This is a genomic window from Flavobacterium undicola (assembly GCF_009909155.2).
GTDB lineage: Bacteria > Bacteroidota > Bacteroidia > Flavobacteriales > Flavobacteriaceae > Flavobacterium > Flavobacterium undicola.
In genome coordinates this window covers 1-57,671 of record NZ_JAAAPM020000021.1, presented here as the reverse complement: position 1 = coordinate 57,671, position 57,671 = coordinate 1, and the positions used below count along the sequence as shown (strand labels likewise).

The 57,671-nt window shown below is 33.7% G+C and carries 52 protein-coding genes, 2 tRNA genes and 1 pseudogene (1 of these 55 running past the window's edge); 22 read left to right on the top strand and 33 right to left on the bottom strand.

Annotation, left to right across the window (positions count from 1 at the left end):
• The 10 genes from murC to mraZ all read right to left on the bottom strand — a co-directional run.
• On the bottom strand, window positions 1-414 hold the 5' end (the start) of the coding sequence (gene murC, locus GTZ96_RS12745; RefSeq protein WP_161644298.1) for a UDP-N-acetylmuramate--L-alanine ligase. Its footprint begins 939 nt before the window's first position; only the first 414 of its 1,353 coding nucleotides appear in the window; its start codon is at window positions 412-414; the stop codon falls past the left edge of the window.
• 21 nt (window positions 415-435) lie between these two features.
• Window positions 436-1,530 carry an undecaprenyldiphospho-muramoylpentapeptide beta-N-acetylglucosaminyltransferase gene (gene murG / locus GTZ96_RS12740; RefSeq protein ID WP_161644297.1) on the bottom strand — a complete coding sequence of 365 codons (1,095 nt, stop codon included), beginning with the start codon at window positions 1,528-1,530 and terminating at the stop codon, window positions 436-438.
• Between the two features lie 10 nt (window positions 1,531-1,540).
• Complete coding sequence (locus GTZ96_RS12735; RefSeq protein ID WP_161644296.1) at window positions 1,541-2,833, bottom strand: FtsW/RodA/SpoVE family cell cycle protein; 1,293 nt, start codon at window positions 2,831-2,833, stop codon at window positions 1,541-1,543.
• A 101-nt stretch (window positions 2,834-2,934) separates the two neighbouring features.
• Complete coding sequence (murD, locus tag GTZ96_RS12730) at window positions 2,935-4,266, bottom strand: UDP-N-acetylmuramoyl-L-alanine--D-glutamate ligase (protein WP_161644295.1); 1,332 nt, start codon at window positions 4,264-4,266, stop codon at window positions 2,935-2,937.
• Window position 4,267: 1 nt separating this feature from the next.
• Window positions 4,268-5,497 carry a phospho-N-acetylmuramoyl-pentapeptide-transferase gene (gene mraY / locus GTZ96_RS12725; RefSeq protein WP_161644294.1) on the bottom strand — a complete coding sequence of 410 codons (1,230 nt, stop codon included), beginning with the start codon at window positions 5,495-5,497 and terminating at the stop codon, window positions 4,268-4,270.
• A gap of 7 nt (window positions 5,498-5,504) precedes the next feature.
• A complete protein-coding gene (locus GTZ96_RS12720; RefSeq protein WP_161644312.1) occupies window positions 5,505-6,965 on the bottom strand; it encodes a UDP-N-acetylmuramoyl-L-alanyl-D-glutamate--2,6-diaminopimelate ligase in 1,461 nt (486 codons plus the stop codon).
• Window positions 6,965-8,968, bottom strand: a complete 2,004-nt coding sequence (locus GTZ96_RS12715; RefSeq protein ID WP_161644293.1) for a penicillin-binding protein — start codon at window positions 8,966-8,968, stop codon at window positions 6,965-6,967. The genes GTZ96_RS12720 and GTZ96_RS12715 overlap by 1 nt, the downstream gene beginning before the upstream one ends.
• Entirely contained in the window at window positions 8,959-9,306 is a 348-nt protein-coding gene (locus GTZ96_RS12710; protein WP_161644292.1) for an FtsL-like putative cell division protein, read from the bottom strand. Before GTZ96_RS12710 ends, GTZ96_RS12715 begins: the two co-directional genes overlap by 10 nt.
• 7 nt (window positions 9,307-9,313) lie before the next feature.
• Entirely contained in the window at window positions 9,314-10,222 is a 909-nt protein-coding gene (rsmH, locus tag GTZ96_RS12705) for a 16S rRNA (cytosine(1402)-N(4))-methyltransferase RsmH (RefSeq protein ID WP_181033186.1), read from the bottom strand.
• Complete coding sequence (gene mraZ / locus GTZ96_RS12700) at window positions 10,197-10,667, bottom strand: division/cell wall cluster transcriptional repressor MraZ (protein ID WP_161644291.1); 471 nt, start codon at window positions 10,665-10,667, stop codon at window positions 10,197-10,199. The genes rsmH and mraZ overlap by 26 nt, the downstream gene beginning before the upstream one ends.
• 380 nt (window positions 10,668-11,047) lie before the next feature.
• On the opposite strand from mraZ, the gene GTZ96_RS12695 reads away from it, so the two are divergent.
• Window positions 11,048-11,827, top strand: a complete 780-nt coding sequence (locus GTZ96_RS12695; protein ID WP_161644290.1) for an alpha/beta fold hydrolase — start codon at window positions 11,048-11,050, stop codon at window positions 11,825-11,827.
• A gap of 26 nt (window positions 11,828-11,853) precedes the next feature.
• Window positions 11,854-12,474 (top strand): ribosome biogenesis GTP-binding protein YihA/YsxC, encoded by a 621-nt coding sequence (gene yihA / locus GTZ96_RS12690; RefSeq protein WP_161644289.1) that lies wholly within the window; start codon window positions 11,854-11,856, stop codon window positions 12,472-12,474.
• 86 nt (window positions 12,475-12,560) lie between these two features.
• Here yihA and gldC read toward each other — a convergent pair whose 3' ends face one another.
• Together gldC and gldB are read right to left on the bottom strand one after the other, a co-directional pair.
• Window positions 12,561-12,896 (bottom strand): gliding motility protein GldC, encoded by a 336-nt coding sequence (gene gldC / locus GTZ96_RS12685; RefSeq protein ID WP_161644288.1) that lies wholly within the window; start codon window positions 12,894-12,896, stop codon window positions 12,561-12,563.
• A complete protein-coding gene (gldB, locus tag GTZ96_RS12680) occupies window positions 12,896-13,858 on the bottom strand; it encodes a gliding motility lipoprotein GldB (RefSeq protein WP_161644287.1) in 963 nt (320 codons plus the stop codon). The genes gldC and gldB overlap by 1 nt, the downstream gene beginning before the upstream one ends.
• A 100-nt stretch (window positions 13,859-13,958) precedes the next feature.
• Between gldB and nadE the strand changes: the two genes are divergently transcribed.
• Window positions 13,959-14,759 (top strand): NAD(+) synthase, encoded by an 801-nt coding sequence (gene nadE, locus GTZ96_RS12675; RefSeq protein WP_161644286.1) that lies wholly within the window; start codon window positions 13,959-13,961, stop codon window positions 14,757-14,759.
• Between the two features lie 93 nt (window positions 14,760-14,852).
• Window positions 14,853-15,482, top strand: a complete 630-nt coding sequence (locus GTZ96_RS12670; protein ID WP_161644285.1) for a response regulator transcription factor — start codon at window positions 14,853-14,855, stop codon at window positions 15,480-15,482.
• 1 nt (window position 15,483) lies between these two features.
• Here GTZ96_RS12670 and dnaG read toward each other — a convergent pair whose 3' ends face one another.
• The 5 genes from dnaG to GTZ96_RS12645 all read right to left on the bottom strand — a co-directional run bounded on the left by dnaG (window position 15,484) and on the right by GTZ96_RS12645 (window position 21,450).
• Window positions 15,484-17,538 carry a DNA primase gene (gene dnaG / locus GTZ96_RS12665; protein WP_161644284.1) on the bottom strand — a complete coding sequence of 685 codons (2,055 nt, stop codon included), beginning with the start codon at window positions 17,536-17,538 and terminating at the stop codon, window positions 15,484-15,486.
• A gap of 104 nt (window positions 17,539-17,642) precedes the next feature.
• Window positions 17,643-18,980: a hypothetical protein gene (locus tag GTZ96_RS12660; RefSeq protein ID WP_207720186.1), complete on the bottom strand. Its 1,338-nt coding sequence runs from the start codon at window positions 18,978-18,980 to the stop codon at window positions 17,643-17,645.
• Window positions 18,981-19,012: 32 nt separating this feature from the next.
• Window positions 19,013-19,702: a hypothetical protein gene (locus tag GTZ96_RS12655; RefSeq protein WP_161644283.1), complete on the bottom strand. Its 690-nt coding sequence runs from the start codon at window positions 19,700-19,702 to the stop codon at window positions 19,013-19,015.
• Entirely contained in the window at window positions 19,689-20,249 is a 561-nt protein-coding gene (locus GTZ96_RS12650) for an RNA polymerase sigma factor (protein WP_161644282.1), read from the bottom strand. Before GTZ96_RS12650 ends, GTZ96_RS12655 begins: the two co-directional genes overlap by 14 nt.
• Before the next feature lie 223 nt (window positions 20,250-20,472).
• Window positions 20,473-21,450 carry a polyprenyl synthetase family protein gene (locus tag GTZ96_RS12645; protein WP_161644281.1) on the bottom strand — a complete coding sequence of 326 codons (978 nt, stop codon included), beginning with the start codon at window positions 21,448-21,450 and terminating at the stop codon, window positions 20,473-20,475.
• Between the two features lie 266 nt (window positions 21,451-21,716).
• Between GTZ96_RS12645 and GTZ96_RS12640 the strand changes: the two genes are divergently transcribed.
• Window positions 21,717-22,598 carry a hypothetical protein gene (locus tag GTZ96_RS12640; protein WP_161644280.1) on the top strand — a complete coding sequence of 294 codons (882 nt, stop codon included), beginning with the start codon at window positions 21,717-21,719 and terminating at the stop codon, window positions 22,596-22,598.
• A gap of 52 nt (window positions 22,599-22,650) precedes the next feature.
• Here the strand turns inward: GTZ96_RS12640 and rlmN are convergent, their stop codons facing one another.
• The gene (gene rlmN / locus GTZ96_RS12635; RefSeq protein WP_161644279.1) at window positions 22,651-23,694 is read right to left on the bottom strand and encodes a 23S rRNA (adenine(2503)-C(2))-methyltransferase RlmN; all 1,044 of its coding nucleotides are present in this window, start codon (window positions 23,692-23,694) and stop codon (window positions 22,651-22,653) included.
• An 81-nt stretch (window positions 23,695-23,775) separates the two neighbouring features.
• Between rlmN and GTZ96_RS12630 the strand changes: the two genes are divergently transcribed.
• Window positions 23,776-24,417 (top strand): O-methyltransferase, encoded by a 642-nt coding sequence (locus GTZ96_RS12630; RefSeq protein WP_161644278.1) that lies wholly within the window; start codon window positions 23,776-23,778, stop codon window positions 24,415-24,417.
• A 91-nt stretch (window positions 24,418-24,508) separates the two neighbouring features.
• Here the strand turns inward: GTZ96_RS12630 and GTZ96_RS12625 are convergent, their stop codons facing one another.
• From GTZ96_RS12625 to GTZ96_RS12605, 5 genes are all read right to left on the bottom strand, one after another.
• Window positions 24,509-25,072, bottom strand: a complete 564-nt coding sequence (locus tag GTZ96_RS12625; RefSeq protein ID WP_161644277.1) for a phosphatase PAP2 family protein — start codon at window positions 25,070-25,072, stop codon at window positions 24,509-24,511.
• Window positions 25,072-25,398, bottom strand: a complete 327-nt coding sequence (locus GTZ96_RS12620; protein ID WP_161644276.1) for a Sec-independent protein translocase subunit TatA/TatB — start codon at window positions 25,396-25,398, stop codon at window positions 25,072-25,074. Before GTZ96_RS12620 ends, GTZ96_RS12625 begins: the two co-directional genes overlap by 1 nt.
• A 73-nt stretch (window positions 25,399-25,471) precedes the next feature.
• Window positions 25,472-26,221, bottom strand: a complete 750-nt coding sequence (locus GTZ96_RS12615) for a hypothetical protein (RefSeq protein WP_161644275.1) — start codon at window positions 26,219-26,221, stop codon at window positions 25,472-25,474.
• On the bottom strand, window positions 26,211-26,936 hold the full coding sequence (locus GTZ96_RS12610; protein WP_161644274.1) for a carboxypeptidase-like regulatory domain-containing protein: 726 nt from the start codon (window positions 26,934-26,936) through the stop codon (window positions 26,211-26,213). The genes GTZ96_RS12615 and GTZ96_RS12610 overlap by 11 nt, the downstream gene beginning before the upstream one ends.
• Entirely contained in the window at window positions 26,923-27,660 is a 738-nt protein-coding gene (locus GTZ96_RS12605; protein WP_235972978.1) for a hypothetical protein, read from the bottom strand. The genes GTZ96_RS12610 and GTZ96_RS12605 overlap by 14 nt, the downstream gene beginning before the upstream one ends.
• Before the next feature lie 133 nt (window positions 27,661-27,793).
• Here GTZ96_RS12605 and pepE point away from each other — a divergent pair, with 133 nt between their 5' ends.
• A complete protein-coding gene (gene pepE / locus GTZ96_RS12600) occupies window positions 27,794-28,501 on the top strand; it encodes a dipeptidase PepE (RefSeq protein WP_161644272.1) in 708 nt (235 codons plus the stop codon).
• A 33-nt stretch (window positions 28,502-28,534) separates the two neighbouring features.
• Here the strand turns inward: pepE and GTZ96_RS12595 are convergent.
• From GTZ96_RS12595 to GTZ96_RS12585, 3 genes are all read right to left on the bottom strand, one after another.
• Window positions 28,535-28,607: transfer RNA gene (locus GTZ96_RS12595), tRNA-Gly, on the bottom strand.
• 42 nt (window positions 28,608-28,649) lie between these two features.
• Window positions 28,650-28,722 (bottom strand) — tRNA-Gly (locus tag GTZ96_RS12590).
• A 174-nt stretch (window positions 28,723-28,896) separates the two neighbouring features.
• Window positions 28,897-29,619, bottom strand: coding sequence for a murein L,D-transpeptidase catalytic domain family protein (locus GTZ96_RS12585; RefSeq protein WP_161644271.1), 723 nt, complete (start codon window positions 29,617-29,619; stop codon window positions 28,897-28,899).
• A gap of 186 nt (window positions 29,620-29,805) precedes the next feature.
• Here GTZ96_RS12585 and GTZ96_RS12580 point away from each other — a divergent pair, with 186 nt between their 5' ends.
• Window positions 29,806-32,220 carry a DUF5916 domain-containing protein gene (locus tag GTZ96_RS12580; RefSeq protein WP_161644270.1) on the top strand — a complete coding sequence of 805 codons (2,415 nt, stop codon included), beginning with the start codon at window positions 29,806-29,808 and terminating at the stop codon, window positions 32,218-32,220.
• 141 nt (window positions 32,221-32,361) lie between these two features.
• Window positions 32,362-33,885, top strand: a complete 1,524-nt coding sequence (gpmI, locus tag GTZ96_RS12575) for a 2,3-bisphosphoglycerate-independent phosphoglycerate mutase (protein ID WP_161644269.1) — start codon at window positions 32,362-32,364, stop codon at window positions 33,883-33,885.
• Window positions 33,886-33,940: 55 nt separating this feature from the next.
• Here gpmI and GTZ96_RS12570 read toward each other — a convergent pair whose 3' ends face one another.
• On the bottom strand, window positions 33,941-35,167 hold the full coding sequence (locus GTZ96_RS12570) for a DUF445 domain-containing protein (protein ID WP_161644268.1): 1,227 nt from the start codon (window positions 35,165-35,167) through the stop codon (window positions 33,941-33,943).
• Between the two features lie 258 nt (window positions 35,168-35,425).
• Here GTZ96_RS12570 and map point away from each other — a divergent pair, with 258 nt between their 5' ends.
• Together map and GTZ96_RS12560 are read left to right on the top strand one after the other, a co-directional pair.
• Window positions 35,426-36,244 carry a type I methionyl aminopeptidase gene (map, locus tag GTZ96_RS12565; protein WP_161644267.1) on the top strand — a complete coding sequence of 273 codons (819 nt, stop codon included), beginning with the start codon at window positions 35,426-35,428 and terminating at the stop codon, window positions 36,242-36,244.
• A gap of 51 nt (window positions 36,245-36,295) precedes the next feature.
• Window positions 36,296-37,129, top strand: coding sequence for a class I SAM-dependent methyltransferase (locus GTZ96_RS12560; RefSeq protein WP_161644266.1), 834 nt, complete (start codon window positions 36,296-36,298; stop codon window positions 37,127-37,129).
• Between the two features lie 47 nt (window positions 37,130-37,176).
• Here GTZ96_RS12560 and GTZ96_RS12555 read toward each other — a convergent pair whose 3' ends face one another.
• Complete coding sequence (locus GTZ96_RS12555; RefSeq protein WP_161644265.1) at window positions 37,177-39,999, bottom strand: M16 family metallopeptidase; 2,823 nt, start codon at window positions 39,997-39,999, stop codon at window positions 37,177-37,179.
• A 156-nt stretch (window positions 40,000-40,155) separates the two neighbouring features.
• Here GTZ96_RS12555 and GTZ96_RS12550 point away from each other — a divergent pair, with 156 nt between their 5' ends.
• The 3 genes from GTZ96_RS12550 (at window position 40,156) to pruA (ending at window position 43,667) form a co-directional block, all read left to right on the top strand.
• A complete protein-coding gene (locus GTZ96_RS12550) occupies window positions 40,156-41,421 on the top strand; it encodes a type IX secretion system plug protein (RefSeq protein ID WP_161644264.1) in 1,266 nt (421 codons plus the stop codon).
• Between the two features lie 79 nt (window positions 41,422-41,500).
• A complete protein-coding gene (apaG, locus tag GTZ96_RS12545) occupies window positions 41,501-41,887 on the top strand; it encodes a Co2+/Mg2+ efflux protein ApaG (protein WP_161644263.1) in 387 nt (128 codons plus the stop codon).
• 151 nt (window positions 41,888-42,038) lie between these two features.
• The gene (pruA, locus tag GTZ96_RS12540; protein ID WP_161644262.1) at window positions 42,039-43,667 is read left to right on the top strand and encodes an L-glutamate gamma-semialdehyde dehydrogenase; all 1,629 of its coding nucleotides are present in this window, start codon (window positions 42,039-42,041) and stop codon (window positions 43,665-43,667) included.
• Between the two features lie 72 nt (window positions 43,668-43,739).
• On the opposite strand, the gene rsmG is transcribed toward pruA, so the two are convergent.
• Window positions 43,740-44,369: a 16S rRNA (guanine(527)-N(7))-methyltransferase RsmG gene (rsmG, locus tag GTZ96_RS12535; protein ID WP_161644261.1), complete on the bottom strand. Its 630-nt coding sequence runs from the start codon at window positions 44,367-44,369 to the stop codon at window positions 43,740-43,742.
• A 109-nt stretch (window positions 44,370-44,478) separates the two neighbouring features.
• Between rsmG and GTZ96_RS12530 the strand changes: the two genes are divergently transcribed.
• The 3 genes from GTZ96_RS12530 (at window position 44,479) to GTZ96_RS12520 (ending at window position 48,302) form a co-directional block, all read left to right on the top strand.
• Window positions 44,479-45,573, top strand: a complete 1,095-nt coding sequence (locus GTZ96_RS12530) for a fatty acid desaturase family protein (protein WP_161644260.1) — start codon at window positions 44,479-44,481, stop codon at window positions 45,571-45,573.
• A gap of 102 nt (window positions 45,574-45,675) precedes the next feature.
• Window positions 45,676-46,866 carry a pyridoxal phosphate-dependent aminotransferase gene (locus GTZ96_RS12525; RefSeq protein ID WP_161644259.1) on the top strand — a complete coding sequence of 397 codons (1,191 nt, stop codon included), beginning with the start codon at window positions 45,676-45,678 and terminating at the stop codon, window positions 46,864-46,866.
• A gap of 140 nt (window positions 46,867-47,006) precedes the next feature.
• Window positions 47,007-48,302: a nucleoside hydrolase-like domain-containing protein gene (locus GTZ96_RS12520; RefSeq protein ID WP_161644258.1), complete on the top strand. Its 1,296-nt coding sequence runs from the start codon at window positions 47,007-47,009 to the stop codon at window positions 48,300-48,302.
• A gap of 525 nt (window positions 48,303-48,827) precedes the next feature.
• Here GTZ96_RS12520 and GTZ96_RS12515 read toward each other — a convergent pair.
• Both GTZ96_RS12515 and GTZ96_RS12510 read right to left on the bottom strand, forming a co-directional pair.
• Complete coding sequence (locus tag GTZ96_RS12515) at window positions 48,828-49,436, bottom strand: YkgJ family cysteine cluster protein (protein WP_161644256.1); 609 nt, start codon at window positions 49,434-49,436, stop codon at window positions 48,828-48,830.
• A 65-nt stretch (window positions 49,437-49,501) separates the two neighbouring features.
• Window positions 49,502-50,353: an AraC family transcriptional regulator gene (locus GTZ96_RS12510; RefSeq protein WP_161644255.1), complete on the bottom strand. Its 852-nt coding sequence runs from the start codon at window positions 50,351-50,353 to the stop codon at window positions 49,502-49,504.
• A gap of 133 nt (window positions 50,354-50,486) precedes the next feature.
• Here GTZ96_RS12510 and GTZ96_RS12505 point away from each other — a divergent pair, with 133 nt between their 5' ends.
• The 5 genes from GTZ96_RS12505 to purT all read left to right on the top strand — a co-directional run bounded on the left by GTZ96_RS12505 (window position 50,487) and on the right by purT (window position 55,872).
• Window positions 50,487-51,575 (top strand): mandelate racemase/muconate lactonizing enzyme family protein, encoded by a 1,089-nt coding sequence (locus tag GTZ96_RS12505; RefSeq protein WP_161644254.1) that lies wholly within the window; start codon window positions 50,487-50,489, stop codon window positions 51,573-51,575.
• 440 nt (window positions 51,576-52,015) lie between these two features.
• Window positions 52,016-52,543 (top strand): ATP-binding protein, encoded by a 528-nt coding sequence (locus GTZ96_RS12500; protein WP_161644252.1) that lies wholly within the window; start codon window positions 52,016-52,018, stop codon window positions 52,541-52,543.
• Entirely contained in the window at window positions 52,527-54,035 is a 1,509-nt protein-coding gene (locus tag GTZ96_RS12495; protein ID WP_161644251.1) for a PIN domain-containing protein, read from the top strand. Before GTZ96_RS12500 ends, GTZ96_RS12495 begins: the two co-directional genes overlap by 17 nt.
• Window positions 54,013-54,399: an ASCH domain-containing protein gene (locus tag GTZ96_RS12490; protein WP_161644309.1), complete on the top strand. Its 387-nt coding sequence runs from the start codon at window positions 54,013-54,015 to the stop codon at window positions 54,397-54,399. The genes GTZ96_RS12495 and GTZ96_RS12490 overlap by 23 nt, the downstream gene beginning before the upstream one ends.
• Before the next feature lie 309 nt (window positions 54,400-54,708).
• Window positions 54,709-55,872 carry a formate-dependent phosphoribosylglycinamide formyltransferase gene (gene purT / locus GTZ96_RS12485; RefSeq protein WP_161644250.1) on the top strand — a complete coding sequence of 388 codons (1,164 nt, stop codon included), beginning with the start codon at window positions 54,709-54,711 and terminating at the stop codon, window positions 55,870-55,872.
• Window positions 55,873-56,037: 165 nt separating this feature from the next.
• Here the strand turns inward: purT and GTZ96_RS12480 are convergent, their stop codons facing one another.
• Together GTZ96_RS12480 and GTZ96_RS12475 are read right to left on the bottom strand one after the other, a co-directional pair.
• Window positions 56,038-57,273 (bottom strand): IS110 family RNA-guided transposase, encoded by a 1,236-nt coding sequence (locus GTZ96_RS12480; RefSeq protein ID WP_161644249.1) that lies wholly within the window; start codon window positions 57,271-57,273, stop codon window positions 56,038-56,040.
• A gap of 279 nt (window positions 57,274-57,552) precedes the next feature.
• Window positions 57,553-57,671: pseudogene (locus GTZ96_RS12475) on the bottom strand (IS1595 family transposase); the annotation flags it as partial.

Genomic DNA, 57,671 nt, shown 5'->3' with positions numbered 1-57,671 from the left:
AGCACCACTTTCATGTAAAATATGTCCTAAAATACTAGATGTAGTCGTTTTCCCGTGTGTTCCCGCCACCGCAAAACAAAAGGTATCCTTAGTAATAATTCCTAAAACTTCGGCTCTTTTTTTAACCTGATAATCACGCTCTAAAAAGAAGTTCCATTCAGAGTGTGTTCTTGGAACTGCTGGTGTAATTATCACTAAGGTATTTTCGACAAAATAATCCTTAGGTATTAAATTGATATCATCTTCAAAATGAATTGCAATACCACTTTCGATTAGTTCATTGGTTAAAATCGTTGGTGTTTTGTCATAACCAGAAACTTGTTTTCCAATATACTTAAAATAGCGCGCCAAAGCACTCATACCAATACCACCGATACCGATAAAATAGACGTTATGTATTTGGTTTAAGTTCATAATTATTAAATGTATTTCTGATTATTTATTTCTAATTAATTTCACAATTTCGTCGACAATTTGCTTCGTTGCTTCAGGCAACGCCAATTCTTTTATATTTTCACTCAGCTGTTTTTGTTTTCCTGTATCTTTCAACAGGGCTTCAAAAACCAAACTAAACTCCGTATCCAATTCGGATTCTTTGATTAATAGCGCTCCTTTTTTATCCACAATAGCTTTTGCATTTTTTGTCTGATGATCTTCGGCTACATTTGGCGATGGAATAAAAATTACCGGTTTCCCCACAATACACAATTCCGATACCGAAGAAGCTCCTGCACGCGAAATAATAATATCGGCAGCAGCGTAAACAAAATCCATTTTTTCAATAAAAGCAACTACCTGAACATTCGCCGAATTGTATTTTTTATAATCTTCGAAATACAACTTTCCACATTGCCAGATAATTTGAACATCCTGAGCCTGTATATTTTTCAGTTCTTTTTCAATTAACTGATTCACTCTTCTGGCACCTAAACTTCCACCAAGAACTAAAAGTGTTTTTTTATTGGCATCCAATTTAAAACATTCAATTGCTGCTGCTCTTTTGCTTTCAATAGCAATCAAATCCTGACGAACAGGATTTCCTGTCAAAATCATTTTTTCTTTTGGAAAAAATCGTTCCAGATTTTCATAAGCCACACAAATAGCATTGGCTTTTTTACTCAACAATTTATTGGTAATTCCGGGAAAAGAATTTTGCTCTTGAATCAGCGTTGGAATTCCAAGTATATTCGCCATTTGTAATAACGGACCACTTGCAAAACCACCTGTTCCAATAACCGCATCGGGTTTAAATTGTTTTATTATTTTTCTTGATTTCCACAAACTGTCAAGCAATTTTACTGGAAACAACATATTTTGTAACGTAATTTTTCTTTGCAAACCAGCAATCCACAAGCCTTTGATAGCATATCCTGCCTGCGGTACTTTTTGCATTTCCATCTTATCCTGAGCTCCTACAAATAGAAACTCCGCGTTTGGAAATCGCGATTTTAATTCATTGGCAATTGCAATCGCAGGATAAATATGCCCTCCGGTTCCTCCGCCACTTAATATGAATTTATACTGTATCATTGCTATCAATCTATTTATTTAAAACGGCATTCATTGGATTAGTCATTTTATCTTCTATCGAATAAGACTCTTTTTGTTGTTGTTCTTCCGAAGCCAATTCAGCATCAATCAATCTTTGAAGTGCTTCTTCTCTTTTAGCAGCTTCTTTTTGTTCTTGTTCTATTTCTTCTTCTTTTTTGGTTACACCAATGATGATTCCCAATGCAATACAAGTCATCCAGATAGAAGTTCCACCACTACTGATCAACGGCAGGGTTTGTCCCGTAACCGGCAATAATTCTACTGCTACCGCCATATTAATCATCGCCTGAAAAATCATCGGAAAACCAAGTCCAATGACGACTAATTTTCCAAAAAGTGTATTGGCCTTATGCGAAGCAATTACAAATCGGAAAAGCAACAACAGATACAAAAACAACACTCCTAAACCTCCAATCAATCCGTATTCTTCAACGATAATCGCATAAATAAAATCGGAAGAAGATTGTGGCAAAAAGTTTTTCTGAACACTTTTCCCTGGACCTAATCCATAAATTTTACCCGATGCAATCGCAATTTTAGCTTTCTCTATTTGGTAATCGTCTTCATCCGGTTTATTGGTGCTAAAGTTTTCAATTCGGCTTTCCCAGGTTCTAACCCTGCTAAAGAATTTAGCATCCGGAAATGCTTTTGAAATCAAAACAAAAAAGGTCAGAAATAAAATTCCCGAGCCTACAATGATTCCGATGTACTTCATTGGATATTTACCTATGAAAACCAACATTAATATCATTGAAAAAATTAACGCCGTAGTAGAAAAATTCGAAGGAAGAATAAATATCAACGTGATAAAAACAGGCAACCAAAGCTCCTTTAACGATTCTAAAAAAACAATCGGTTCTGTTCGGGTTTTAGACAAATAACGCGCTACAAAAACAAACAAAACCAATGCAGCAAAAGCCGAAGGCTGAAACGAAATCCCTACAAACGGAATTTGAAGCCACCTACTGGCATTAGCTCCACCAATTACCGTTCCCTTAATCATTGTAATGGCTAAAACTACCCAAACTACAGGCAATAACCATTTAGAAATAGAACGGAAATAATGATAAGGAACTTTATGAACGTAATAGATAATCGTGAAGCCACAAGCTATATGCGCCAAATGTTTTAACAAATACCCTAAAGTATTTCCTGTCCCATGACCCAAATAAGCCAGATTACTACTCGCACTAAAAACAGGCATAAAGGAAAACAAGGCCAATAAGGCCACAAATGACCAAATACCTTTATCTCCTTTTAATCTGCTAATTAGTTTTTTCATTTTTAATTAAGTTATGAGTTATTAGTTATGGGTTATGGATTGTGAGTTATGAATAACGTATATACACTACTAACTTCCAGCTCCTAACTTCTAACTTTTTTTTACAAATTCTGTACTGCTTCTTTAAACTGTCTTCCTCTATCTTCATAGTTTTCAAACAAGTCAAAACTGGCGCAAGCTGGTGATAATAAAACTGTATCTCCTTTTTCTGTTAAACGTTGCGCCATAATAACAGCTTCACGCATACTTTGCACCTCAATCATCATATCAACCACATTACCAAAAGCGTCAATAATTTTTCTATTATCAACTCCAAGGCAAATGATAGCTTTTACTTTTTCACGAACTAACGCCATCAATTCGTTATAATCATTTCCCTTATCTACACCACCTACAATCCAAACCGTTGGTGTATTCATACTATCTAAAGCGAAAAAAGTAGCGTTTACATTAGTTGCTTTAGAATCGTTGATGTATTGTACATTTTGGATTTTCAATACTTTCTCAAGACGGTGTTCTACACCTTGAAAATTAGATAGACTTTCGCGAATTGTTGCTTTTCTAATTTGCATCAATTTAGCTACAGAAGTTGCTGCCATGGCATTTTTTAAATTATGTTTTCCTTCCAAGGCAATTGATTCTGTTTCCATTTTAAATTCCTCTTGATTGATTATTACTTCCATTGTGTTGTTTTTTATAAAGGCTCCTTCTTCAAATGTTTTTGTCAATGAGAAAGGAATTAATTTCGCTCTTGTTTTGTTCTTTTGTAACCATTCTGAAATTGCCTCATCATCTGCATCATAAATGAGATAATCCTCTTCAGTCTGATTCATTGTTATTCTAAATTTCGAATCAATGTAATTCTCATATTTATAATCGTATCGATCTAAATGATCCGGACTGATATTGGTTATAATGGCTATATGCGGCTTATAATTTATGATTCCGTCCAACTGAAAACTACTCAACTCCAACACATAACTATCGTATTTATCTTCGGCAACCTGTTCAGCAAAACTTTTTCCAATATTTCCAGCCAAACCTACATTCAATCCTGCCGATTGAAGCAAGTGATAAGTCAACATCGTGGTAGTTGTTTTACCGTTACTTCCTGTTATTCCTATCGTAATTGCTTTAGTAAAAGGAGCCGCAAATTCTATTTCAGAAATTACCGGAATTCCTTTTTCGACTAGTTTTTTTACTATGGGCGCTTTCTCTGGAATTCCAGGACTTTTCATCACCACATCGGCATTTAAGATTAGGGATTCCGTATGTTTTTCATCCTCCCAATCGACACCGTTTTTTATAAGAACGTCTTTGTAACTCTGTTTTATTTTTCCAAAATCAGATACAAAAACATCGTATCCTTTTTCCTTTCCCAGAATGGCTGTTCCCACTCCGCTTTCGCCTCCGCCTAATACTACTAATCTCATCTTATCTTAGTTTTAAGGTAACAATCGAAAGTATCGCTAACATGATGGCCACAATCCAAAATCGGGTAACAATCTTACTTTCGTGGTAGCCTTTCTTTTGATAATGATGATGCAATGGCGACATCAGAAAAATTCTTCGGCCTTCGCCAAAACGCTTCTTGGTGTATTTAAAATAACTCACCTGTAAAACCACTGAGAAATTTTCGACTAGGAAAATCCCGCATAAAAGTGGAATCAATAATTCTTTTCGAACCGCAATAGCTAATACTGCAATAATTCCTCCAATAGTCAAACTTCCTGTATCTCCCATAAACACCGATGCGGGATACGAATTATACCATAAAAATCCGATCAGAGATCCAACAAAAGCAGCAATAAAAACCGTCATTTCCCCCGAATTAGGGATGTACATAATATTGAGATAATTAGAGAAAATAATGTTTCCTGAAACGAAGGTAAAAATAGCAAGAGCTAGTACCGAAATCGCAGAAGTTCCCGCCGCAAGTCCATCAATTCCATCGGTTAAATTAGCTCCGTTTGAAACTGCTGTGATGATGAAAATCACTACCGGAATAAAGATTATCCAAGCCCATTTTTCATATCCGTCTCCCATGAACGAAAGTACTTCAGCATAATCAAATTCATTGTTTTTGAAAAAAGGAATTGTAGTTGCTGTCGATTTTTCTTCAACACCAGCTGGAGTTATAACCGTTTCTGTAGTTTGCTTAAAAATATCTGTTTTTCCTGTATCAGTACGAACCGTTACTTGTGGATTAAAATACAACACACTTCCAACAATTAACCCCAATCCTACTTGTCCAAAAACTTTAAAGATTCCTTTTAATCCTTGTTTGTCTTTTTTGAAAATCTTAATATAATCATCCACAAAACCAATTGTCCCCATCCATAAGGTAGTTACAATCAACAAAACAATATAGATATTATGCAATTTGGCAAACAGAAAAACAGGAATTAAAGTAGCAAAAATGATAATCAAACCTCCCATTGTAGGAGTACCTGCTTTCTCATTCTGACCTGCTAATCCTAGTTCACGAACAGTTTCTCCTACTTGTTGCCTTTGCAAAAAGCTAATAACTCTCTTACCATAAATTGTAGACAACAACAGTGAAAGTATAAAGGCCAATGCCGATCTAAAAGTGATGTATTGAAAAACTCCTGTTCCAGAAATATTCAATGTTTTGTTGAAATAATCAAATAAATAATATAGCATAGTTTAACTATTTATGAAGTTGTTCTAAAATCTCTTTAACAATTTTCATATCATCAAAATCAGTACGGATACCTTTGATTTCCTGATAGGTTTCATGTCCTTTTCCAGCAATTAAAATAATATCATTTGGCTGAGCCAATTGACAAGCAATTTTAATCGCTTGTTTTCTGTCGGTCACAGCAAAAACTTTTTTGTGATTTTGCGGTGACACTCCTACTTCCATTTCACTGATAATAACATCAGGGTCTTCATCTCTAGGATTATCTGATGTCAAAATGGTTTTATTACTCAATTCCGAAGCAATTCCAGCCATAATTGGTCGCTTAGCCTTATCTCTATTTCCACCACAACCTACAATCGTGATTAGTTGTTCGTTTTTAGTACGAACTTCATTGATGGTTTTCAATACGTTTTCTAAAGCGTCTGGAGTATGCGCATAATCAACTATAGCTGTAATATTCGAATCAGAAACAATGTATTGGAATCTCCCGGAAACACTTTCCAATTCTGATAACAAACGAAGCGTTTCTAAAGAATCCATACCTAATTCGATAGCGGTTCCATAAATAGCTAAAAGATTGTAAGCATTAAAAACACCAATCAATTTCACCCAAACTTCATTGCCTTCAATTTTCAACAACAAACCTGATAATAAGTTCTCTAAAATTTGAGCTTTATAATCAGCATAAGATTTAAGTGCGTAAGTTCTTTTTTGAGCTACTGTATTTTGCAACATCACCGCTCCATTCTTATCGTCAATGTTAGAAATCGCAAAAGCAGTTTTTGGCAAATTGTCAAAAAATGATTTTTTAACATCTCTGTATTCAGCGAAAGTGGGATGATAATCTAAATGATCGTGAGATAAATTAGTAAAAACACCACCCCTAAAATACAAGGCTTCGGTACGTTTTTGATGAATTCCATGCGAACTCACTTCCATAAAACAATACTCTACCCCTACACCAATCATTTCATTCAAAAAATGATTAATTGTAATCGAATCAGGTGTTGTATGCGTTGCTTTGTACTCTACATCATCAACCAATATTTTTACGGTAGAAAGTAAACCTACTTTAAATCCCGCTTTTTTAAATAATTGATACAATAAAGAAGCAATTGTTGTCTTTCCATTAGTACCTGTAATTCCAACTAATTTTAGTTTTTCAGATGGATTTCCAAAATAATTAGCCGCCATAAAAGCAAGGGCTTTATTAGTGTCGTTTACCTGAACATAAGTAATTTCACTAACGAATTCTTCTGGAAAAGTATCGCAAATTATTGCTTTGGCACCTAAATCGATGGCTTTTTGAATATAATCATGTCCATCGGAAATTGAACCACGAATAGCAACAAACACATCATTGGCTTCGATTTTTCTAGAATCAAAATCCAATTTCCCGATAGCAATATCAGTCGAACCATGAACGGCCTCGATTGCTACTCTATATAATATGTCTTTTAATTTTATCACAATAATTCTAAGGTTATAGTTGTGTTTTTTATAATATTTTGACCCGCTTGAAGGGATTGTTTTTTTACTTTCCCAATTCCGCTGGTTCTTACTCTCATCCCTAAATTTTCTAACAATGCAATAGCATCCATCCCTGGCATTCCTTTAACATTAGGAATTAGTTGTTGTGGCTTTTGAAGTTTCGCAAAATACTCGTTGTAACTTTTCTCTTGTTTTGGAATTTTCCTGTCTAATTTTTTAATTTCATTTGTCGAAGGAACTTCGGTAAAAATCTTTTGAGCAATTCGTTTAAAAACTGGTCCCGCAACACCAGCTCCATAAAAATCACCTTTTGCTGTACTTGGTTTATGAACCACTACAATACAAGAATATTTAGGATGATCAGCCGGAAAATAACCCACAAAAGAAGAAGCATAGTGCATTGGAGTACCGTCTCTTTTTCCATAGTTTACCTGAGCCGTTCCTGTTTTACCAGCCATAGAGAAATCTTTAGAATACAATTTAGAAGCTGTTCCTTTTTTAACCACATTTTTCAAAACCGCTTTTAATTTCAAAAGTGTTGCTTGCGAGCAAACTTTTGGATTAATCACTTCCGGTTCCATTTTTTTGATGGTTTTATTCCATTCTTTGATTTCAGAAACAAATTGTGGTTTTAACATCACTCCATTATTTGCAACAGCATTATAAAAGGCTAAAGTTTGCATTGGCGTAACTGAAACTCCATATCCAAAAGCCATCCATGGCAATGAAATATTGGACCAGTTTTTATCTGTAGGTTGCGGAATAAACGGACGTCCTTCTCCTTTAAAATCCATATTCAACCTTTTGTTGAAACCATAAGAATTAACGCGATTAACAAACTTAGACGGATTGTTTTTATAATTTTCATACACTGCTTGAACTAAAACTGTGTTTGATGACAATTCGAAACCTCTGGCTAAAGAAATCTTACCATAACCACCTGTATGGGAATCTCTTACAGATTTACCTGAATATTTTACAACTCCACCATGTGTATCATAAACGGTGCTGGTATCGGCTACTTTATCCTCCAGAATAGTCATTAAATCAACTAATTTAAAAGTAGAACCTGGTTCGTGAGATTCTGCTACTGCATAATTGGTAGTCTCATAATACGTTCCATCGGTAGCTCTTCCTAAGTTAGCAATTGCTTTGACCTGACCCGTATGCGTTTCCATTACCACGACACAACCGTGATCAGCTTCATAATCTTCTAATTGTTTTAACAAAGCGTGATGTGCGATATCCTGGATATAAACATCAATAGTCGAAATAACATCGTATCCATCTTGAGGATCAACTTCGTTTATATCACGAATAGGTTTCCACTGTCCTTTAGCGATTTTTTGTTTTAGAATTCTACCATCCTTACCATTCAAATAATCCTTATAAGCCCATTCGATTCCTTTTCCATCTGAATATCCCTCTTGATATTTTCGTTCGTAACCAATAGTTCTTTCAGCAATTTTTCCAATAGGATGTTCCCGTACCGTTTTTTGTTCGATTATAATCCCGCCTTTATAAGCCCCCAATTCGAATAAAGGAAAACCTTTAATTTTCATGTAATCGGTGTAACTTAAATCTCTGGCAACTAAAAAATAACGGTTATTATTCGCTCTTGCTTTTCTCAATTCATTTTGATAAAAACCTGCTGATTTTCCTAAAATAGTAGCTAATGAATCAGCTAAAGCATTCACATTTTTTTCAAAAGCTTCTTTTTTCGGCGCTAATGCATCAAAACGGATAATGTATTTTGGAATTGAAGTAGCTAGCAAGCTTCCGTCTGAAGAATAAATATTTCCTTTATTAGCAGGAATCACAAAATTTCTAACGGTTCTTTCCTTAGCTAATTCTCTATAATAATTCCCTTCTACCCATTGGATATTAGTCAATTTAACAGCAATTGCTATTGCCATCAAAAAAATAGCAAAAGCAACTAGATAAATTCGGTACGATATGTATTTATCATCTACTGCCATAATTTCTTAATGAAATTTTCTTCTTCTACTTTCTTCACTTTTATCTTTACCGGAGGAACTGTTGACGGGAAAATTTCTTTTTCTACCATCTTTTCTGAAACCGTCGATTCCATTCTCAACTTCATTAATTCCGAACGTCTATCCACAAACTCCGAACGCATTTCTTTAACTTCCGAAGTCAATTCGGCTATTTTAAACACTTTTTGCTCGTAACGTTGTGTATTTGCAATCATGATAATGGCCAGAACAATCAAAAAAACAATAAAACGCCAGTTCTTAATCGCATCATCATCGATTAAAAATCTTGCTTTTAATAGATTGTAAATACTCGTTTTCATGTTTTATCTAAATCTTTTCGGCAATTCTTAACTTGGCACTTCTTGCTCTATTATTAATCTTAATTTCTTCGTTATCAGGAACAATTAATTTTCCAATTGTTTTGAACGGAACTGAAAAATTTCCAAAAAAATCACGCTCTGGTTCTCCTTCAAACATGCCGTTTTTTATGAATCTTTTCACCAAACGATCTTCTAACGAATGATAGGATATCACACTTAATCTTCCTCCCGGATTCAAAATTTCTAATGATTGCTCTAAAAACTCTTTTAAAACATCCATTTCTTGGTTCACTTCAATTCGAATGGCTTGATAGATTTGGGCCAATATTTTATTTCGAACTCTTTCCGGTAGATATTTCGCCAAAACTTCTTTTAATTCATCTGTAGTTTTTATTGGTCGATGCGTTCTGGCTTCTATAATAGTTCTTGACAAAGCAGGTGCATTTTTTAATTCGCCATAATCAAAGAAAACCCTTCTCAAATTAGCATCATCATACTCATTAACTACCTTATATGCATTAAGGTCGTTTTTCTGACTCATTCTCATATCCAATTCAGCATCAAATCGAGTGGAAAACCCTCTTTCCGGCACATCAAATTGATGAGAAGAAACACCTAAATCGCCTAAAATCCCATCAACACTTCTTGCACCGTGAAAACGCAAGAATCGTTTTATATGTCTAAAATTCTCATTAATCAACACAAATCGCTCATCAGGAAGCGCATTAGCTAACGCATCTTCATCCTGATCAAAAGCGAATAATTTCCCATTAGGACCTAATCGACTTAAAATCTCTTTCGAATGACCACCACCACCAAAAGTGACATCTACATACACTCCATCAGGCTTAATATTTAAACCATCTACCGTCTCTTTAAGCAAAACTGGATTATGATATTCCATTGTTGTCGTCATTTATATTACCCATTACCTCTTCAGCCAAATCTGCAAAATCAACTCCATCATCTATTGACTGCTCATACAAATCTTTATCCCAAATTTCTACAATATTAACCGCAGACGAAAAAACAACATCCTTAGCGATACTGGCAAAATTTACCAAATCCTTAGGCACTAATAAACGCCCCAAAGCATCAATCTCAACTACCTTAACACCAGCAGTAAACTTGCGAATAAAGTCGTTATTTTTCTTAACAAATCGATTGAGCTTATTGATTTTTTGCATCATCAAATTCCATTCTTCCATTGGATACAACTCCAAACAAGGCTGAAACAAGGAACGCTTCAAAACAAAACCGTCTTGAAGAGAGGCAGCCAATTGCTTTTTTAAAGGAGCAGGTAACAAAACCCTCCCTTTAGCATCGACTTTACACTCATATGTTCCAACAATTGTATTCAAAAGAATCGCTTTAAATGATACAGAGCAAAAATATAAAAAATTTTACCACCTTTTACCACTTTCTACCACTTTGTTGATAAGTTTACCCACTTCAAACACAAAACCCTTAAATTTTAGACAATCAGAACATTAGCTCAATCCTCTTTTCATACAGACAGTACAATTCAATTCAAAAAAACACAACACAACCACTAGTGTTTTTCAGTTAAAAACCCAGCTTAATTTCACGAAAAAACACTAGACACTCAACAACATAACTAGACACACTTTTTTAAAGCATAAGTGAATTCTGGAATATTATCCTCAAAAAAAGTTTTCAAAAACTCATTTTAACTGATTATATACTATATTTGTCGAAATTGAAATTCGCATCCAAAAGCATGGACAAAAACTATAAGAAAGAAGGCAGATACAGCTATTACGAAGCAGGAGAAGGAACACCTATTGTCATTTTACATGGCTTAATGGGAGGTCTAAGCAACTTTGACGGCGTGGCTCGTTACTTCTCTGACAAAGGATATAAAATCGTTATTCCAGACTTACCTATATACACTCAAAGTTTACTAAAAACCAACGTAAAAGCATTTGCTAAATACGTAAAAGACTTTATTACTTTTAAAGGTTTTGACAGAGTAATTCTTTTAGGAAATTCATTAGGCGGACACATTGCACTCTATCACACTAAGATGTATCCCGAAAAAGTAGCAGGACTGGTAATAACCGGAAGCTCAGGACTTTATGAAAGCGCCATGGGCGATAGCTACCCGAAAAGAGGTGACTATGAATACATCAAGAAAAAAGCGGAAGATGTATTTTACGACCCAAAAATCGCCACTCCTGATTTGATTGACGAAGTATACGCAACAGTAAATGATCGTATAAAACTGATCAAAACTTTAACCATTGCTAAAAGTGCAATTCGTCACAATATGGCTAAAGATTTACCAAAAATGCACGTTCAAACTTGTATTATTTGGGGGAAAAATGATAAAGTCACTCCTCCGGAAGTAGCGACAGAATTCAACAAGTTATTACCTAATTCTACCTTGTACTGGATTGACCAATGCGGCCATGCAGCCATGATGGAACACCCAGATGAATTCAATAAACTACTTGAAGAATGGCTGACAAAAACTAATTTAAAAGTTCCTACGCTATAAAATAGAGCTTTTTTACATCAAAAAATATGAAAATTAATACCGCCGAATTCGTAATTAGCAACTCAGATGTAAGCAAATGTCCTAAGGACTTTTTGCCCGAATATGCTTTTATAGGCAGGTCGAATGTGGGAAAGTCATCATTAATCAACATGCTGACCAACCAAAAAAAACTGGCAAAAACATCTGGAAGACCAGGAAAAACACAACTAATCAACCATTTTTTAATTAACAATAATTGGTTCCTAGTCGATTTACCTGGATACGGATACGCTAAGGTTTCAAAGAAAACCAAATCTGTTTTTCAACAATTCATCACGGATTATTTTGAAAAAAGAGAACAATTAGCCTGTGCCTTTGTATTAATTGACATTCGTCATGACGCACAAGCTATCGATATTGAATTCATGAGTTATATGGGCGAAAGCGAAATTCCTTTTTGCATTATTTTCACCAAAGCTGACAAAATTAGTAGAGTAAAAATTGACGCGCACGTTGCCGCTTACAAAAAACAAATGTTTGCTAACCATTGGGCCGAAATGCCGCCTTATTTTGTAACTTCATCAACAGAAGGAACTGGAAAAGAAGACTTATTAAGCTACATCGACGAAGTAAATCAAGAAATCTTCAAAAACAACAGTGGATTTTAAATCCCAAAGAATACAATAAAAAAATCCCAAATTCCAATTGTTAAATTTGGGATTTTTTATTGGGATTTTATCCCAAAACTTTGGAATTATTTTGTCAACTCTAACTTTTCTGCAAAGTACTCACAGAAATCTTTCATCGTTGCCGCCATTTTTTCATCTCCTGTAGCACGGTGAAAAGTATCCGACATGGCCACTAAAGTCTGATGAAAGAAAATCTTCATTTCGTCTACTGGCATATCCTTAGTCCACAAATCAATACGCATACTCTCTTTGACTTTACTATCCCAAACAGACAACATAATTGCTTTTGACTCTTCTAATTCTATTCCGCCATCTTTTGCAGTCCAATACAATTTTTCCGGAATGCGGTTTTCATCTAATTCTACTAGAAAATTAATTTCTGATTTATTTTTATCTGACATTACTTCTTAGGTTTATAATTTGATTTTTCAAATATTTCTTTTGCACTAGTATGCATTAATTGCGGCAAAGATACTTCATTATTTTTCATATACGAACGAACAATTTGCCATCCTACCCAAGCTCCCACCTTACCAGGAGACTCATTATCGATTTCTAAATAAAATTTAGAAAAAGGTGCTGGACTTATAAATCGCGAAATTAATTTAGAGTCATCATCATACAACAATTGTTTTTCAATAAAATAACGCCACATATAACTTTCGTTTTCCTGACACCAAAGCAACTGCTCTGCCGTATAACCTATTTTATCCGCATCAGTATATTCAGCTGACAAAAGCATATCTTTTAGATACAATTCTTTTCCTGAATAAATCATAGCTGCCAAAAAGTTTTTCTCCACACTAGGCGCTATTTGTCTTTTAGCAAAACTTTCCACTACATCAGGCATGAGTTGTCTAGGTTCAAAATTTTGTTTTAAATAATTTGGAAACTGATAAAATTTATGTTCTTTTCCCAGATACATTTCAAGCGAAATAATTAACAAACTATCGGCATAAATCACCTTATTATTATAATCCATTTCCGAAATAACAGTATACGCCTTATGTGGCGTTCGTATTTTTGGAAAATAAAATTTTATATGTTTAAAAACATTGTCTAATTCTGTTTTATACAAATCGAAATTGGGAAACTTCTTCTGAACTTCAGTATACAATTCTCTCCAAAGTGGGTTTTGCATTTTCTCTAACCAAACAGCATCATCATTTCCTGCAGGAAAGAAAAAAGGAAATTCTTTTTTAATCTTTGGTAAATCTTCCAGAGCTGTTTCGAAAAATATTTTATCAAATCGCACTACTTTTAAATCTATCGAAATAGCCTCAACAGCTTTTTCTGTTTTATTCTTAGTATCGCAAGACAAAAAAAAGAACAATAGAAGTAAGGAAAATACACAAGTTTTCATTTTATTTTAATTAAATTTGCACTATTAAATCAGGATAACCAGTATGTTACTGAAAAAGTTGAGCAAAGATACGTTCCTGATAGCTAAAATTTGAACTATTATGACTAAAAAAAGTACGATCAAAGTTGATCAGGTAAACACCCAGATTGTCAACTGGTTAAAATCTTACGCAGAAGCCACAAAGGTTAATGGCTTTGTAGTAGGAATTTCAGGAGGCGTAGATTCGGCTGTAACTTCAACTTTATGTGCTCAAACAGGACTTCAAGTTTTATGTGTTGAAATGCCTATTCACCAACACTCAAGTCACGTAAGTCGAGGCAAAGAACACATTGAACAACTAAAAAAACGTTTCCCTAATGTGGCTAGCGTACAAAGTGACCTAACTTCAGTATTTGAAACTTTCAAAAAAGAAGTTCCCACAAACTTTGATGAAAACAAACTAAATCTTACTTTAGCCAATACTCGTGCCCGACTAAGAATGACTACATTATATTATTACGCAGGAGCTCACGGACTTTTAGTTGCCGGAACTGGCAATAAAGTAGAAGACTTCGGCGTTGGTTTCTATACTAAATATGGTGATGGCGGTGTCGATTTAAGTCCGATAGCAGATTTGATGAAATCAGACGTTTTTGCATTAGCTACTTATTTAGAAGTTCCTAACTCTATTTTAACTGCTCAACCTTCAGATGGTTTATTTGGAGACGAAAAAACAGATGAACAACAATTAGGTGCAACCTATGACGAATTAGAGTGGGCAATGCTTGAAGATGAAAACAACAGTCCTTCAAATAATTATACAGAAAGAGAAAAAAAGGTGTTTGAAATCTATAAAAGACTCAACACAATTAACCAACATAAGATGAATGCAATACCCGTATGTGTAATTAATCGGATTTAATACTATTTTATCTATAAAAAATAGCATTATTCCTTTTTTTTTCCTAAATTTATATATAGAATTCACACAAAAACAACCCTAAAAAAAAAAATCATGATTAAAGTTTGTCTAGCCGATAATTTTCCGGTAGTGCATTTTGGAGTTAAATCGTACTTCAAAGACCATTCAGACATATCATTAACTGCCAATGTTGGTAGTTTTTTGATGATTCGAGATATTCTCCTAACAAAAGAAATTGATGTTCTGGTCTTAGACTTAGAACTTGAAGGTCTTTCGAGCATATTTGAAGTAAAATCGCTTTTAAAGAATTTCCCTAAAACTAAAATTATTATTTTTAGTGGACTTTCTGAGCAAATCTATGCTCCTAATGCTATCAAAGCTGGAGTATCTGGATATGTTCATAAAAAAGAAAAATTAGAGACATTAGGACAATCTATTATCAAAGTTCATCAAGGTAAAATTATCATGAATGAAACCGTTAAGAAAAACCTGGCTTTAATTGCAAAACAAAGTAAAAGCGAACGTTTGTACCGTAAACTTTCTAACCGTGAGGTAGAGGTTTTACGTTATTTAAGTGGTGGAAAGAAAAATCACGAGATTGCTGAAATCTTAGGTTTGAACGAAAAAACCATCAGTACTTACAAATTACGTTTATTAACTAAACTAAATGTTACTAATTTAGTTGACTTAGTAAACAAAGCTAAAACTTTAGAAATCGTTTAATTTAAAAACGAGACATGACCCTACCCAGCTTTTTTGAAAAAGCACGAGTAAGTTCATTATAATCTTTTATCATAATCATAGACTCCATATTATCCTTATCAGGTGATATGGAGTTTTTTAATTCGTCTATAATTCGTCCTACTAAATACCATCTTAAAGTTAAAATGGTTTCAGAAACATTTTGACTTATAGTATCCTGTTTTGTTTTAGGAAAAATATTTTGACCTTCCCAGTCATGCAAAACTAATTGCTCATCTTCCATCAAAATATCTGTAACTTCTTGAGCAAATTCAGTTGGCAAATGCATCAAATACTGTTCTAGACTAAAAGAATCATTTTGAAGATAATAGTTTATCAAATTGTTGAAAATTTCGCGAAACAAAGGGTTAGCTAACTCCACCTCATCTTCTTGCAAACTCAAATAGATACGTTGAAAAACTTTATAAGACTTCATTTCAGAGACATTCACGATTTCGCCATCTTCATTTGACTTCATCAAAACATCTTCAAATTGTTCTGTTTTATTTCCATAAAGCAATAAAATCTCAATAACCTTTCGTTCTAAACGATAAAGAATATCTACTTTTTCTGTCGGCTCGCTTGGATATCCCGGTTCTCCCGGATAATCCTCCGGCGGACCAAATCTCGGATCTTCTGGATCTCCACCTGAATACCCCGTATTTTTTGGGTTTTGGTTTCTATAAACTTCAAAAGGTTTTTGTTCCTGCTTTTGCTTTTTAGTAACTTCAGCAACATCTTTTTGAATCAACTGAGCCAAAGTACTCACCAACACCTGCTCAGAAATATCCATAATTCTGGCACATTCTTGCGTATAAATTTCACGCTGAATACGATCCGGAATTTTAGAAATACTAGTAACCATATCCCGAATTAAATCGGCTTTCTTTATAGGATCATTATGAGCATCTTTCATCAAGAGTGACGCCTTAAACTGTATAAAATCTTTGGCATTATTTTCTAAATAAGCCACCAAATCATCATGTGAAGTTTTTTTAGCAAAACTATCCGGATCTTCTCCATCAGGAAAACTACATACTCTTACATTCATTCCTTCCTCGAGAATCAAATCGATTCCACGAAGAGAAGCGCGCAATCCTGCAGCATCACCATCAAAAAGCACTGTAATGTTTTTTGTCAGACGATTCACCAAGCGAATTTGATCTGGCGTTAAAGCCGTTCCCGAAGAAGCTACTACATTCTCTATTCCTGCCTGGTTAAATTGAATAACATCAGTATACCCCTCAACCAAATAACAATTATTTAATTTGGCAATAGATTGCTTGGCTTGATAAATACCGTACAGTACTTTACTCTTATGATAGATATCACTTTCAGGCGAGTTTAAGTATTTAGCCGCTTTTTTATCGTTTGTTAAAATACGACCACCAAAACCCAAAACACGTCCCGACATACTTTGTATAGGAAACATGACACGAGCTTTAAAACGGTCAAAAGGACGATCTTCTCTAGCAATTGTCAAACCGGTGCTTTCCAGAAACTCCAACTTATACCCTTTACCCAAGGCTTCTTTAGTTAACGCGTCCCAAGTTTCAGGCGAATATCCTAAACTAAACTTTTTGATTGTATCGGCTGTAAAACCTCTTTCCTTAAAATATGAAAGCCCAATTGCTTTTCCTTCTTCGCTATTTAAAAGTGTTTTATGAAAATACTCTTTTGCAAATTCCGATACCAAATACATACTTTCACGAGTATCTGTATTGGCTTTTTCAGCATCAGTCTGCTCAGTTTCTTCAATCTCAATATTGTACTTATTAGCCAAATATCGAATGGCTTCCGGGTACGTAAATTGAGAGTGCTCCATTAGGAATTTAACGGAATTCCCTCCCTTTCCTGTACTAAAATCTTTCCAAATCCCTTTTGCAGGAGAAACCATAAACGACGGAGAACGCTCATCAGAAAACGGACTCAAGCCTTTGAAGTTACTCCCTGCGCGTTTTAAATTAACAAAATCGCCAATAACCTCCTCTACTCGAGCAGTTTCGAAAACAGTATCTATGGTAGCTTTTGAAATCAATTTTTAAGGGATAAAGTTGGAAAGCATCAAAGATACAAAGTATTTAAAAACTTAAACCCTTTCAGAGTTTGAAACTCTGAAAGGGTTACTAAAAAGAACTAAAACTAATTAAAATCAAATCGCAATCCTAAAGAAACATTGTTTTGTTTTACTAAATTATCTTTAAACAAAGGATTTAAATCGTATTTCAAATACAAACTAGTCGCTTTATAACCTACATAAGTGCTCAAACCGTAGATAAAATTAGTTGCATTAAAATCTCCACGTGTTCTATCTACCGTTTTATATCCATCCAAATCATATTTAATAATTTGTTTTGATTTTAAGTTTGTCCCAAAATAACCACCTATCCCCAACCTAAAACTATTATGAGATTTAAAATACGTTTTATCATTTTTGATCTCCGGTTTAGTAAAATCAAACTCTAAATGTATTGGAAATACTAAATTTACATTTCTAAAGCGGGAATCTTTTAAATCAACTGGATTTACTACAAGATTGGTCTGATTATCATTTGTTACAAAATTACGATTGTCTGTTGGACGTAAATTATTATACACTACCGACAAACCATATTTTGCATGCAATAAATTATCGTTTTTAAATATTCGCGTATTATAAGTCAAACCCCATTCGTAAAAACGAGAACCCCAATACTTAAAATCAGAATTAGCTATAGCTTTATCAGTTACTAAATTGTTAGCTCCTATGGCAAAAACTAACTGAGTGGACGTTCTTTGATTTTGCTGACTGTCTTTATCTTTTTGCCCTTTATAATACTTCATCGCTGGCAGAACAAGGTCACGATGATGCCCAATATTCGAGTTTTGGACATTCTTTAATGGCATTGTTACTCTATTTCTGTTACCAAATTGTTTATGTATTTTACCATCTATATCATCTTGTATCAATTTATCCAAAGCTTTTTGATGAATTTTTACTTTTTCTTCAATATTTTTTGCTCTAATCTCAGCTAACTTTAACTTTTTTTCTTCTGCCTGTTCTTTAGAAATTTTTCCATTGATAAGCTCTTTATCCACTGCATCAATCTCTCGTTTCAACATTTTTTTTTCTTCATAGACATCCATTTTAATTCCGATTGAAATCTGCTCAGCCCTCCCTTCAAAAGTCTTTTCACCTAATTCTGGGAACTGTTGCCTTATTATTTTAATGTTGATGCTGTCTATTGCATAAATGTTTTTTTCCTTATTGTTTTCCAAAACTATTTTTTGCTCTTTGAATTCATCTTTGGAAATCAGACGATTCTTGAGCTTGTCTCTTAATCTTTCAACTTCTTCAGTAAATATTTCTTCTTCTTCTTTACGAATTTCACTTTGTTGAACTCTAAATTTTTCCCAAGCTTGGTCAAAAGTCTCCTGCGCTTTAATTTCACTCACAAAAAGACATAGCAATAACACTAAGTAAACGGTAAAATTTCTCATAATAATTTATTTTTAAAATATTGTTGGTTTTATTATTCTTTGTTTCTATTAACAAAAGCATCTTTAACTGCCTTAAAATTTTCAGCAACTTTACTAAATACATTTTGTCGATAAGAAGGTTCCAAATCGTTATCTACTTGTTGCAACAATTGATTTGGATTAACATGCACTTGCAAATTTGGATTAGTTTGATTATTTAATCTTGCCGATTTATCAACTCTTGCTAACAGTTCGTCAACTGTAACAGCATTTGTTTGTAAGGAAATCGATTCCTGTTCTGTTTTTTGATTGATGATTGAAAGCCCGGCTACTTGATTTTGATTTTGATTATTTTTAACGATTATTGATTCTTGTTTTAACTCAGAAGGTTGGTTGCTTTTTGAAACCGACTTTTGAACTACTTGAACTACAGATTCTTTTTTCTCAATTTTTAAATGAACTGAATCCAAGGGCTTCAATTTAGCTTTAGGAGCAACCGGATTCTGAATTACTACTCCATTTTTCTGATTTTCTATTGTATTTTCTTGTGAAGTAAAATACACTGTCCCAATCAACAACAAACCCGCAAAACTTGCTGCCACATACAACCAAGGGAATTTAGCTTTAGGTTTTTCCGCAGCCGAAAGCATTGCATCCAGTTTTGTCCAAGCCATTTCTGACGGCTTGATTTCACGGGAATTCAATTGTTCCCTGAACTGCGTTTCTAATTTATTCGGTTCCATTGCTATACTTTTTCAACTTGTTAATTTGTCCTTGCAACAGCTTTCTTGCATGTGACAATTGCGATTTTGACGTCCCTTCATTAATGCCCAATATATTGGCAATTTCCTGATGTTTATATCCTTCAATAGCATATAAATTGAAAACTATTTTATAACCATCTGGCAAACTGTCTATCAAAAACTGAATATCGGCTACCGAAAACTGACTTTCTATGGGGTTAAAACTTTCCTCGAAATAATCCTCCTCTTCAATATATTTGAGCTTTTTGTGAACTCTGATAAATGAAATACATTCGTTTACCATAATTCGTCTTATCCAACCTTCGAAACTTCCTTTGTGCTGAAAATTCTTCAAATTGGTAAACACTTTCATAAAAGCAGTAATCATGATATCTTCGGCCTGATGAATGTCTTTTATGTATTGACGGCAAACGCTTAACATTTTTGGTGAAAACTGAGTATAAATCTTTTGTTGAGCTTGTCGATTATTTTCGACCGCTAACTGGATTAGTTCGTTTTCCTGCTGATGTAAGTTGATTACTTTCAAAATTTTTATAAAGTGTTTCTATTAGCATAGACGATTGACAATGCAAAAAGGTTGCATGAGAAGTAGATTTATTTTGGTTTTATAATTTAAAAATCAAAAAATGCAATAAAATCAATAGCTGACAAAGAATTTGTTTTATTATTTCGACAAAAAAATTTCTATAGAAAATCCAAGTCTTAATTCGAATTTGCCTTTTGAAATTGATTTTTGTTATTGAAATTGCTTATTTTTTCCTTTCGATAACATAATTCACCATCAAAATCAAAGCTTCTTTAAATTCTGAATTGGGATAATGGTCTAAAAGCTGAAGTGCTTCCTGTTGAAATTCGACCATTTTATTTTCGGCATAAATCAAGCCGTTATTGTTTTTCACGAAAGCAATCACTTCTTTAACTCGTTTCTTGTCTTTATTGTGATTTTTTATCGAATTGATCAACCAACTTTTTTCTTTTGAAGTACAGTGATTCAAAACATGAATTAAAGGCAAGGTCATTTTTTGCTCTTTGATGTCGATACCTGTTGGTTTCCCAATAGCTTCATCGGTATAATCGAACAAATCATCTTTTATTTGAAAAGCCATTCCGATTAATTCGCCAAACTTGCGCATATTCTCGACCTGAATTTCATCTTCAATAACCGATTTTGCACCAAGAGCGCAACATGCAGCAATAAGAGTAGCCGTTTTTTGACGGATAATTTCATAATACACCGCTTCGGTAATATCGAGTCTTCTGGCTTTTTCAATTTGGAGTAATTCGCCTTCGCTCATTTCGCGAACAGCAACCGAAATAATACGCAGTAAATCAAAATCGCCATTGTCTATAGAAAGCAACAATCCTTTTGAAAGTAGATAATCACCCACCAAAACTGCAATTTTATTTTTCCACAAGGCATTAATAGAAAAGAAACCTCTTCGCCTGTTGCTATCATCTACTACATCATCATGCACCAAAGTGGCGGTATGAATCAACTCGATAACAGAGGCTCCACGATAAGTTCTTTCATTGACAATCCCACCCGAAACCATTTTTGACGTCAAAAAAACAAACATCGGACGCATTTGTTTTCCTTTACGGTTTACAATATAATAGGTAATTCGGTTTAACAACGCCACTTTAGAAGACATCGATTCGTGGAACTTTTTTTCGAAAAGTTCCATTTCATTAAAAATGGGCTGTTTTATTTGAGAAGTAATATTCATTCAGATTTCAAATATACTATTTTTAATAAAAAAAACTACCCCTTTCTAAAGAAGTATCTTATTTTGGTTCTTTCTAAAAGATATCCGATTTACTAAAAAACATTCATTATGCTTATAGAAACCGGTACTACAAATCTAATCATGTAGTTTAACGACATTATATACAACATTAGAATTATTTGATTATTTTTATTCGATAATTACCCCACAATTAAACCTTTAATCAATTTATTTATCAAAAAAAGAACCCTTAAACCCCATTCGCTATGAAAACAAAAATTTTATTTTTAAGTATGGTATTGAGTTGCTTGACCTACACCAGCTGCTCTAAAGATTCCGAACAAGAAACATCCAATGTATCAGCTAACGATGTTGCGACAAACCAACAAGTCGATGATTCCTTTGATGACATTTCGGTTATTGCTGATGACCAATACGAAGTAACAGAAGGCTCTACAACCGGAAAGGAAAACGTTGCTATTTACACTTCCATATTACCGGATTGTATTCATACCAGTGATTTAGGATCTACTGACTTAATTAGAGTCTGGACAATTACTTTTGGAACCGAAACTACTGCCTGTAAATTCAGAGGTCATTATTTAAAAGGTAAAATTATTTTAACCCGCACCAGAGGAACTACATTCCCAAAAACAATGACCATTACTTATTCTAACTTTTCTATTAATGACAATAAAATAGAAGGAACTTCAACCTGGACAAGAGAAATGATTGGCACCCTAAATGTAGATTTACACCCAAAAACCACATTTACAATGACCAATATGAAGCTAACAACTTCTAAAGGAACTTATACGCGCAACGGAAACAGGGTAAGGGAAATGACAGCAGGATTCTCAACAAGAACAAGTCCAACAGATGATGTATTTTCCACTTATGGAACATTTACAACGACATACCCTAATGGAAATGTTTATACCTCTTTAATTGAATCAAGCACTCCACTGGTACATAAAACCGCCTGTGGTTTATTACAAAACCCTATGCCATTTCCAGTTTCAGGAATTTTAAAACTTTCTAAAAACGCACATTATGCAACGATTAATTATGGAGAAGGTGCTTGTGATAATTTAGCTATGTTATCTATTGATGGTGGTACAGCTACTCAAATTACGTTAGGTAATTAAGCACTTGTTATAATTATAAAACTAAAAAGGAGTTCAAATTGAACTCCTTTTTTTATGCTTCTTTATTTGCTAGCTGACCACAGGCCGCATCAATATCCTTACCTCTACTTCTCCTTACTTTCACCACTATTCCAGTAGCTTCAAGTGCTTTAATATAAGCATTGATTGATTCTTCTGAAGCTTGTTGAAATTCGCCATCATCAATTGGGTTGTATTCAATCAAGTTGACTTTACAAGGGACATATTTGCAAAACTTAACCAATGCATCCACCGAGGCTTTATTATCATTGATTCCTTTCCAAACCACATATTCGTACGATACCTTACTTTTAGTTTTTCGATACCAATATTCTAAGGCTTCACGCAAATCGGCTAATGGAAAATTTTTACTAAAAGGCATAATTCGGGCTCTGATTTCATCAATTGCCGAATGTAAAGAAACGGCCAATTTAAACTTTACCTCATCATCAGCCATTTTCTTTATTATCTTAGGAATCCCCGAAGTAGAAACCATAATTCGCTTTGGAGACATCCCCAATCCTTCTTCTGAAGTAATCATATTAATCGCCTTAATAACATTGTTATAATTCATTAACGGCTCTCCCATTCCCATAAAAACAATATTCGACAAAGGATGATTATAATACAAACGACTTTCTCGGTCAATAGCTAAAACCTGATCGTAAATTTCGGCAGGTTCAAGATTACGCATTCTTTTTAATCGTGCAGTAGCACAAAAATTACAATCTAAACTACAACCCACCTGACTTGAAACACAAGCAGTAGTTCGCGTTTCAGTTGGAATCAATACCGATTCCACTACCAACCCATCGTGTAAACGAACAGCATTTTTTACCGTTCCATCTTCCGAACGTTGCATTGTATCCACCTTGATGTGATTGATAACAAAGTTAGCTTCCAGCATGCCACGAGTTTCTTTAGAGATATTAGTCATATCTTCAAAACTGTGCGCTCCTTTGCTCCACAACCATTCGTAAACTTGATTTCCACGAAATGCTTTATCCTTATTGGCAACAAAAAAATTGCGTAATTCTTCTTTAGATAAGGCTCGTATGTCTTTTTTCTCCATTTGCATGCTGCAAATTTAATGACTATTTGTTGATTTGTTGTTTTGATAATTTGATAACTTTGTTCGAAATTGAAAAAAATTAAAATAATGCATTTCATTTCCCAAGAATTAGAAGACTACATCGAACAACATTCTGAAAAAGAACCGGAACTATTGGCTGCTTTAAACAAAGAAACCTATCAGAAAATTTTATTGCCACGAATGTTAAGCGGACATTTCCAAGGACGTGTTTTGAGTATGTTAGCCAAATTAATCCGGCCTGTAAATATTCTCGAAATTGGAACTTACACTGGTTATTCGGCTTTATGTTTGTGTGAGGGAATGCAGGAGAACGGTCAACTTCACACGATAGATATCAAAGAAGAATTAGTCGATTTTCAAAGAAAACATTTTGACAAATCTCCTTGGGGAAGCCAAATTGTTCAACATTTAGGCGAAGCTGTCGATATAATCCCTACGCTTGACATCAAATTTGATTTGGTATTTATCGATGCCGACAAAGAAAATTACTTGAATTATTTTGAATTGATTGTTCCTAGAATGAACAAAGGAGGCATTATTTTATCTGACAATGTACTTTGGAGCGGTAAAGTTTTAGAACCATTAAACCCGAAAGACAAAAGCACAAAAATATTACTTGATTACAATAAATTATTAAAAGAAGATCCAAGAGTAGAAACCGTTTTACTTCCTATCCGGGATGGATTAACCGTAAGTAGAGTACTTTAAAACACTTCTGATTTATTATAAAAACCGCATATTCACAGTTTCTACAAATGCTGTGAATATGCGGTTTTTAGTTTTGGAGTACCTTAAAAATTTAAAGCGGAAAATATTTTATTTGTGTAAATTGGTATATTCTAAAAACAAACAAGCCTGTTAAAATCCCAAAAAGATAACCACTCAATATATCTAATGGATAATGCAAACTTAAATAAATACGACTGTAGGCAAAAATTAATGGCCACAAAAACAGTAAAAAAGTATATTTAAAATAAGGTTTAATAAGATGATACAAAAACGTAGCTGCCGCCATACTATTTGCTGCATGTCCTGAGAAAAAACTAAATGAATTTGAACTCTTTACTATCCTGATTATCGAATGAATATCCGGATTATTACAAGGACGTAATCTATGAACACTGTATTTAACTAAGTTGGTAAACTGGTCTGTAATTAGGATAAGTATTGCTATCGACAAAATAACGCACAAGGTTTGCTTAGCTCCTAATTTTTTAAAAATAACATAAAGCAAAAACAAAAACAGCGGAATCCAATTGATTTGTTTGGTTATAAAAAGCCATAATCCATCGTAAGACTCCGAACCAAGACCGTTTAAATAAACAAACAATTGAACATCTAAAGAAACTAGTTTATCAAACATTATCGACTACGTTTTACTGGACCTGCAATATCTTCAATATCTTCCTTGATTTTAGTTGCCTGAACAACACTATCTCCTAAAAGATCTTCTTTAACTTTATTGATTTGCGAATTGATCCCACCCGTCATTTCTGACAATGATTTTGTATCCAAACCGTTTTCTTCAGCACCTTTTTGAATTTCATTCTTTATATCATTTGTGGCATTTTTTAATTGCGCCATAGCTTTCCCCATTGTACGTGCTATTTCTGGTATTTTATCAGAACCAAACAACAGCAATACTACAAACATTATAAAAACTAATTCTCCTCCTCCTATACCAAACATATACTATATTTTTAAAGGGCAAATATACCAAATTTAAAAAAGTTCACTTTTAATTTTTTCATAAAAAAGCCTATTAGTATTGAGTAATTTTCTTAAACTCATTATTTTTAGTAATAAAAAAGTCCATCAACTTAAATTCCTCACTTGGCTGCATTAAATCCCTAGATTTTGAATCATTTTCACAATAAATCAAAAACAGCTTAATTTGATCGTCTTTTAAGTGCAAGGTATTAGAAAAGAAAGAGTAATTCACTTTGTTCAAAGCAAATTCAGAGAAACTGGTTTCCTTATAAAAATCGGTTTTTTGAGGATTCTTCTTTCTTAAAACCCCCAAAACATCCTTGTAAATTCTAACAAAATCCATTCCGTTTTCTATCGTTCCATTTGGCGGCATGGTTCTATTTTTAGGTAAAGATTTTTCATCATCAAAGAATTTTAAATCAACATATTTTTGCGAATTCCCTTCAATAGGATTTAATTCTTTCTTGGCTCGAATTAAAACTTCGGCTAATTCATTAGTAAAAACATCTAATTTCACAATCAATTTTGAAGCGATAAAATCTTTTTCACTAAGAACAATTTTTCTAGACTTAAATGACAAACTAGAAAAAACTAAAGTATCATTGACTTTTGCCATAACAGCAAATGAGCCATATTGATTAACCACTGTTCCTAAGTTTGAATTAACATTAAAAACAATAACATTTTCCACAGGAACCAAATCGTTTCTAACTTGTCCTTCTAATTTTTTTCTTTCTCCAGTTTGACAAAATGACAATTGCCCCAAAAGAAGAAAAAACAAAATTGTTACTTTAGTTTTCATATACTACTATTTTATTATAATCAGTTGCCAACGAAATAATTAGAAACATTGATAAAGTTTTATTTTTTGCTTTTACAGCAGCAACAAAGTCTTTATTTTCAATGCAATACAATTGAAAATCCTTAATATATTCTTTCGGTATTTTCAGTTTTTCTACATAATATTTTTCCTCAAAAAAATATTCCAATTTAGTCACTAATTGTTCTTTTTCAGACACCACCAACTCTTTTTTCAACATAGCAGTTCTTCCAGACATCCAATTTAGCGGTCTATCTAACAAACCCGACCTGGCAGTATACAATCTTCTCTCAGCAACTGTATATTTTTTTTGTCCAGAAGAAATAATCCCTAAACTTTCAGCACTAATTCGAGACTCTTCCTTTACGATTACCTCTTTAAGCAGTATACTTTCAACATGCAATTGCACTACTAAATTTGATTTTTCTAAATCGGCAGGCACTATCTTTTTACGTAAAGTTACGAGATTTACCGCAGAAAATACCAGAAGATCACCTTCTTTTAGTAAAAGATAAAAGTTTCCATTCTTATCACTTGAAGTTGCTTTTTGGGTAGTTTCATTTACAATATTCACGCCTTCCACCGAAGTAGAATCGACACGAATAATGCCATAAATTTCCTTTCTATCGTAATCTTGACCAAAAACAATTTGGCATAATAAAAGTAGTAATAAATAAAAAGTATTATTCGTTTTCACAGGCTATTATTGCTTTGTATTTTTCAGCCAATTCTCCAAGTAAAAACTCAATTGTAGTCTTATTTTTCATTTCTAATACTTTGGTGAATTTTTGATTATCCACAACATAATACTTAAATCCTTTTACAAAGTCTAAAGGTATATTTAATGTATTAGTAAAATGCGTTTCTGTGAACATTTTTTCTAACAAACCAATAGCCACTTCTTTTTTCTCAATAGCTATTTCTTTTTTCAGCATCGCACTACGCCCAGAGATAAGATTTAAAACAGGATCTAACCCCATCGGATTGAGTCGCGCCGAACTTGCAGTCGCATATTTTCTTTCGGCTGGAGTATACGTTTTATGATTTGAAGGAATTATTCCAAGAGAAACAGCATTGATCGAATTATAATTTCGAATAATCACTTCATTCAACTCATGAACCATGGTAACCAAGTGTACATTCAAAATATTTGCTTGAAAATCCTCAGCACACAACACCACTTCCTTGCGTTTAAATTGCAATCCCGAAAATACCAAAGTATCTCCAACACTAGCTTTAATTGCAAAATCTCCCGTCTCATTGGTAAAAACAGTTTGCTCTGACTTTAAATTAATAACAAAAACGCCTTCTAAATTAGACACATAAGCATTTACTTGTCCTTTTATCTCAGCCGTTTTTTTTAGCTGACCCAAAACAACAGTAGTAAACAAAATTAAAAAAGCGGTTAAAAATCGATTCATCTCACACAATACCAAAAGGTAAAAATAAACCAAGCCCATCCCAATTTGATACTAAGAAGCTGATAAAAATTTGTTAATAAATCAAACCAATTAGCTAGCTGATTTTATACCTTTAAATCCAAAAAAAGGCACTATGAAAAAACTATTATTAGCCAGCACCTCTACCCTTCACGGAAGCGACTACCTGGAATACCTACTGCCAGAATTAAAACTGCATTTCAAGAACTGCAAAACCCTATTATTTATTCCCTACGCCAGGCCTAGCGGAATTTCGCACGAAGAATACACTCAAAAAACGGCTTTGGCTTTCGCCAAAATAAACATTGCTATAAAAGGAATTCACGAATACGAAAATCCAGTATTAGCTATTCAAAATGCCGAAGGAATATTTACAGGTGGAGGCAATACTTTTTTATTAGTTAAGCAATTATATCACAACAAAATCATGACTACCCTAAAAGAAACACTCGAAAAAGGAATTCCTTATTTAGGCACCAGTGCAGGAAGCAACATTGCCGGATTGACTATGCAAACCACTAACGACATGCCTATTGTTTACCCTCCCAGTTTTCAAACTTTAGGATTAATTCCGTTTAATTTAAATGCACATTTCCTAGATAGTGATTCCCAATCGACACATATGGGAGAATCACGCGAAACCAGAATCAATGAATTCCATCAATTTAATAATTTTCCAGTTTTAGGATTAAAAGAAGGTAGTTGGCTAGAAATAAAAGAAGGTAAAATAATTTTAAAAGGAAACTTATCAGCTAAACTATTCCAAAAAAACCGTATTCCATTGGAAATAGCACCATCCTCAGAACTGAGTTTTATCCAATAAAAAAGCCGAAACTTAGATAGTTTCGGCTTTTTGAGCGAAAGACGAGGCTCGAACTCGCGACAACCAGCTTGGAAGGCTGGAGCTCTACCAACTGAGCTACTTTCGCATTATTATTTTTAGAACTCCAGCAAACTAAATTTGCTTTTAGAGCGAAAGACGAGGCTCGAACTCGCGACAACCAGCTTGGAAGGCTGGAGCTCTACCAACTGAGCTACTTTCGCATAACGGGTGCAAATATAAAGAATAAGTTAAGTTTAAAACAAATTTTTTAAGCATAATTTTTATTTAAAATTAAAATTAAACCATAACTTTTTTAAAACTAAATTGTTACCTCTATATTTTTTTTCTGACTCAATCATCATTTAACCGATATCTCTTTCTTTTTTAAATCTAATTTAGGAAATTAACTTTGACGAACGTTTATAAGAGTCCGAAGGATAATAAATAAACAAACAAGATTTGCCTTTAATAGTACTAATTAATTCGTTTGTAATTTCTATTGGAATAGCCGGACAACCAAGACTTCTCCCTAATCTCTTATTATTTTGAATAAAAGAACTCGAAACATAATCAGCTCCATGAACCACTACTGCTCTATCTCTTGCATTATCATTAATTCCTTTTTCTAAACCGTCTAATTTTAATGATTTACCATGCTTACCATTATACACTTCACCAGTAACATAAAAACCCAAACTACTTTTATAAGACTCCGGTGCATTAGAAAAACTATTAGCATATTCATCTCCTGTATTTCTTCCATGAGCCACAAGGGAATGTAGTAAAATGGTATCAGTATCCAAATCAATTACCCAAAGTCTTTTAGTGTTTGCAGACAAACTAAAATCAATCAATGTAATTATATTTCTACTTACAAGACCTTGGTTTTTCAACTTATAAAAACCATTTAAAGCCTCTTTAAAACTTTCTAATTTAGGCAAACTAAAATTAGCTGAATGCAAATTACTATAAACTTCCTCGGCATTTAATCCCTCATTGACTTTCAATACATTACTTTTTAAAACTACTGTCTTCGTATTAGCTTTAGAAAAAAACACGTTTGCAGACATTAATAAAAAAGCAAGCAGTAAAAAAAACACAAACCTTTTATAAACCATTGATTATTATTTAATTACAACAAAATTATTATTGCCAAAAATATAAAAAAAAGCTACTAAATAAAACTCAAAACAATACTATATGATGTTTTTAACTTATTAGTAGTTTTTCTATTACAGACATATTTGTTAAAAAGTTGTTAATACCGCTAATTTTCTTATTTTTGCCCGAATATTATCTTTTTCATGGCGTCATTCCGTTTATCAATTTATTGCTTTTTCGCCCTATTAAACCTAAGTGTTTTTGCTCAAAAAAAAATTATTTTAGCAAAACCAAAGGGTGAAAATATCGCTATTGACGGAAAAATTGACGAAGAAGAATGGCAAAACAACACGGAAATTGCTACCAATTTCATCATGTTTGAACCAGATAATGGCAAACTCATAAGCGAAAACAAAAAAACCGAAGTCAAAGTCCTATATGACAATGAAGCTATCTACATTTCGGCTATATTATACGACAACGAACCTGAAAAAATCCAAAGAGAATTAACCGAAAGAGATGTTTTTGGAGTTGCAGATCATTTTGCTGTTTACATCAATGGATTTAATGACGGACAACAAGATTATCGTTTTTATGTTAGCTCTTCAGGAGTACAGATGGACTGTTTAGCTACCGAAGACACCGAAGATTTCACATGGGATGCTATTTGGCAAAGTAGTGTTAAAATCACTGATTTGGGTTGGACAGTAGAAATGAAAATTCCCTATGCCGCTATTCGTTTTCCAAAAAACAAAAAACAAATCTGGGGATTAAATTTCCTACGCGAAATTAAAAGAAATGCCCAAAAATTCACATGGAATCATATCGACACTAAAATAGGCTCTGTTTTAACACAATCAGGAAAACTAGAGGGAATAGAGAACATCAATCCTCCTACCCGACTTTTCATGATTCCCTACACCTCAGCTTATTATCAAAAGGACAATTCTTCTTCTGACAAAACTCTTAAGGCAGGATTAGATATTAAATACGGAATAAACGACGCTTTTACTTTGGATGCCATTTTAGTTCCTGATTTTGGACAAACCAAATTCGACAATGCTATTCTTAACCTAAAGCCTTTTGAACAAAAACTAAACGAAAACAGACCTTTTTTTACCGAAGGAACCAATTTGTTTAATATTGGAAACTTATTCTACTCCAGAAGAATTGGAGGAACTCCAATTACAGATAAAACAACCGTAGAAGAAACCTTAGCTAATAACGAAGAAATTACTAATTATCCAAGCACGGTAGATTTAATAAATGCCGTAAAAATATCTGGCCGAACTAAAAAAGGACTAGGCATTGGTTTTCTTAATGCTGTTACCGAAAAAACGTATGCTACTATAAAAAACACAGACACTAATAACATTAGAAAAGAAGTAATAGAACCTCTAACAAATTACAATATCCTTGTACTAGATCAACGATTTAGACAAAATTCTTCTGTTTCATTCATTAACAACAACACAACTCGTAATGGTAGTTTTAGAGACGCTAATGTTACCGGATTAATATTTGATTTAAACACAAAAGCAAACACTTATAATCTCTCTGGCGATTTCAAATACAGTAGCATCAATGATATCGAAAACTCTAACGGTTTAAAAACCTACCTTAATTTTGCTAAAACAAGCGGAAAATACCGATACTTATTTACCGGGAAATACACTTCAAAAGAGTTTGATTCTAATGATCTTGGTATTTTGTACTACACCAATTACTACAGTGGATTTGTCAATGCAAGTTATCGTATTTTGAATCCAAATAAATTATTCAACACCTTAAAAATCGAACAAGAAGTAAATTTAGACGTTGACAACAGTACTAATAAATTTCAAAACACCAGTTGGATTCAAACAATTATAACAGCAACCACATTAAAATTATTTTATTTCCAACTTGGAATTACCTTAACTCCTTTTGAATCATTCGATTTTTACGAACCTCGCCAAACAGGTCGATTTGTCTATAATCCTAGAAAAATTTCTGGGTATCTAGCAATGGAATCCAATAAAAACAACAATTTAACATTTGACCTAACCCCGTCTTTTGATAAATATGACGAGGTAAACCGATTTTCTTATCGAATATACGCCGGACCCAAATATCGATTTAACGACAAATTTTCGCTAGGCTTTTATATCGATTATTCAAAAGAAAGAAATAACATTGGATGGATTGACTCTAACGGTAGCGAAATTATTTTTGCCAAACGAAATACAGAAACCCTACAAAACAACCTTACAGGCAAATATGCTATAACCAATAAAATGACAATAAACCTTAATGCTCGCTATTATTGGTCATACTCAGATAATCATAATTATTTTACGCTACAAAATGACGGTTATTTAACCCCAAAAAATGATTATACGGTTAACAAAAATAGAAATTTTAATTCCTGGAACCTTGATCTTTCCTATTCTTGGTGGTTTGCTCCAGGAAGCCAATTATCTGTTTTATACAGAAACTATGCTCAGGAAGAAACAAATATGGTAGAACAAAATCTAAATCGTAACCTTAATACCATTTTTAATGCTAATATGACTAATATTTTCTCTATTAGCCTACGCTACTTTATTGATTATAATACAGTGAAAACCAAATTCTAAAGTGCATTAATTTTAGAAAAACAGCACTTCCGCAACAAAATTATCATTTTTACCATAGCTAAATTCTTGAATACATAATAGTAGTTTTATTCATAACGAAGATTTTAGAAATAATTTATCTTTGCCAAAAACTAAACGATAATGAGCAAAAAAGTAATCCTTATGATTTTGGATGGTTGGGGAAAATCACCTGACCCGAAAGTATCTGCAATTGACAATGCAAATGTTCCCTTTATAAACAGTCTTTATAAAAAATACCCTAGCGCACAACTTAGAACCGATGGTTTACACGTAGGTTTACCAGAAGGTCAAATGGGAAACAGCGAAGTAGGACACATGAATCTAGGTGCTGGAAGAATTGTATACCAAGATTTAGCTAAAATCAATTTGGCTGTAGCCAATAAAACTCTTGCACAAGAACAAGTACTTAAAGATGCTTTTCAATACGCTAAAGACAATAATAAAAAAATTCACTTTTTAGGATTAGTTTCCGATGGAGGTGTTCACTCACATACTTCTCACTTGCGCGGATTAATTGACGCCACTCAAGATTATGGTTTAAACCAAGTTTACATCCATGCCTTCACTGATGGTAGAGATGTTGATCCTAAATCGGGGAAAAAATACATCCAAGATTTAGAAAACTATATTGCTAATACTCCAGTAAAAATTGCTTCAGTAATTGGTCGTTACTACGCAATGGATCGTGACAAACGTTGGGAAAGAGTAAAGTTAGCTTACGATTTAGTAGTTAACGGAACAGGAACTCCAACACATGATGTGGTTACCTCTATAGCTACTAGTTATGGAAACGACGTTACAGATGAATTTATACAACCTTTAGTTGCTGTAGACAGCAATGAAAAACCACTTGCTACTATCCAAGAAGATGACGTTGTTATTTTCTTCAACTTTAGAACAGATAGAGGTCGTGAATTAACTGAAGCGCTTTCGCAACAGGATTTCCACGAACAAAACATGCATAAATTGAATTTGTACTATGTTACATTGACCAATTATGACGAAACATACCAAAATGTAAAAGTGGTCTACAACAAAGACAACATCACAGAAACACTAGGTGAAGTTTTAGAAAAAGCTAACAAAAAGCAAATTCGTATTGCTGAAACTGAGAAATACCCACACGTAACTTTCTTCTTTTCAGGAGGTAGAGAAACTCCGTTTGAAGGTGAATCCCGAATTTTAAGAAACTCTCCAAAAGTAGCTACCTACGATTTGCAACCTGAAATGAGTGCTTACGAATTAACCGATGCACTATGTCCTGAACTTGAAAAAGGAGAAGTTGATTTTGTATGCCTTAACTTTGCCAATGGAGACATGGTAGGACATACAGGAATTATGGAAGCAGCAATAAAAGCTTGTGAAGCCGTAGATAAATGTGTAGAAAAAGTTATCACTACAGCATTAGCAAACGGTTACTCAACAATTGTTATTGCCGACCACGGTAACTGTGAAACAATGATTAATCCTGATGGAAGTCCTAATACAGCTCACACAACTAATCCAGTACCTTTTATTTTAGTTGACAATGAACAACTAGCTATTCAAGATGGTGTTTTAGGAGATATTGCTCCAACAATTTTAGATTTAATGGGAGTGAATCAACCTGCTGCAATGAGTAGTCATTCATTACTAATAAAATAATATCAAAACGATAATTCTTTTAGAAAAGCTGTTCAATTTCGGACAGCTTTTTTTATTACATCAATTGCTCCACAAAATAAATCACAATTCCAACAATTCCACCTACAACTGTCCCATTGATTCGGATAAATTGAAGATCTTTCCCCACTTCTAATTCTAACTTATCAGCAATCTCTTTTTTATCCCAACTCTGTACTGAAGTGGCAATTAAATTTCCAATGGCTTTTTTATTTCTAAGCAAAACACCTAATAAATCAACCTTTATAAAATTATTGATTTTTGTAGTCATAACGGCATCATTTTGAATATTGGAGCCAAAATCCCGAATCATATTGGTTAAATTTAATTTTATTTCAGACTCCTCTCCTTTTTCTAAGTCCGTGAGAACAGCTTTTTTTAATTCCTGCCAAACCGAACCAATGTAATCCTGAACCTCTTCTTTTTGCGTAAATTCAATAATTATAGTAGTAATTTTTTGCTGCATGTCGGGTGAGTTTTTCAACTCCTCAATAAAATTCAGAACATATAAATTAATTTTTTTTCGAATAGAACTGTCGGGCTGTTTTGCCATATCCAAAAATTCGTAAAGTCCATTAAAAACACCATCAGCAATTTTTTTATCAGCAACACCTAATGTATACCAGGGTGTAGCGCTTTTAACTTTTTCCCGAATCTCCATTTTATTAGCTTCTAACTCTGCTGCCAAAATAGTAAGTACGTTCGTTATTAGTTGCGCTTGTTTATCGTCTTTTGATAATGACTCTAAACCTATTGCAATCCACTCACCAAAATTCAATTGTTTCAGTTTAATTTCAAATTGTTGCTGAATAAACTTTTTTACATTAGCGTCATCTATTGTTTTTAAGACTCCTGGAATCACATTTTCTACAACCAAAGACGAAATGGTCACAGCATTTTTTTCCTCTATTAACCAATTGGTTACTTTTGTTGCAAAATCAAATTCGTCCAATTTAATTTCTAACTTTTCCTTAATTAAAAACTCATCCGAAACAAAAGTGCCTAAATTCTGACCAATAGCATCTTTATTATTAGGAATTAAAGCAGTATGCGGAATGGGAATTCCCAGAGGATGTTTGAATAAAGCCACTACAGCGAACCAATCGGCAATTCCACCCACCATAGCAGCCTCGCTAAATGCTTTGAGCCATCCTATTTTATAATAATGTCCTAGGAAAAAACAAATCACCGCTCCCCCTAAAACACTAAGAGCAACACTTTTCATTTTAGTTAAATCGGCTTTTTTAATTTGGCTATTATCCATGTTCTTCTTGATTTTTTACAATCACCAATTTAGTGATTTGTTTCTAGACCTACTTCCCTTTCGAACCAATTATCCTATCTCTGAGTATCAAAACCTCTAAAATTTGCTTTTTTTAACAATACTTGCGAGAATAATTTGGTTAGCGCACAGCTTTGGAAAACCGTTTTTCAATTTTAAATCCGGAGCTTTTTAAAATAATGGCTAATCCGGATTAAATAATTTATAAAATTGTACTTTTGCCAACTGAAAATACGAAATATGATTATAGTAAAATCACGTGAAGAAATAGAATTAATGCGCGAAAGTGCCTTAATCGTATCCAAAACATTAGGAATGTTGGCTTCCGAAGTAAAAGAAGGAGTAACTACTTTACACCTTGATAAATTAGCAGAAACATTTATTAGAGACCATGGAGCTGAACCTAGTTTCCTTGGTTTATATGGTTTTCCAAATTCCCTTTGCATGAGTCCAAATGCTCAGGTAGTACACGGAATTCCAAATAATACTCCTCTTGTTAGCGGTGATATTATCTCTATTGACTGTGGTGCTTACAAAAATGGTTATCACGGCGATCACGCTTACACATTTGAAGTTGGTGAAGTTGCTCCAGAAACAAAAAAACTATTACAAGTTACCAAAGAATCATTATACGTTGGAATTCGCGAATTTAAAGCAGGAAATCGTGTAGAAGATGTAGGGAACGCTATTCAAAAACATACTGAATCTCATGGTTATGGTGTAGTTCGTGAATTAGTAGGCCATGGTTTAGGACAAAAAATGCACGAAGATCCTGAAATGCCTAATTATGGAAAAAAAGGTCGCGGAAAACTTTTTGTTGACGGAATGGTTATCGCATTAGAACCGATGATTAATCAAGGAACCCGTAACATTAAACAATTGAAAGACGGCTGGACAATCTTGACTGCAGACGGAAAACCATCTGCGCATTTCGAACATGATATTGCCTTAGTCGATGGAAAACCAGAGTTGCTTTCTACTTTTTATTATATCTATAAAGCTTTAGGAATTGAAAGCAACGAAGAAGATGAATTTAGAAAAGTGCCTTTAGTAATCTAATTATTTCGCAAATATCTGTGTAATTCTTAGCGAATCTCTGTGTAATAACTTATGAAAAAACTTTTCAAACTCGTCCTAAACACCATTCCACGTCCATTATTAATTCGTTTGAGTTATGTGGCCCGTCCTGTTATTGCTTTTTCATTAAAAGGAACTAATTTCACTGATCCTATTGATGGAAAAAGCTTCAAATCGATGTTGCCTTATGGATACGAAAAACAAAGAAACAATGTGCTTTCACCAAGTACACTTTCATTAGAAAGACACCGTTTGTTATGGTTATATTTAAACGAACAAACTGATTTTTTTCAATCTGAACTCGTTTCAGATTCTTCTGTTACAAATACTAAAAGAATAAAATTAAGAGATGCTGAAACAAATTCAGCATTAAAAGTATTACACTTTGCACCGGAACAAGCTTTTTACAAATTGTTCCGAAAACAAAAAAATTTGGATTACACCACAACCGATTTGTTTTCACCTTTGGCTGATGTAAAAGCAGATATTTGCAATCTTCCGTTTGAAGACAATCAATACGATGTAATTCTTTGTAATCACGTTTTAGAACATATTCCAGACGACACCAAGGCTATGCAAGAATTGTATCGTGTATTAAAACCTGGTGGAATGGCTATTTTACAAATTCCGCAAGACTTGAATCGAGACGTTACTTTCGCTGACGATAGTATTACAGACCAAAAAGAACGCGCTAAAATTTTCGGACAATACGATCACGTACGCATTTACGGTCGTGATTATTTCAATAAATTAAGAGGCATTGGTTTTAATGTAATAGAAGAAGATTACACTAACAAAATAGCTCCAGAATTAGTAGACAAATATTGTCTGGCCAAAGGAGAAATAATTCCTGTTTGTTTTAAATAAATTTACATTATAAAAAACCTGCTAAAGTGATTTAGCAGGTTTTTACTTTAATTGAGGTCTATTTTTTTCTCTGGCATTAGCATACCAATTACTTTATCTTTTGTGAGGTATTTTTTGGCAACATTCTGAATATCTTTAGCAGTGATTGCATTTACAGATTCTTCAAATTTTAAGACTTCTTCTGCGCTATTCCCTTTAGTGTAAGAACTGGTAAAATTAGACAACCAATACCTGTTTTCTTTGCTATCTTTTCTAAAATCGGCTAATTCTCCTTCTTTAAATTTAGCCACATCTTTTTCATCTGGTCCGTTATTTATAATTTTTTGAAGTTCTTCCAAGGCTGATGCGGTCAATTTCTCAGCGTTTTCTGGTCCACAAGGAAACCCTATAGAAAAATTATAAGAACCATACGGAACTTTGCTCATACTCCCTCTGGCAGAAACTCCATAAACGCCACTTTCATTTTCACGTAATTGTTCGATTAATTTTATTGTCAAAATTTCGCCTAAAGCCTGCATACTCGTGGCTTCTTTATTCGAATATTTCGCATCTCCATAATACAATATCATGACATTACTTTTTGGGTCTGCTCCTTTATTTACCACTTTTTTCAAATCTCCTTTTAGCATTCTGTATCCTAAATCAGTTGCTTTTTCTTTTTTATCAGAAGACGGCAAAGAAGCCAAATATTTAACCGCATATTCTTCAATGACTTTATCATCAATATTCCCGACAAAATAAAATTCGAAATCGGCTGCATTAGCAAAACGTTCCTTGTATTTGTTGTATGCCAAAGTATAATCTGTTTCTTTCCTGGTTTTATCATTTGGAACTAAACCATTGAATCTAGGATTGCCTTGATAGAGATAAGAAGAAAGCTCCTGTTGAAAATAAAAATTAGGTTGTAAAGCCAGGTTATTATAATAAGTAGATTGCTTTTGTTTGTATGCTTCAAAAACAACCGGATCTAAGTTCAAATCGGTAAAATAAGCATAGGTCATTTGAAATAAATATTCCAAATCCTTAGGAGTTGCATTACCGCTCAATCCTTCGGTTACCGAACTAATATAAGGTCTTACGCTTGCTTTTTTACCGGTCATGAATTTATTAATATCATTCAGTTTAAGACCTGAAAAACCGGCTTCTTTCAAAGCTCCGTTTGCAAATTCCACTTTTTTCATATCAGCATCAGAATACAAATTAGTACCTCCAAAACTAACCGCTTCAAAAAGAATCTCGTCATTTTTAAAATCGGTATTCTTGTAAATCACTTTTGCTCCGTTAGACAACACTAATGTCTTGGTTCCAATTTTTGGATTACTTTCACGCTTAACAATTTTACCTGGCTTAATTTCATTTCGAATCAAACTAGTTGCTACAGCTACATCCTGATAAGGCTCAATAGCATCCGTATTAATTTTTAAAGCGTCCAAAACTTCTTGTTCAACCACTTTTTTAAGACCTTCTTTTTCAGGACCTGTTAAGATAACCACACGGTTATCTTCTTTCAAATAACTTTTGATTAAAGCATTTACATCATTCAAATCAATAATGGGCAATACTTCTTTTACAGTTTGATACGTCCATTCTAAACCTGGTGCAGGATCATTATTTAAGAAATTTCCCTGATATTCGCCTACAAAATCTGCCGAATTGGTTTTATCTCTGTTGTTGTATAATTTTTCTATAGAAACCAAAATTTCCGCCTTAGATCGATCTAATTCACCTTGGGTAAAACCAAATTTCTTCACTCTTTCATTTTCTGTAACCAATACTTTCAAAGCACTCAATTGTTTGTCTTCCTGAGACATCGCTACCGATTGAAATGCTTTTTTATTTCGGGCAAAAGTACCACCATAATAAGAATAACCATAAGTAAAAGGCGGCGCTGGGGAATTAACCAATTCGCCTAATCTGGTATTCAAAATAGTTGAAAACAATCCTTCAACTAACTGATCCTTAAAATCTCCAACATTCAAAACTGGCTTTGGAGCCTCATAGTCTTTGTACAATAATTGAATTTGAGCCGATGTAGCTTCTTTATCCGTTTCAACAGCCACAAAAGTTTCTTTGTGATTCGGAATTTCGAAAACTTTTCTAGGCTTCTCGTTCGTTGGATTTTTATAAGTCGAAAAATGAGAGATAATTTTTTGCTCCATTTCGTTAACATCAATATCTCCCACGACAATTACACTCATCAAATTTGGTCGATACCAATCCGTATAAAAACGATTTAAAGTTTCGTATTTGAATTTTTCTAAAATTTCTTTTTTCCCAATAGGCAAGCGTTCCGCATAATGCGAATTGTACATTAATTTAGAAATATAACGACTCAACATTCGTTTTTGAGCACCTAAACCCAAACGGTATTCTTCTAAAACGACACCTCTTTCTTTGTCAATTTCTTCAGGACTCAAAACGGTATTAAATGCCCAATCTTCAATAATTTGGAAACCTTTCTCCAATTTCTCAGGACTGTCTGATGGAATAGGTAAGAAATAAACCGTTTCATCAAAACTGGTATAAGCATTTAAATGTTGTCCAAACTTTACTCCGATACTTTGTAAATAATCAACTAACTGATTTTTGGGAAAACGCTTTGTGCCATTAAAACACATGTGTTCCATAAAATGAGCCAATCCTTGTTGGTCATCATCCTCAAGAATGGAACCTACATTTACCACCAACCTAAGATCAACTTTTTTCTCTGGTTTGGTATTTTTCTTGATATAATAGGTTAATCCGTTTTCAAGTTTTCCTGTTTTTACAGTTGGATCAAAAGGAATCTTTTTTGAAAAATCGATTTGCTGTGCAAAAACAGCCAATGGAAATACCATCATTCCGAATACTAAATTGTTGATTTTTTTCATAGAGCTAAATACAGTTACAATAAGATAATTCTTAACAGCTAACGAATATACATTTTATTTAACAGAAAATACACACGAAAAGTATTTTTAGAAATTAATTTAATAAATAAAACCAAGGAGTATTCGTTATATTTACAAAATCTTAAGTACTCCAAAATGGCAAAATCTTTTTTCAAAATAATCCTGTTTTTTCTTTTCGTACTTTCAACAAACCCTTCTTTAGCTCAAACAGAAAAAGAAGTGGTTCCTCCATATCATATAAAAACAGTTTCTTTTATTCAAAACAACCAAAATGTAGTTCCAATTTTTGAATTAGGAAGTGGCTTTCAATTTCAATTTGATGATCTTTTTGGGAATGAAGCCAATTATTATTATGAAATCGTTCATTGTGATTACAATTGGACTCCTTCTAATATTCCAAAAAACGAATATTTACAAGGATTTGACAATCAAAGAATTCAGGATTATTCAAATTCTTTCAACACACTACAAATTTATTCACATTACAATTTAAGTATTCCCAACCAATTCACGCAGCAATTGCGCCTTAGTGGCAATTATATACTCAAAATTTTAAATAATGACAAAGAAGTAGTGTTTTCTAGAAAATTCATTCTTTACGAAGATGTTGCTACTGTTCCTTTACAAATTAAAAGAGCCCGAAATGTTAGTGTCATTGAATACAAACACAACTTAGATTTTTCAGTAAAATCAAGCACCATTACTTTTCAAAATCCTATAAAAAACATAAAAGTAAGCCTACTCCAAAATGGAAATCTCAATACTGAAGTAAAAAACATCAAACCGCAATACACCATTGGCAATGATTTAATTTATAAATATGATACCGAAACTCAATTTTGGGCTGGCAACGAATATCTTTATTTCGAAAACAAAGACGTTAGAGTAGCAACCAACAACATAGCCCATGTAGATTCAAGTACTGACATTTACAGCTGTTATTTATATACTAGTAATGCCCGAGGGAATTTTCCATATACCCAATTCGAAGACATCAATGGCAACTATCTTGTAAAGAATTCAAATGCAACTAATAATGAAATTGAAGCCGATTATGCCTGGGTTTATTTTAGTCTTTCAGCGCCTACCTACAGACAAGACAAAGGCATTTACGTTAGCGGAATGTTCAACAACTACAGTTTAACTCCAGAATACAAGATGGATTACAATGAAAAAAAAGGCATTTATGAAAAAGCAATCTTAATCAAACAAGGTTTTACCAATTTCAAATATGTAATTGCTGACAGCAAAGGAAACATTGATTTTGAAAACGCTATAGACGGAAATTTCTATCAAACAGAAAACCAATATACCGTTTTAGTTTATTACAGAGAAAACACTGGACGCTATGACAGAATCATCGGAAAAGGCGCCGCTAATTCCCTAAATATCATTAATTAAAAAAAGATTTAAAAATAAACAAAAGCAATTGAAAATTTTGTAATTTTGGCTCTATTAAACACAGATTTAATACTTTAATATGGTTTCTCAGATAACAAGAGGCATAAAAATTACCGTTTTGACTAGTTTTGAAGGTACCTACTTCAAAAACTACAAGATTCACTTTGCCTTTAGTTACCATATCACAATTGAAAATCACAGTAAAGACTCTGTTCAGCTTACTTCTCGTCACTGGGAAATATTTGATTCTTTAAACAACGTTGAAGTTGTAGATGGCGAAGGAATTATTGGTAAAAAACCGGTTCTAAAACCAGGAGAAAATCACACTTACAGTTCAGGATGCCTACTATCGTCTCCTTATGGAGCAATGAAAGGTCATTTCAATATGATTAACTTTACCAATACTAAAAACTTTAAAGTTATCGTTCCTACCTTCAGACTGTGTGCTCCATTTGCTTTAAATTAATATCCCTATTAAATATTTAAAACTATTATAACTTCTTTATAAAAGTTTTAAATTCTCCTTTTGTACTTTTGTTAGTATACCATTTATTCTCTTTATCGAATAAAAATTTTCTAACCTTATCTAATAGCACTAGATAAAAAAACAAGATACAATGCTAAAAGGATTTTTTAAAGTACCCAAAGCTATAAATGAGCCTGTAAAAAGTTATGCTCCTAATTCACCCGAAAAAGAAGCCGTTCTTGCCGCTTACAAAAAAATGTGGAATGCAAAAATCGATGTTCCTTTATACATTGGTAGCGAAGAAATTAAAACTGGAAATACCAGAAACATAACTCCTCCACACGACCACAAACACATAGTAGGGAGCTATCATCTTGCCGAAAAAAAACATGTAGAAAACGCTATCGCCAATGCATTAGAATCAAGAACAGCTTGGGCTAATATGGCTTGGGAACAACGTGCCGCTATTTTCTTAAAAGCTGCCGAGTTAATTGCAGGACCATACCGAGCAAGAATCAATGCCGCAACCATGATTGGGCAATCTAAAAACATTCATCAGGCTGAGATTGATGCTTCATGTGAGTTAATTGACTTTTTACGTTTCAACGTAGAATTCATGACGCAAATTTATGCTGACCAACCTACCTCTGACTCCGCTATCTGGAACAGATTAGAATACCGTCCACTGGAAGGTTTTGTATACGCCATTACTCCGTTTAACTTTACTGCTATTGCGGCCAATCTCCCTGCAAGTGCTGCCATGATGGGAAATGTAGTAGTTTGGAAACCTAGTGACAGTCAAGTTTTTTCGGCAAAAATTATTATCGAAATTTTCAAAGAAGCAGGACTTCCTGATGGTGTTATCAATGTTGTTTTTGGCGATGCAGCAATGATTACTGATACCATTTTAGCGAGTCGTGATTTTTCAGGATTGCACTATACAGGATCAACACAGGTGTTTAAAGGTCTTTGGACAAAAATTGGATCTAACATTCATAATTACAAAACCTACCCTAGAATTGTAGGTGAAACAGGTGGAAAAGACTTTGTTATGGTGCATCCAAGTGCCAATGTAAAACAAGCCGTTACCGGAATCATTAGAGGTGCCTTCGAATTTCAAGGCCAAAAATGTTCCGCTGCATCGAGAGTATATATTCCGCAAAGTTTATGGCCAGCTATCAAAGAACAACTAACAATCGATATCCAATCCATGAAAATGGGTTCTCCGGAAGATTTTGGAAACTTTATTACTGCTGTTATCCACGAAGGGGCTTTCGATAAGTTGGCGGGTTATATTGACAGAGCCAAAAAAGATAGTGATGCCGAAATCATCATTGGAGGAAATTACGATAAATCGGTTGGTTATTTTATTGAACCTACAGTTATCCTGACTACAAATCCAAAGTACGTTACGATGGAAACCGAATTATTCGGACCTGTTTTAACAATTTATATTTATGAAGATACTAATTGGATAGAAACCTTAGAACTTATAGACCAAACTTCGGAATATGCGCTTACAGGAGCTATTTTTAGCCAAGACCGTTATGCCATTGAAGAAGCAACTGTGAAACTACAAAATGCATCTGGAAACTTATACATTAACGATAAACCAACGGGAGCCGTTGTAGGACAACAACCTTTTGGTGGCGCCAGAGCTTCCGGAACCAATGACAAAGCCGGTTCGGCAATGAACTTGTTGCGTTGGGTTTCACCAAGAACCATTAAAGAAGTTTTTGTCTCTCCGGAAAATTACAGATATCCGTTTTTAGGAGAATAGAGTCATTGCGAGGAACGAAGCAATCACACATTGTTGCTCTCGCTATGAGATTGCTTCGTTCCTCGCAATGAATTATACCACAAACTTCAACGGCAAATGAACCACTTTCTTAGTTTCAAAGAATTCATCTTTGAAGAAATCGGCTAAATCGTATTGCGTTGCTTTCGGAAAATCTGCTAATTCTTCGGTTAGGTCACCTCCTTTTAAATAAAGAATTCCGTTTTTTAGTTCGTGTTTGTGTTGTTTCTTGATTTTGTTTTTTATCCAGGAAACAAAATCAGGCATATTAGTCACCGCACGACTTACAATAAAATCGAAATCGCCTTTTACATTTTCGGCACGAATTTGCTCTGCTTTAACATTTTTCAATCCTAAAGTATCAGCAACGCCTTGTACTACTTTTATTTTTTTGGCAATTACATCTATCAAATAAAAACGGGTTTCCGGAAAAAGAATCGCCAATGGAATTCCTGGGAATCCACCGCCAGTTCCCACATCCAGTACATAACTTCCGGGTTCGAATTTCATGATTTTAGCAATCCCTAAAGAATGCAAAACATGTTTAGTATACAAAGAATCAATATCTTTTCTGGAAATAACATTTATTTTTTCGTTCCAATCGTGGTATAAAAAATCCAGTTTTTGGAATTGTTCTTTTTGAATATCGGTTAAATCCGGAAAATAGCTCAATATTTCGTCCATCGTTTTATTTTTTTAACAAAAGTACTATTTTTAAGTTTGAAATATTTAACTCAATTTTGCAGAGTTAAAATTTATAAATAATTATCTTTGAACGCTATTTTGAATAATTATGAATACTACCGCACCTACATTTGCTAAGCAAGACAAACTAAAGTTTTTTAGAACGCTTAACTCGCGGGTAAACAATTACTTCAAAGAAAATAACATTTCGAAAGCAGGTAATTGGAAACTCCATTTGAAAGCGATCATACTTTTTACTGTTTTTCTGGTTCCTTACTTTTTAATTCTTACGCTTGATATGCCTTTTTGGGCTCACCTGCTTTTAACTATCGTTATGGGAATTGGTATGGCTGGATTAGGAATGAATGTCATGCATGATGGGAATCACGGTTCGTTTTCCAATAAAAATTGGGTCAATAAAATAATGGGAGGCACTATTTATTTCTTAGCCGGGAATGTCTATAACTGGCAAGTTCAACATAATGTTTTGCATCATACCTACACTAATATTCCTGGTCACGATGAAGATTTAGATGCGGGAAGAATTATTCGTTTTACTAAAAGTGCTAAATGGCATAGCTTTCATCGTTTTCAACATTATTACTCTGTTTTTTTATACGGATTATTGACTTTCAATTGGGCAATTACGACTGATTTTAAGCAAATGAGAAACTATCTGAAAAGAAAATTATCTTATGGAGAACCTAAAAGTCCTAAAATTCTATGGACTACTTTAATTATCACTAAAATAATTTATGTTTCCATTTGGATTGTATTGCCTATCGTAATTGGAATTACCTGGTGGAAAGTATTAATTGGTTTCTTTATCATGCACTATACTGCCGGATTAATTTTAAGTATTGTATTCCAATTGGCTCACGTAGTAGAAGAAACGGAGAATCCTTCTCCAAATGAATTAGGCGAAATGGAAAACACCTGGGCAATTCACCAATTGTTTACCACAACTAATTTTGCTCCAAAAAACTGGTTAGTTAACTGGTACACTGGAGGTTTAAATCACCAAATAGAACATCATATTTTTCCAAATATCAGTCACATTCATTATAGCAAAATTGCAAAGATTGTTCGCGAAACTGCACAAGAATGCAACCTGCCTTATTATGAATACAAAACCATGGGAAGTGCTATAATTGCACATTTCAAACATTTAAAAGAATTAGGTGCAAACCCAGAAATGGCGTAAAATAAAGAGACACTTTGGTGTTTTCAACAATAATTAATTAAAATAAATAATTAACCTCCCTTAATTCAAAAAAAGGATTTTAGGGCTTTCAACACTTTATTAATGAGTAATCCACTTTCAGACAGAATTAACAATCTTGCTACATCACAAACATTAGCAATGGCAGCTTTGGCTAGAGAATTAAAAGCGCAAGGTAAAGACATTATCAGTTTAAGTTTAGGAGAACCTGACTTTAACACGCCTGATTTCATCAAAGAAGCCGCTAAAAAAGCGATTGACGAAAACTACAGCACTTATTCTCCAGTTGATGGATATGCTGAATTGAAAGATGCTATCTGTAGAAAATTCAAAAGAGACAATGATTTAGATTACAAACCATCTCAAATTGTAGTATCTACCGGAGCAAAACAATCTTTATACAACATTGCACAAGTAATGTTAAACGATGGTGACGAAGTAATCTTACCAGCACCTTACTGGGTTTCTTATTTCGAAATCGTAAAATTATCAGGTGGTGTTCCTGTAGAAGTTCCAACTTCTGTAGAAACTGATTTCAAAATCACACCAGAACAATTAGAAGCGGCTATCACACCAAAAACAAAAATGATGTGGTTTTCTTCTCCTTGTAATCCATCAGGATCTGTATACAACAGAGAAGAGCTAACAGCTTTAGCTAAAGTTTTAGAAAAATATCCAAACATATACATCGTTGCTGACGAAATCTACGAGCACATTAATTTCTCAGGAACTTTTTGTAGTATCGCTTCTGTACCGGGAATGTTCGACAGAACCATTACTGTAAACGGAGTAGCAAAAGCTTTTGCTATGACAGGATACAGAATTGGATACATTGGAGCACCTGAATTTATTGCAAAAGCATGTACTAAAATTCAAGGGCAAGTAACTTCAGGAGCTAATTCTCCAGCACAACGTGCTACAATTACTGCTTTAGATGCTGATCCATCTGTATTGAACCACATGGTACAAGCTTTCCATTTTCGTAGAGATTTAGTTGTTGGATTATTGAAAGAAATTCCAGGAGTGAAAATCAACGTTCCAGAAGGTGCATTCTACGTGTTCCCAGACGTTTCTTCTTTCTTTGGAAAAACATTAAAAGGAACTGAAATTAAAGATGCAAACGATGTTTCTATGTATCTTTTGGCAGAAGCCAACGTAGCAACTGTAACTGGTGACGCTTTTGGTAATCCAGACTGTATTCGTTTCTCTTATGCTACTAGCGACGAATTGTTGAAAGAAGCTTTAAAAAGAATTAAAGACGCTTTAGCAGTATAGTCTAAAGTCAGCATATTTATAAAATCAGCCTCAAGGAAACTTGGGGCTTTTTTTTGCTGCATACTTTTTTACAAACAATAATAAAACTAATGGTTTGTAATGCTTTTTTTATATTTTTATACAAATCAAACAGTACCATTATGAATAGATTTATTTTGTTTTTTCTACTATGCGTTTATTCTTTTACCACAATTGCACAACAGCAAGTACCTATTAAACCTCGAATTCTTATTAGTAGTGATATTGGCGGCACTGACCCGGACGACAATCAGTCTATCACTCATTTATTCATGTATAGTGAATTATTTAACATCGAAGGACTTGTTTCCTCACCTTCTTTTGGTGATGGAAACAAAGAAGAAATTTTAAGGATGATTAATCTTTATGAGAAAGATTTACCCAAATTAAAAAAACATAAAAAAGGATTACTTTCCCCTGATTATTTACGTTCCATTACCAAACAAGGCCGTCATGGCGCAGCTCCTTATATGGGTTACACCGCTGCAACTGAAGGTTCAAACTGGATTATAAAATGTGCCAAAAAAGAAAGTCCACAACCACTTTGGGTATTAGTTTGGGGAGGCCTGGAAGATTTAGCTCAGGCTTTACATGATGCTCCAGAAATCCAGAATAAAATACGAGTGGTGTGGATTGGTGGACCAAACAAAAAATGGAGTGCCAATAGCTATGCTTATGTCGCAGAGCATTTTCCAAATCTTTGGTTTATTGAAAACAACTCCTCTTATTATGGACTCTTCTCCAATAATGACGAACCTGACAGCGTAAAAACCACTGACTACTATGACAAATACATTCAGGCAGCCGGATATCTGGGCAAAGATTTTAAAAATTACTACAATGGAAATATAAAAATGGGAGACACTCCCACCCTTCTCTATATGATGGATGGAAACCCAAACAATCCAATGCGTGAAAGTTGGGGTGGCAGTTTTGAAAAAACCAATCACAGCCCCAGAGTAATATACAATCGTGTGACAACCGAAAAAGACACAGTAGCCTACTGCACCATTACAGAGTTCCATTTGAAAGGACCAATTATAAATATCCCATCGGACTCAGCCTGTTTCTGGATGGAAACTGCCTATAACAACAATGTACAAAAATGGCCTGGATACTACCTTGGCAATGGAGAATATGCTATAAAATATGCTCCAAAAAAAGCAGAAATATTAACCTATAAATTCACCTCTGAAATTCCAAATTTCCCTGTACAGGAAGGAAAATTAGTCGTAGAAAACTTATGGCCAGGTAAAAAACACAGTACTGATTATAAATTAGGCAATAATTGGTACACCGATAAAGCAGATCCAAATTTATATGACGGAAAAATACAAGGAGGAAAAACAATTTTAAAATGGAGAAATGACATTTTATCCGATTGGGCAAAACGTTGGAATTGGTTATTAGATAAATAATGTAGCCAAAATAAAAATCGCTGCTTTTAGCACAACTATATTAGCTATATACTGTTTTTAATATATTTGAAATAAAAATATTACATACTATTACCAAACATCTAAACGAATTGGCATAAATATTTAGAAAAATGAAATTAAACCTTTTAAATAAAATTTTTTCTGTTTTAATTTTTCTTGTGAATTTATACTTTGTGCCTTTTACAATTATTCAAATCGTAAACACAGGAGACCCGATGGGTTTTGGATTATTAGCAATTCCTCTCACGCTTATTATAAATTTATTACTAATTCCCGCTCATTTTGCATTTAAAAGTAAATATGAAAACAAACTCTTATTACTAATAATAAATTCATTAGGTTTCACTATTTCATTCATATTATTTCTTTTATTAATATCAACACCAAAAATTGATTAATGAAAAATATTTTTAAACCAGACCGCACTTACAAAGTTACAAACTCAAAAAAACACTAGATCAATCAACAAAAAAACTCGTCAATATTCCCAAAACAAACATTACATCAAGCACAATTATTATAACCATTCGGCATCGGGCGATAAGCATAATATTGTAACACCTCTTCAATGGCAAAAACCAATGCTTGATTTATGGGCAGAATTAGGTTTCCTAATTTAAAATCTATTTGAGAAAGATTCATGTAATAATCAGTAAAAATAGGAATGGCAAGTCCGTCATTAATCGCTTTTGTAGTCTTTTCAAAAGCTTCTTTTTGATTATCTTTGATTATTTTGCAGGTAGATATTCGGTATTGTCCATATTTGTCTTTGTTGGCGCCAAAGCCAAACAATCGGCAAATTAAACCTCGGTATTGGTAATCACTGCAATTTCCTTTGTTGCTATCTAGTAACGAAAGTGGATTGTAAATATAACAGCTGCTTTTACTTCTGCTTTTTAAAGCCAATAAAACATTTTCAGCATTTCCGTTTAAGAAAAGATGAAACGCCCAAGGTAAAAATTCGAGTGGAGAAGCATCTATTTCAGGAGTGGCACAGCATTTTCCGCAACCCGCCACACAGCTTAAAGTCGAGCTTTCCTGAAAGACGGCAATTTCTAGTTCTAATTTGGCAAACAAGGCTTCAACAAGAATGACACGATGGGCTATAGACATGGATTTTTACACAAGGTAGCCTTTATAATCCCGTTTACGGCCGGATTGGAAAGTTTAACTAAAAACTAAATATCCCGATACATTTTTCGGTATTTAGAAGGCGACATTTTTACAAACTTATTGAACTGTCGATTAAAAAAACTCAAATTATTATAACCTACTTGGTATCCAATTTCAGAAGCCGTTAAATCAGTATTAATAAGCATTTTGGTTGCCATACTGATTTTGTATTCGTTGATAAATTCAAAAAAAGACTTGCGGAAAGTTTTCTTAAAAAATCGACAAAAAGACTCCTTATTCATCGCTATTTTTTTAGAAACATCGTCCAGACTAATTTGCTGGTTGTAATATTCCTTCACATAATTGTAAATCAAATTCACGCGCTCACTTTCTTTAATGGTCAAATTAGTTGTAAAACCTTCTCCTGCCAAAAAATGATGATTCGCATTCACAGCCAATTCCTGTAATATTTGCAAAAAAGACAAAAGCCTTTCAAAAGGCGGCAAATCAATTAAGCTCAACAATTTGCTTTCAACCTTCAAAGCCGTTTCAAAATCAAACCGAATTCCTCTGGAAGCCAAAGCTAACAGTTGTTTGATATGCTGGAATTCTTTTTTCTCTAACCAATCTTCGAGCATTTCTTCATCCCATTGCACAATAATACAGCGTACTTCTTCTTTTTGTTCGCCAATGGTTTTCCAGCAATGCGGCAAATTCGAACCTACCAAAACCAAGTCGCCGTATTCAAAATTTCCCATATTATCACCCACATATCGGATACCACTACTCCCCAGAATATAAGTCAGCTCATATTGAGGATGAAAATGCCAGGAAGCAATAAATTCTTTGCCTTCAAAAAGAGTCGTATTAAAAGAACTTCCCGGCGATGGACTTATACTTCGATATTCTGCTTTCATTTCTACACTACAAGGATTTAAGAAGCTTTAAAAATACACTATTCTTTATCAATATAGTGTTTAAAAATCCATTTATTGTGTAAATAGTGTTGCTTTTAGAGTTGTAATATTGTAATTCTAAAAACTACATAGCATGAATACAGATACAGCCATCAGAGATGTCAAATTATACAAAGCTTCCACAACGCTAAAAAAACCAATATCGGATGCCACGCATACGCTAACCGAAATTGCTTTTATAGTCATGCGAATCCAATTGGAAAACGGAGTCATTGGCGAATCCTATTTGTTGTCTTTTCAATATTCTCCCAATGCCATTGTTGGTGCATTAAAAGATATTATTCCGGTTATAAAAGGTTATAAAGCCAATGAAACTGCGGCTGTTTACCAAAAACTGGACGAATTAGCCGAATATTTTGGAAACCAGGGCGTATTACGTTGGGCACAAGCTGCCATCAACATTGCCATGTGGGATGCCTGGGGGAAAACTTTGGGACAACCCATCCATAAAATCTTAGGCACACATAAAGAAAAAGTATCCATTTACGGAAGCGGCGGCTGGATTTCCTATTCTATTGACGAATTGATCGAAGAAGTGACCAATTATGCCGATAGAGGTTTCAAAGCTGTAAAAATAAAAGTAGGTTCGCCAAAAGTCAGCACCGATGTGGAGCGTTTGCGTTTAGTGCGCGAAGCCATAGGCGACAAAGTCGATATTATGATGGACGCTAATCAGGGAATGGACTTGCCATCGGCAATGAAATTAGCAAGAGAAGCCAGGGATTTAAACATCAACTGGTTTGAAGAACCTATCCATCACCAGAATTTCCAGGGTTACGAAATCCTAAAAAACCAAACCGGAATTTCTCTCGCCATGGGAGAAAGAGAATTTGATACTTTGCCACTTAGAGAGTTAGCTACCAGAAACGCTTTAGACATTTGGCAACCCGATATTTTGAGAATTGGTGGAGTCGAAGCCTGGCGCGAAAGTGCGGCTTTGGCTAAAAGTTTCCACCTGCCTGTTCTCCCGCATTATTACAAGGATTACGATGTGCCGTTGTTGTGTACCATTTCAAATGGCGTGGGCGTAGAATCTTTTGACTGGGTCGATCCATTAATTGACAATCCTATGGTTATTCAGGATGGTTTTGCAAAACCACACGATTTACCGGGCTGGGGATTCAGTTTTATTGATGATCGAATGACTGAAATTAAGTTATAAGAACAACTCCTTTTTCTAAAATAGTTTAAAGTTTGAAGTGGCAATACTCCAAATTTTAAACTATTTTTTATTTATGGGGTTCCTTCGGTCGGGCTATCCATTTCAATCTTTTATTTTTAAAGAAAAAATAAAAGGATTTCCACTACTATCCCTAACCCGCAATCCCGTTACCACAATAGCAACTAGATTTACCTCAACACCAACAAAACACCCAAATAAAAAAACTACAAATCCAGCTGAAAACCATAAAGGAAATAATTGGGAAATAAATGGTACTACAAACTGTTTTGTAAGATTTTTTTATACATTTGAGAAATAAATAAGTAGGATAGCAATCAGACTTATACCCCCAAATTAAGGTAGATAAGTCTGATTATGTCAGACCTATCCACAAGTTATGCCTTATGCTACCCAAAAATCGCTAAAAAAAATAAAAATTAATGAATAACCTATACTTTATCGGTGGAATTCACGGCGTTGGAAAAGGAACAATTTGCAAAGAAATCATTTCAGATTTTAATGTTATTCATCTGTCTGCAAGCGAAGTTCTAAAATGGGAAGAAATTAGCTCATTAGAAAATAAAAAAGTTAATGATTTTGAACTTTCTCAAAATAGATTAATATCTAACTTAAATCAAATAACCGAACCAACTAAAAACTATCTTTTAGACGGTCATTTTTGTTTATTAAATTCTGAAAACGAGCCCGAGAAAATTAATAAAGAAACATTTATTGAGCTAAATCCTAAAGCATTTATAATTGTAGTAGATAAAATTGAATTAATACAAAAGCGTTTAGAAAAAAGAGATAATAAATCTTATGATATAGAAATATTGCAAAAATTTCAAGATTTAGAATTTGATTATTCAATATCTTTATCAAAAGAACTAAATATACCAATTATTAAAGTAATAAATGGAAACATTCAAAACCTATTAAATTTTTTAAAAAATGAGAGTATTACTTGATACAAATATAATTATTCATCGAGAAGCTAGTAAAATTTATAATCAAGATATAGGCTTACTTTTTAATTGGCTTGATAGATTACATATTGAAAAATGTGTTTCACCATATAGTTTAGAAGAAATAAATTCATATAGAGATGAGGAAGTTGTAAATACAATGACCATTAAACTTGAAAACTATAATGTTCTCAAAACTGAATCTCCCGAAAATGAAGTAATTGATGAAATCAGAGTTTATGATAAAAACAGAAATGATTTTATTGATACGAGTTTATTAAAAGAAATCTATAGTGGTAGAATAGATTATTTAATAACAGAAGACCGAGGTATTCATAGAAAAGCAAAAATTCTTGGTATTTCAGAAAAAATTTATAAAATTGATTCTTTTTTAGAAAAATCAATCGCAGAAAATCCTGAACTAAAAGAATATCAAGTTTTAGCGGTAAAAAAAGATTATTTTGGCAATCTTAATATAAAAGATGAATTCTTTAACTCTTTTTTAGAGGATTACAAAGAGTTCGGAAATTGGTTTAACAAAAAGTCCGATAATATTTCATATGTATGCATTACCGATGATTTAGTTAGAGCTTTTCTGTACCTAAAAGTCGAAGAAATAAATAGTGAAACATATAATGACATTATTCCTAAATTTCAACCAAAAAAAAGATTAAAAATCGGCACTTTTAAAGTGACATCAACGGGTTACAAATTGGGTGAAAGGTTTTTGAAAATAATTTTTGATAATGCAATCTCATATAAAGTTGAGGAAATCTATGTCACAATCTTTGATAAAAGAGAAGAACAACAAAGACTTATCAATTTATTAGAAGAATGGGGATTTATCTATTGGGGGCAAAAAGAGACTCAAAACGGTGTAGAAAATGTTTATGTCAAAAATTTTACTAAAAATATGAATCTAGAAAATCCACAATTTCATTATCCTTTTGTTTCAATAAGTAACAATCAAAAATTTATTGTTCCAATATATCCAGAATATCATACGGAATTATTTCCTGATTCTATTTTAAATAATGAGTCTCCTAATGATTTTGTTGAAAATGAACCTCACAGAAATGCTCTGAAAAAAATATATATTTCTCGTTCATATAATAGAAATTTAAAATGTGGTGATTTGTTGTTGTTTTACAGAACAGGAGGTCACTATCAAGGAGTTGTTTCTACTCTAGGCATTGTTGAGAGCATTATAACCGATATTAAAGATGAAGCACATTTTATTGAATTATGCAGAAAAAGAAGTGTGTTTAACGATAAAGAGTTGAGTAAATATTGGAATTGGACACCTAGTAATAGACCGTTTATTGTAAACTTTTTATATGTAGATTCATTTCCTATGCCAAAAGTTAACTTAAAAAGATTACGTGAATTAAATATAATTAATGAAGCGCCAAGAGGGTTTGAATTATTAGAAAACACTAAGTTTGTACAAATCTTAAATGAAGCAAGAGCAAATGGAAGTTATATTGTCGATTAAACCCGAATACGCAAACAAAATTTTCAATGGAAGTAAAAAATTTGAGTTTAGAAGAAGTATATTTAAAAATAAAGAAGTAACTAAAATAATTGTATACGCCTCATCTCCAATAAGTAAAATTATTGGAGAATTTGAAATTGCAAAAATTTTGCACGAGGATTTAAAATCTTTATGGAAATTAACAAAGCAATCTTCGGGTATTACAGAAAAGTATTATTATGATTATTTCATTGGAAAAGAAAATGGGTTCGCGTTAGAAGTAAAAAAAGTAAAGCTGTATAAAGAAGTTGTTTGTATAAAAGAGGTCTATGGTATTAGTCCGCCACAATCTTTTGCATATGTAAAAAAAAGCACAAAGGCATAACAGCCGTTACAAGATATTTGGGTATTTGGCTGAATTTAAAGATGGTTTCCCACTGGTGCTCGTTTGTAACGAGTACCCATTACTAATAAATACAAAACCAAGCATTTACAATGCGGCTCATTTATACTTAAAAGGAGCTTTCCTTGCTGTAAATAGTTTAAAATTTGAAGTGACAAAACTCCAAATTTTAAACTATTTTTGTTTTTCAAAATTTTAGGCATAACTCAAAAAAGAATAAAACCATTAAGTAAATTAAGATTGTCATTTTCTTAAATTTCTTAATTCGCTTAATGGTTAAAAAAATATAAAATGGCAAAAATCCTTCTTCTCGGCTCAGGCGAACTTGGTAAAGAATTTGTAATCGCTGCGCAACGCATCGGGCAAACTGTGATAGCGGTTGACAGCTATGAAAATGCACCTGCTATGCAAGTCGCTCACGATTTTGAAGTGATTAATATGTTAGACGGTAATGCTTTAGATAAAATTGTAGCTAAACACAATCCCGATTTCATCGTTCCCGAAATAGAAGCTATTAGAACCGAACGTTTTTACGATTACGAAAAGCAAGGAATTACCGTTGTTCCATCGGCAAAGGCAGCCAACTTTACGATGAATCGCAAAGCCATTCGCGATTTAGCTTCTAAAGAATTAGGATTAAAAACTGCCGAATACCGTTATGCCACCACAGCCGAAGAGTTACGAAAAGGTGTTCTCGAAGTAGGTATTCCTTGCGTGGTGAAACCATTAATGTCTTCGTCAGGAAAAGGACAATCCACGATAAAAACAGAAGCTGATATCGAAAAAGCCTGGGAATATGCTGTGGCAGGTTCGCGTGGCGATGTGGTCGAAGTAATTGTGGAAGCTTTTGTAAAATTCAATTCGGAGATTACTTTATTGACTGTAACACAAAACAACCGCCGAACATTATTCTGTGCGCCAATTGGTCATAGACAAGAACGTGGCGATTATCAGGAAAGCTGGCAACCCGCTCGAATTTCTGACAAAGATTTATACGAAGCGCAAGACATGGCCGAAAAAGTTACCGAAGCCTTAGGTGGTGCAGGACTTTTTGGTGTTGAATTTTTCTTAGCCGATGATGGTGTTTATTTTTCTGAATTATCGCCTCGCCCACACGATACCGGAATGGTAACATTGGCTGGAACACAAAATTTTAATGAATTCGAATTGCATCTTAGAGCGATTTTAAGTTTGCCAATTTTCGAAATTACCTTAGAAAAAACAGGAGCAAGTGCTGTAATTTTAGCTTCGGAAAACAGTACAAATCCAACATATACCGGAATTGAAAAAATTGCTGCCTTACCAAAAACCGATTTCAGAATCTTTGGCAAACCATCCTCAAGACCTTACCGACGAATGGGTGTGGCTTTGACAAACAATACTCTGGAAACTCCAATTGAAGAGGTCGTAGAAAATGCTGTAAAAGCCGCGAGTTTAGTGATTGTAAATTACTAATTTTTCTTCTGAAAATAATTTTAATTGATAAGTTCATTGACATAAATAAAAACGCTAGAGGGTAATATTTTCTTCTGCGTGCTCTTGGCTACAACTGTTTGTTCTTAGCGTTTAGGGTCAATTTCTTTTGCGCGATCACATTTGTGTCGGCAGTAAAAGACGACCTCAGAGGGCTTGGGTTATTTCAACCTCAATACCCAAATTTTTTAGTTTGTCAATATAAGACTGAACTTGACTTTGTTTTCTTCTGGAATCAATGTAATCATAGCCTAATTCCAAATAAGGAACTTTATATTTTATCATGAAATAGGCAGCCGTCAGCATTTTATGACCAACAGCAACTAAAGCTCTTTTTTTACCGCGTCTAACAAGAAGACTTTCGTATTTTTTACGCAGATAACAATCTTTTACGCGTGTCGCCGACCATGCACATTCTATTAACATTGGTTTCAAATGCTGATTGCCGCTTGTAATTCTGCTCGAACGCATTTTTCCAGCACTCTCATTATTACCTGGGCAGACTCCTGCCCAAGATGCCAGATGATGAACTGTTGGAAACTTGTCCATATCAACACCTATCTCAGCAATCATTGAAGCAGCACTTATAGAATTTACCCCTGGGATTGTTTTCAAAAGCTCGATCTCTGTTGAATATTGACTGCAAAGTAAAGCTGTTTCACGGTCTATTTTAGCTATCCTATAATTTATGTTTTCAATACTGAGCCGAATAGTCTCAAGCATAAATTTATGATGATCGGAGAGCTTACCTTCTAAAGATTCTTTGAGAATATCCTTTTTCTTTTTGATAGATCCGTGACATAAAGCAAGAAGTTCTTCAAAATTATTATTGCCCTGCAGTAAAGCTGTTATAATTAAAGTTCCTGTTTTGCCAAATAAGTCAGTGATAACATTGCTGAGTTTAAAATTAGCATCCTGAAGAACTCTTTCAAATCGGTTTCGTTCTGCTGTAGCATTCTGTACAAGTTTTTTTCGGTAGCGGGTAAGATCTCTTAAGTTCCTTATTTCATTGGGAGGAACAAAGCTTGCTTTCAACAAACCGCTCAAAAGGAGTTTAGCCAGCCATCGGCTGTCCTTTTTATCTGTTTTATGCCCCGGAATATTCTTAACATGTCTTGCATTTACAAGTAGTATTTCGAATTCATCACTGAGAATATTAAAAACAGGCTTCCAGTAAACACCTGTGCTTTCTATTGATAAATGAGTAATAGCAAAGGATTTAAGCCAACTGGATAAACTTCTGAGATCATTGGTATAAGTAGTAAAAGTTCTTGTCTCGGTTATGATCCCTGTACCCATTACAGTCACAACCACAGTATCACGATGCACATCCATGCCTGCGCCTCGCTCAACAACCTGAGGAAATGAGATTTGTGATTCCATGATATAAAATTTACCATAAAGTTACGGTACCCCATTTTCATGGCTGTTTGCGCTTGCGTTTTTTTATATCATGACAATTTCTTTTTTGCTTGATCAAAAAAGAAACAAAAAAATCAAGTCTTACACTTCCTCGTCGGTCAAATTAGTTTTCGAATACTAAAAGAAAAGAACTCTCCGCCGCGGCGGATCAAACAGCTTTTCTTTTTGCGTATTCTTCAAACATTTGACGCTCGACTGCGGAAGCTAAGGACAATGAATTCGTTAAATAAAGTAATTGAGTTATACACTTAATATCTGTTTTATGTTTTTTTGATAAATCGGTTTTGCATTCACCATTCTTTCTATGGATTTATGAAAAATACTTGTTTTAAATTGAGAACGGTTTATCCTAAAACAAA

Coding starts and splice junctions, on each gene's coding strand:
- map (WP_161644267.1), top strand. CDS start 35,426: ATGATTATAGTAAAATCACGTGAAGAAATAGAATTAATGCGCGAAAGT.
- GTZ96_RS12715 (WP_161644293.1), bottom strand. CDS start 8,968: ATGGCAGTAGATGATAAATACATATCGTACCGAATTTATCTAGTTGCT.
- GTZ96_RS12645 (WP_161644281.1), bottom strand. CDS start 21,450: ATGAATATTACTTCTCAAATAAAACAGCCCATTTTTAATGAAATGGAA.
- GTZ96_RS12655 (WP_161644283.1), bottom strand. CDS start 19,702: ATGGAACCGAATAAATTAGAAACGCAGTTCAGGGAACAATTGAATTCC.
- rsmG (WP_161644261.1), bottom strand. CDS start 44,369: ATGGACGAAATATTGAGCTATTTTCCGGATTTAACCGATATTCAAAAA.
- gldB (WP_161644287.1), bottom strand. CDS start 13,858: ATGAAAACTTGTGTATTTTCCTTACTTCTATTGTTCTTTTTTTTGTCT.
- gpmI (WP_161644269.1), top strand. CDS start 32,362: ATGAGCAAAAAAGTAATCCTTATGATTTTGGATGGTTGGGGAAAATCA.
- murD (WP_161644295.1), bottom strand. CDS start 4,266: ATGAGATTAGTAGTATTAGGCGGAGGCGAAAGCGGAGTGGGAACAGCC.
- GTZ96_RS12530 (WP_161644260.1), top strand. CDS start 44,479: ATGAATACTACCGCACCTACATTTGCTAAGCAAGACAAACTAAAGTTT.
- GTZ96_RS12490 (WP_161644309.1), top strand. CDS start 54,013: ATGGAAGTTATATTGTCGATTAAACCCGAATACGCAAACAAAATTTTC.
- GTZ96_RS12555 (WP_161644265.1), bottom strand. CDS start 39,999: ATGAAAAAAATCAACAATTTAGTATTCGGAATGATGGTATTTCCATTG.
- nadE (WP_161644286.1), top strand. CDS start 13,959: ATGACTAAAAAAAGTACGATCAAAGTTGATCAGGTAAACACCCAGATT.
- GTZ96_RS12580 (WP_161644270.1), top strand. CDS start 29,806: ATGGCGTCATTCCGTTTATCAATTTATTGCTTTTTCGCCCTATTAAAC.
- GTZ96_RS12710 (WP_161644292.1), bottom strand. CDS start 9,306: ATGAAAACGAGTATTTACAATCTATTAAAAGCAAGATTTTTAATCGAT.
- GTZ96_RS12620 (WP_161644276.1), bottom strand. CDS start 25,398: ATGTTTGGTATAGGAGGAGGAGAATTAGTTTTTATAATGTTTGTAGTA.
- GTZ96_RS12605 (WP_235972978.1), bottom strand. CDS start 27,660: ATGAATCGATTTTTAACCGCTTTTTTAATTTTGTTTACTACTGTTGTT.
- purT (WP_161644250.1), top strand. CDS start 54,709: ATGGCAAAAATCCTTCTTCTCGGCTCAGGCGAACTTGGTAAAGAATTT.
- GTZ96_RS12570 (WP_161644268.1), bottom strand. CDS start 35,167: ATGGATAATAGCCAAATTAAAAAAGCCGATTTAACTAAAATGAAAAGT.
- GTZ96_RS12515 (WP_161644256.1), bottom strand. CDS start 49,436: ATGTCTATAGCCCATCGTGTCATTCTTGTTGAAGCCTTGTTTGCCAAA.
- GTZ96_RS12630 (WP_161644278.1), top strand. CDS start 23,776: ATGCATTTCATTTCCCAAGAATTAGAAGACTACATCGAACAACATTCT.
- GTZ96_RS12500 (WP_161644252.1), top strand. CDS start 52,016: ATGAATAACCTATACTTTATCGGTGGAATTCACGGCGTTGGAAAAGGA.
- GTZ96_RS12480 (WP_161644249.1), bottom strand. CDS start 57,273: ATGGAATCACAAATCTCATTTCCTCAGGTTGTTGAGCGAGGCGCAGGC.
- GTZ96_RS12735 (WP_161644296.1), bottom strand. CDS start 2,833: ATGAAAAAACTAATTAGCAGATTAAAAGGAGATAAAGGTATTTGGTCA.
- GTZ96_RS12585 (WP_161644271.1), bottom strand. CDS start 29,619: ATGGTTTATAAAAGGTTTGTGTTTTTTTTACTGCTTGCTTTTTTATTA.
- mraY (WP_161644294.1), bottom strand. CDS start 5,497: ATGCTATATTATTTATTTGATTATTTCAACAAAACATTGAATATTTCT.
- GTZ96_RS12550 (WP_161644264.1), top strand. CDS start 40,156: ATGGCAAAATCTTTTTTCAAAATAATCCTGTTTTTTCTTTTCGTACTT.
- GTZ96_RS12560 (WP_161644266.1), top strand. CDS start 36,296: ATGAAAAAACTTTTCAAACTCGTCCTAAACACCATTCCACGTCCATTA.
- murG (WP_161644297.1), bottom strand. CDS start 1,530: ATGATACAGTATAAATTCATATTAAGTGGCGGAGGAACCGGAGGGCAT.
- rlmN (WP_161644279.1), bottom strand. CDS start 23,694: ATGCAAATGGAGAAAAAAGACATACGAGCCTTATCTAAAGAAGAATTA.
- GTZ96_RS12615 (WP_161644275.1), bottom strand. CDS start 26,221: ATGAAAACTAAAGTAACAATTTTGTTTTTTCTTCTTTTGGGGCAATTG.
- GTZ96_RS12660 (WP_207720186.1), bottom strand. CDS start 18,980: ATGAGAAATTTTACCGTTTACTTAGTGTTATTGCTATGTCTTTTTGTG.
- GTZ96_RS12670 (WP_161644285.1), top strand. CDS start 14,853: ATGATTAAAGTTTGTCTAGCCGATAATTTTCCGGTAGTGCATTTTGGA.
- pepE (WP_161644272.1), top strand. CDS start 27,794: ATGAAAAAACTATTATTAGCCAGCACCTCTACCCTTCACGGAAGCGAC.
- GTZ96_RS12510 (WP_161644255.1), bottom strand. CDS start 50,353: ATGAAAGCAGAATATCGAAGTATAAGTCCATCGCCGGGAAGTTCTTTT.
- gldC (WP_161644288.1), bottom strand. CDS start 12,896: ATGTCAGATAAAAATAAATCAGAAATTAATTTTCTAGTAGAATTAGAT.
- pruA (WP_161644262.1), top strand. CDS start 42,039: ATGCTAAAAGGATTTTTTAAAGTACCCAAAGCTATAAATGAGCCTGTA.
- apaG (WP_161644263.1), top strand. CDS start 41,501: ATGGTTTCTCAGATAACAAGAGGCATAAAAATTACCGTTTTGACTAGT.
- GTZ96_RS12625 (WP_161644277.1), bottom strand. CDS start 25,072: ATGTTTGATAAACTAGTTTCTTTAGATGTTCAATTGTTTGTTTATTTA.
- GTZ96_RS12495 (WP_161644251.1), top strand. CDS start 52,527: ATGAGAGTATTACTTGATACAAATATAATTATTCATCGAGAAGCTAGT.
- GTZ96_RS12525 (WP_161644259.1), top strand. CDS start 45,676: ATGAGTAATCCACTTTCAGACAGAATTAACAATCTTGCTACATCACAA.
- GTZ96_RS12505 (WP_161644254.1), top strand. CDS start 50,487: ATGAATACAGATACAGCCATCAGAGATGTCAAATTATACAAAGCTTCC.
- GTZ96_RS12695 (WP_161644290.1), top strand. CDS start 11,048: ATGGACAAAAACTATAAGAAAGAAGGCAGATACAGCTATTACGAAGCA.
- rsmH (WP_181033186.1), bottom strand. CDS start 10,222: ATGACGACAACAATGGAATATCATAATCCAGTTTTGCTTAAAGAGACG.
- GTZ96_RS12640 (WP_161644280.1), top strand. CDS start 21,717: ATGAAAACAAAAATTTTATTTTTAAGTATGGTATTGAGTTGCTTGACC.
- yihA (WP_161644289.1), top strand. CDS start 11,854: ATGAAAATTAATACCGCCGAATTCGTAATTAGCAACTCAGATGTAAGC.
- GTZ96_RS12520 (WP_161644258.1), top strand. CDS start 47,007: ATGAATAGATTTATTTTGTTTTTTCTACTATGCGTTTATTCTTTTACC.